We start from the raw sequence: 56,113 nt of genomic DNA, 5'->3' as shown, positions 1-56,113 counted from the left end.
AGCGCCGCGTCGCCTTCCGGCAACAGATGTAGCTCATCAATCGCTGCCAGCGTCGGCAGCAGGGCGCGCTGCTGCAGCGCAGGTTCACGACCACCGCGGATCAGCTGAAAGACCTGAACGATAAACTCAATTTCACGGATCCCGCCGGCGCCGAGCTTGATGTTGTCTTTCAGCCCGCGACGTCGCACCTCACGGGCGATCATGCCTTTCATGTTACGCAGCGACTGGATCACGCTGAAGTCGATATAGCGGCGGAAGACGAAGGGACGGAGCATCGCGCGCAGTTCGCTGGCGTAGGCGCCGTCGTTATCGCCCATGATCCGCGCTTTCACCATCGCGTAGCGTTCCCAGTCCCGGCCCTGCTCCTGGTAATAATCCTCCAGCGCCGCAAAGCTGAGTACCAGCGGTCCACTGTCGCCAAACGGCCGCAGGCGCATATCCACCCGATAAACAAAGCCGTCCTGCGTCGGCTGATCCAGCGCCTTGATCAGCCGCTGCCCCAGGCGGGTAAAGAACTGGGCATTATCCAGCTCGCGACGGCCGCCGCGGGTGGCGCCATGTTCAGGCCAGGCAAAAATCAGATCGATATCGGAAGAGAAGTTCAGTTCGCCGCCGCCCAGCTTTCCCATCCCGAGGATCAGCAGCGGCTGCGGCTGCCCCTCGGCATTGCATGGCGTTCCCCACTCCTTACAGCAGGCGGCGTACAGCCAGTCGCGGGCGGCGACAATCAGGGTCTCCGCCAGCGCGCTCAGCTGCTGCAGCGTCTCTTCTTCGCTCACCAGCGACAGCGCCTGCGCCCAGGCGATGCGGACCATCATCTGGCGGCGAAAGAGACGCAGCTCCCGCATCAACCCCGCTTCGTCAGTGACGGCCTGCAGGCGATCCTGCAGCCACGCCTCATAATGCCGCCACTCCTCTGCTTCTGGTGAAGACTGAGCCAGTTCATTCAGCCAGCCCGGCTGGGCAATCACACTCTGTTCGACAAAATCGCTGAACGCCATCACCGACCTGGCCTGTGGGCTCAGTTCGGCAACGGGAAAATCCGCTGGCAAGCGGTCGGCGACCGTCTGCCAGTGCTGCTGTAACTGCGAAGAAAGCGGCATCATAGGGGCTCCCTGGCCTGTAATTATCGTTTTCCACTATGCAGCCAGAACGGCTCCGCAGCCAGCGCCTGGCGACGGAAATATTCAAAGACGCTGCGGTCGTCATGTTCTATCGCACGCTGAAGCTCCTGCCAGTTCTCCAGCCACGGCGCGACGGCGTCGCCATAGGCGCCCGCCAGCAGCTGGACGCTGTCGATGTCGCGCGCCAGCTTCGGCAACTGGTCGGCGGCATCTTCGACCGCCAGATGCTGCACGGCGCTACGCAACTCGGCCGCCGCCCGGGAGAGGTTTATATCGGCAAACCGTTTGAACGAGCCGGCTATTTTTTTCTCTCCCGCCTCGTTGAGGAACGGACGCCAGCCGCGCTGGACCAGCCATTCGGTCAGGGCCAGTTTGGCGCCGACGACCTCGGTGCGGAATAACGCTTCGTCGGCGGTGTCCGCAGCCAGCAGAACGGCGTCGGCGTCGTTCAGCAACGCGCGGAGGTGGGTGGTCGCCTTACGCGGCACGATGCCGCCGAACAGCACCAGGGCATGGCGCACGCGGGCTATCGCCAGCAGAATTTCCACTTTGGCTTTCGCGTTGCCGCGCAGCCAGATCTCGTCGTGATACAGCCAGTGCGCCAGGGCACTCTCAAGCGCCGCCTCCAGCCCCTGCTCCACGCTGGCCTTTGCCGCCACCGGCAGCACCGCCAGCCGGGTCACCGGACGCTCATCATTGCCTTGCGCCAGATGATACCCGCGCGCGGCTTTGCTCAGGCTACCCTGACGCAGTACGCCGCTCTCCAGCAGACGGTGCGCAAGGCGCAGCAGATCGGCTGTCTCCCCGGCGAACAGCTCCAGCTCCAGCTCGCAGATTGGCTCCTGATGCTCGCCCGCCTTTACTTCGCCGCGATCGAGGGCGATCTCAATCTCACTCTTCCCTTCCTGTATCACCCAACGCTCACGGGCAAAATCGGTACTGAACAGCGGCTGAACATTATCCGCCAGCGCGGCCGGGAGCTCGCCTTGCGGCCAGACCTCCGCCGGCAGGCGCTCAAGCGCCAGCTCCGGTTTATCGAGGGGAATATTGTATTCCGGGCGCTGGTGCAGGCCGCCGACCACCCGGCCGGCGATTTTCAGCGTCATCTCATAACGCCCCTGGTCGCCGCGGATGCGCAGCCCCATGTCATGACGACGTAGCCAGTTATCGGCGGTCTCGTAGTAAATGTTCAGCAACTGGCCCGCGGGCGTATGTTTCGCCTCGAGCGCATTGAGCTGCTCGCGCAACGTCTCTACCCCATCCTGAGCGACGATAAACTTGAGTTCGATTTCTTGAGCCATGACTGAATTCTTCCGCTTCTGTGCTGCGCCGACAAATTGCGGCGAACTTACGACGATATTTTTTGTCAGTAGATAGTATTTTGCGGCGAATCGCCATGCAACGCGCTTTTTGCCGGGCCACCTCCTGGATGATTCCGATTGTGGCGGAAAACTTTGCGTCGCTCTGGCGATGCCTCTACTATCGTTCCACTTTTTATGACCAAACGATGACCTGATGCCAAAATTACGCCTGATTACTTTTACTTTGCTCGCGCTTAGCGCCGCCACGGCGGTTCACGCAGAAGAAAAGCGCTACGTTTCCGATGAGCTGAACACCTGGGTTCGCAGCGGCCCGGGCGATAATTATCGTCTGGTCGGCACCATCAACGCCGGGGAAGAAGTGTCGGTACTGCAAACGAACGACAGCACCAGTTACGCGCAAATTCGCGACAGTAATGGCCGTACCGCCTGGATCCCGCTGAAAGAGCTGAGCAACGAGCCCAGCCTGCGCACCCGTGTCCCGGATCTGGAAAACCAGGTCAAAACGCTGACCGATAAACTGAATAACATCGACGCCACCTGGAACCAGCGCACGGCGGATATGCAGAAGAAAGTCGCCGGCAGCGACAGCGTGATTAACGCGCTGAAGGACGAAAACCAAAAGTTGAAAAACGAGCTGGTTGTCGCGCAGAAGAAGGTGAACGCGGCAAATCTGCAGCTTGATGACAAACAGCGCACCATTATCATGCAGTGGTTTATGTACGGCGGCGGTGTGCTGGGCGTCGGTCTGCTGCTCGGTCTGGTGCTGCCGCATCTGGTGCCAAGCCGCAAACGTAAAGATCGGTGGATGAACTAATTCGTCTTCTCTGCCAGACTTACGTATCATCGTGCGAAAAACAGATACGGGAGAATCAGGCGTGAAGAGTTATCTGGTCGGTGGAGCGGTGCGTGACGCGCTGTTAGGACTGCCGGTCAAAGACCGAGACTGGGTGGTGGTGGGCGCCACCCCGCAACAGATGCTTGACGCGGGCTATCAACAGGTAGGCCGCGACTTTCCCGTGTTCCTCCATCCGCAAAGCCGGGAAGAGTATGCCCTGGCCCGCACCGAGCGCAAATCCGGCGCAGGCTACACCGGTTTTACCTGCTATGCCGCCCCGGACGTTACCCTCGAGGCCGATCTGCTGCGCCGCGACCTGACGGTCAACGCCCTCGCCCAGGATGCCGACGGCGCAATTATCGACCCCTACGGCGGACAGAACGATCTCCGTCAGCGCATGCTGCGCCATGTCTCTCCCGCCTTTAGCGAAGATCCGCTGCGCGTGCTGCGCGTGGCGCGCTTTGCCGCCCGCTACGCCCACCTCGGTTTTCGCATTGCCGAAGAGACCCAGGCCCTGATGCTCGCGATGGTTGAGGCCGGCGAGCTGGCGCATTTAACGCCGGAGCGGGTGTGGAAAGAGACGGAAAACGCATTGACTACTCGCAACCCGCAGGTCTTTTTCCAGACACTGCGCGACTGTCAGGCCCTTAAGGTGCTGTTTCCGGAAATTGACGCGCTGTACGGCGTGCCGGCTCCGGCGAAGTGGCATCCGGAAATCGACACCGGCCTGCACACCCTGATGACCGTCACGATGGCCGCGATGCTGTCGCCGGACGTTGATGTGCGCTTCGCCACCCTGTGCCACGACCTCGGCAAAGGGCTGACGCCGAAAGCGCTCTGGCCGCGTCACCATGGCCATGGCCCGGCGGGAGTTAAGCTGGTGGAGCAACTCTGCGCGCGTCTGCGGGTGCCAAACGATATCCGCGATCTCGCGAAACTGGTGGCGGAGTACCATGACCTAATCCACACCCTGCCGATCCTGCAGCCGAAAACCCTCGTCAAACTCTTTGACAGCATTGACGCGTGGCGCAAACCGCAGCGCGTGCAGCAGATCGCGCTCACCAGCGAAGCCGACGTCCGCGGACGTACCGGTTTTGAGGCCAGCGATTACCCACAAGGGCGGCTGCTGCTGGAGGCCTGGGAAGTGGCGCAGTCGGTCTCCACCAAAGAGGTGGTGGCGGCGGGCTTTAAAGGGGCGGAGATTCGCGAGGAGCTGACGCGGCGGAGAATTGCGGCGGTGGCGCGGTGGAAGGAACAGCGTTGCCCCCAGCCGCAAGGCTGAGGGCGCAGGCCTTAGAAGAAGACCACGTAAACCGCTGCCGCGACGATAAAGCGGTAGATAGCGAACGGAATGAACGAGATCCGTTTGATCAGCTGCAGGAAGGTTTTAATCGCAATCAGCGCCACGATAAACGCCATCACGAAGCCGACGGCAAACATCGGGACATCGCCCATGTTCAGGAAGCCGATGCTCTTGTAGACGTCCAGCACGGTGGCGCCCATCATCATCGGTACCGCCAGCAGGAAAGAGAACTCTGATGCCGCATAGCGGCTGACGCCCATCAGCATGCCGCCGGAGATAGTCGCCCCCGAGCGGGAGAAGCCCGGCCACAGCGCCAGGCACTGAAAGCAGCCGATGACGAACGCCTGACGATAAGTCATATCGTCAATCCCGACCGCGCGCGGCTGTTTCGGCTTCAACACTTCCGCCGCAATCAGCAATACGCCGCCGACAATCAGGGCGTACATCACGTTCACGGGGTTAAACAAGGATTTAATGGTGTCGTGGAAAATCAGCCCCATCACCACCGCAGGGATCATACCGAGGAGAATATGGATAAGCGACAAGCGACCGCTGCCCTGACCTTCATGCGCCGGCGGCTTGCCAAAATGGATGCCGATCAGGCCGAACAGGCGACGCCAGAACATCACCACCACGGCGAGTATCGAACCTAACTGAATCACCACTTCAAAGGTATTTGCCGTATCACCTTCAAACCCCAGCAGGTGACCAACAATAATCATATGACCGGTACTGGAAACAGGTAAAAACTCTGTCAAACCCTCAACCACACCCAATATTGCCGCCACCAGCAGCGAGTGTATATCGCTCATCCAATTAAACCCTTTAAAAAAGTAAAATGAAAAAAACCAGGAACACGGTATCGTTCAACAGGCACAACCCGGCAGCCAGAGCGCGCCAAATCCGCAGCGTACAGGAAGTACACACGAATTTGCCCACCGTTCTGGAAGGACATCGCCAGTAAAATTGCCTGATGACCGGATGCTATGACCGGTATAAACGCAATTTGTTTAACAAGTATGACCTGAAAAGTTTTGTTTCAGATTAAGGCCACGTTCAATAATCACCCCGACGTTTGCCGCGCGAGCCACGGCGCCAGGTTTGCTGACTTTTATGCGCACCCATGGCGACTGGAATGTTTCCAGCAGCAGGTCGGCCACTTCTTCCGCCACCCGCTCCACTAACGCGAATTTTCCCCCCTCCACATGCGCGATCACGCGCTCGCTGATATCAGCATAGCTGAGGCAGTCGCTGACATCATCGCTGCCAGCGGCCTTGCGGTTATCCCATGCAATTTCGATATCGAACACCAGCTTCTGCTCAATGGTTTGTTCCCAGTCATAAACACCAATGGTGGTGATTACCGAAAGTTGCTCTATAAATACAATATCCATCACGCCCTGCCTGCTTTTTAGCTAAACCGGATACCACTTCCGGCGAATTATGCGTATTATCCACAGATGCAGAGAATACAACGACATTTTCAAAACGGAACAGCGTTATGAGTGCAATCGCGCCTGGACTGGTACTCCTCGCCTACCTCTGCGGCTCCATTTCCAGCGCCATTCTGGTATGTCGCCTTGCTGGCCTGCCCGACCCACGTGACAGCGGCTCAGGCAACCCCGGGGCCACTAACGTACTACGAATTGGCGGAAAAGGGGCGGCCGTAGCGGTACTTATTTTTGATGTGCTGAAGGGCATGCTCCCGGTGTGGGGCGCCTGGGCGCTGGGCCTTACGCCGTTCTGGCTGGGTTTAGTGGCGATTGCCGCCTGCGTAGGCCATATCTGGCCCATCTTCTTTCATTTCCGCGGTGGCAAAGGCGTCGCCACGGCCTTCGGCGCTATCGCCCCCATCGGTCTCGATCTGACCGGCGTGATGGCCGGGACCTGGCTGCTGACCATCCTGCTCAGCGGCTACTCTTCCCTGGGCGCTATCGTCAGCGCGCTGATCGCCCCGTTTTACGTCTGGTGGTTCAAACCGCAGTACACCTTTCCGGTGTCGATGCTCTCCTGCCTGATCCTGCTGCGCCATCACGACAACATTCAGCGCCTGTGGCGCCGCCAGGAGAGCAAAATCTGGACCCGAGTGAAGAAGAAAAAAACGCCAGAGCAGAAGTAATCTCCCCTCCCGGCTCCGCCAGCCGGGCGACTCTCCTGCGCGAATCGCACCTTTCACCCGCTCTTTTACGCCTCCTCGCCATCAAAGGCGATCATCGCCACATCCCCCTTTTGTAACAATGCGTTAGCGGTATGGAAAGGCAAAAGTTGCGCTGGCGGCTGGCGGCGCGGCGCAACCCGATCCGCCACCTTTTCCGCCGCGGCCAGGCAGCGGATCAGGATATTGACGACAAAGATAATCCGGGTGAATAATTCGGAGCGGTTATGCCGCTTTCCCCTCGCGCCCGTCACGACGCACCGGGTTACGGATGACATAAGCGTTTCATATGACCGGGATAATCACCCACCGATCAATACTCATTGCTGCTGTTTTATCTTGATTTTGCAGGGGCGCAACATTGCACGGCACCGTGTTACCACCACTCAAAAAAGGCTGGCAGGCCACGCTGGATCTGCGCTTTCAGCAGGCCGGCGGCAAGACCGTTCTCGCCAGCGCCCAACACGTCGGCCCGCTGACCGTCCAGCGCCCGTTTTACCCGGAAGAAGAGACCTGTCACCTCTATCTGCTTCACCCGCCCGGCGGCATCGTCGGCGGTGATGAGCTGACGATTAGCGCCCATCTTGACCCCGGCTGCCATACGCTGATAACCATGCCTGGCGCCAGCAAGTTTTACCGCAGCAGCGGCGCGCAAGCGCTGATGCGCCAGCAGTTGACCATTGCCCCGCAGGCGACCCTGGAGTGGCTCCCGCAGGATGCCATCTTTTTTCCCGGGGCCAATGCCCGGCTGTCCACCACCTTTCATCTGTGCGCCTCCAGCACGCTGCTGGCCTGGGACCTGCTCTGCCTTGGCCGCCCGGTGATTGGCGAAACCTTCAGCCATGGCACCCTCAGCAACCGGCTGGAAGTGTGGGTGGATGAGATACCGCTGCTGGTCGAACGCCTGCACCTGCAGGAGGGAGAGTTGTCCAGCGTTGCCGAACGCCCCTGGGTCGGCACTTTGCTGTGCTATCCGGCTACCGACACCCTGCTCGACGGGGTGCGCGACGCGCTGGCGCCGCTCGGTCTCTACGCCGGCGCCACCCTGACCGACCGCCTGCTGACGGTACGTTTCCTCAGTGACGATAATCTGATTTGCCAGCAGGTGATGCGCGACATCTGGCAGTTTCTGCGCCCTCATCTCACCGGCAAATCCCCCGTCCTTCCCCGAATCTGGCTGACTTAAGAGAACGTTATGGAACTGACCCCCCGAGAAAAAGACAAGCTGTTGTTGTTTACCGCCGCGCTGGTGGCGGAACGCCGCCTGGCTCGCGGCCTGAAGCTCAACTATCCGGAGTCCGTGGCCCTGATCAGCGCCTTTATTATGGAAGGCGCCCGCGACGGCAAAAGCGTAGCCTCACTGATGGAGGAAGGCCGTCACGTCCTGACCCGCGAGCAGGTGATGGAGGGCGTCCCGGAAATGATCCCGGATATCCAGGTCGAAGCCACCTTTCCGGACGGCTCGAAGCTGGTCACCGTTCACAACCCGATTATCTGAGGTAGCGCCATGATCCCCGGTGAATATCACGTTAAGCCCGGTCAGATAGCCCTGAATACCGGCCGGGCGACCTGTCGCGTGGTCGTTGAAAACCACGGCGATCGGCCGATTCAGGTCGGTTCGCACTACCATTTCGCCGAGGTCAACCCGGCGCTGAAGTTCGACCGTCAGCAGGCCACTGGCTATCGCCTGAATATCCCGGCCGGCACGGCGGTACGTTTTGAACCCGGCCAGAAACGCGAGGTCGAGCTGGTGGCCTTCGCCGGTCACCGCGCCGTCTTCGGCTTCCGCGGCGAGGTCATGGGCCCTCTGGAGGCAAACGATGAGTAATATTTCACGCCAGGCCTATGCCGACATGTTCGGCCCCACCGTCGGCGACAAGGTGCGCCTGGCGGATACCGAGCTGTGGATCGAAGTGGAAGATGATTTGACCACCTACGGGGAAGAGGTCAAATTCGGCGGCGGCAAAGTGATCCGCGACGGGATGGGTCAGGGACAGATGCTGGCCGACGACTGTGTCGATCTGGTGCTCACCAACGCGCTGATCGTCGATCACTGGGGGATCGTCAAGGCCGATATCGGCGTGAAGGACGGCCGGATCTTCGCCATCGGCAAAGCCGGCAATCCCGATATCCAGCCCAACGTCACCATCCCCATCGGCGCCGCGACGGAAGTGATTGCCGCCGAAGGCAAGATCGTCACCGCCGGCGGGATCGATACCCATATTCACTGGATCTGTCCGCAGCAGGCGGAAGAGGCGCTGGTCTCCGGCGTGACCACCATGGTCGGCGGCGGCACCGGCCCGGCCGCGGGCACCCACGCCACCACCTGTACCCCGGGCCCGTGGTATATCTCACGCATGCTGCAGGCGGCCGACAGCCTGCCGGTCAATATCGGCCTGCTGGGCAAGGGCAACGTTTCTCAGCCGGATGCCCTGCGCGAGCAGGTAGCGGCGGGCGTCATTGGCCTGAAAATTCATGAGGACTGGGGCGCCACCCCGGCGGCGATCGACTGTGCGTTAACCGTCGCCGATGAAATGGACATTCAGGTCGCCCTGCACAGCGACACCCTCAATGAGTCCGGTTTTGTGGAAGATACCCTCGCCGCCATCGGCGGGCGCACTATTCACACCTTTCATACCGAAGGGGCCGGCGGCGGCCATGCGCCGGACATCATCACCGCCTGCGCCCATCCGAACATTTTGCCGTCGTCCACCAACCCAACGCTGCCCTACACCCTCAACACCATCGATGAACATCTCGATATGCTGATGGTCTGCCACCATCTGGACCCGGACATTGCCGAGGACGTGGCCTTTGCCGAATCGCGTATTCGCCGGGAAACCATCGCCGCGGAAGACGTGCTGCACGACCTCGGCGCTTTCTCGCTCACCTCATCCGATTCGCAGGCCATGGGCCGCGTCGGGGAAGTGATTCTCCGCACCTGGCAGGTGGCGCATCGCATGAAGGTGCAGCGCGGAGCGATGGCGGAGGAGACCGGGGATAACGACAACTTCCGCGTGAAGCGCTACATCGCCAAATACACCATCAACCCGGCGCTGACCCACGGCATCGCACACGAAGTCGGATCCATTGAGGTGGGTAAGCTGGCTGACCTCGTGGTCTGGTCACCAGCCTTCTTCGGCGTGAAACCGGCCACCGTGATCAAAGGCGGCATGATCGCCATCGCGCCGATGGGCGATATCAATGCCTCTATTCCGACCCCGCAGCCGGTGCACTACCGCCCGATGTTTGGCGCGCTGGGCAGCGCCCGCCATCACTGCCGCCTCACCTTCCTGTCGCAGGCGGCGGCAGCCAATGGCGTTGCCGGGCGGCTGAACCTGCGCAGCGCGATCGCCGTGGTGAAAGGCTGCCGTACGGTGCAGAAAGCCGACATGGTGCACAACAGTCTGCAGCCTAACATCACCGTCGACGCCCAGACCTATGAGGTACGGGTGGATGGCGAACTTATCACCAGCGAGCCGGCAGACGTTCTGCCGATGGCGCAACGATATTTTCTGTTTTAAGGAGAGCGGATGCTTTATTTAACTCAACGTCTGGAGATCCCCAGCGCCGCGACCGCCAGCGTTACGCTGCCGATTGATGTTCGCGTCAAAAGCCGGGTTAAGGTCACCCTCAACGATGGCCGGGAAGCCGGCCTGCTGCTGCCCCGCGGCCTGCTGCTGCGCGGCGGCGATGTGCTCAGCAACGAAGAAGGCACCGAGTTTGTGCAGGTGATTGCCGCTGATGAAGGGGTGTCGGTAGTGCGCTGCGACGATCCGTTTATGCTGGCGAAGGCCTGCTACCACCTCGGCAACCGTCACGTGCCGCTGCAGATCATGCCGGGCGAGCTGCGCTACCATCACGATCACGTACTGGACGATATGCTGCGCCAGTTCGGCCTGACGGTGACCTTTGGCCAGCTGCCGTTCGAGCCGGAAGCCGGCGCTTACGCCAGCGAGAGCCACGGTCATCATCATGCTCATCATGACCACCACGCTCACAGCCACTAGCATGTCGACAGCGGAACAACGCCTGCGGCTGATGCAGCTGGCCAGCAGCAACCTGCCGGTAGGGGGTTACAGCTGGTCCCAGGGGCTGGAGTGGGCTGTGGAAGCCGGCTGGGTGCCGGACGTCGCGGCCTTCGAGCGCTGGCAGCGACGCCAGATGACGGAAGGCTTTTTTACCGTTGACCTGCCGCTGTTCGCCCGCCTGTACCGCGCCTGCGAACAAGGCGATATCGCTGCGGCCCAGCGCTGGACCGCCTATCTGCTGGCCTGCCGGGAGACCCGTGAACTGCGGGAGGAGGAGCGCAACCGCGGTGCGGCGTTTGCCCGTCTGCTGAGCGACTGGCAGCCGGACTGCCCGCCGGCGTGGCGCACGCTGTGCCAGCAAAGCCAGCTCGCCGGGATGGCCTGGCTCGGCGTGCGCTGGCGCATCGCGCTGCCCGAGATGGCCCTCAGCCTGGGCTACAGCTGGATTGAGAGCGCCGTAATGGCCGGCGTCAAGCTGGTGCCCTTCGGCCAGCAGGCCGCCCAGCAGCTGATTTTACGTCTTTGTGATCACTACGCGGCCCAGATGCCCCGCGCGCTGGCCGCACCGGACGGCGATATCGGATCGGCCACCCCGCTCGCCGCTATCGCCTCTGCCCGGCATGAAACCCAATACTCCCGATTATTCCGTTCCTAGGAGAAGCCATGAACTCTTATAAACACCCGCTGCGCGTCGGCGTCGGCGGCCCGGTCGGCTCCGGTAAAACCGCTTTGCTGGAAGCGCTGTGCAAAGCGATGCGTGATACCTGGCAGCTGGCGGTGGTCACTAACGACATCTACACCAAAGAAGATCAGCGCATCCTTACCGAAGCGGGCGCGCTGGCGCCTGAACGCATTGTCGGTGTGGAAACCGGCGGCTGCCCGCATACGGCGATCCGCGAAGATGCCTCGATGAACCTCGCCGCCGTAGAAGCGCTGAGTGAAAAATTCGGTAACCTCGACCTTATCTTCGTGGAAAGCGGCGGCGACAACCTGAGCGCCACCTTCAGCCCGGAGCTGGCGGATCTGACCATCTACGTCATTGACGTGGCCGAAGGGGAGAAGATCCCGCGCAAAGGCGGGCCGGGGATCACCAAATCCGATTTTCTGGTGATCAATAAAACCGACCTTGCCCCCTATGTGGGCGCGTCGCTGGAGGTGATGGCGAGCGATACCCAGCGTATGCGCGGCGATCGCCCATGGACCTTCACCAACCTGAAGCAGGGCGACGGCCTGAGCACCATTATCGCCTTCCTCGAAGACAAAGGCATGCTCGGCAAATAGGCCTGTTGCACCAGCCGGGCGCAGGCGCGTCCGGATGGTGCAGCCTCTGCTCTCTCTCTATATCACCCTGCCCCCACCTCCGCGCCACGCCTGCCCTGCAATATGGCATAAGGTTTGCTAATTCAAGTCATGCCTAACCATTAAGGAATGACTATGTCATCACTGGATCTCAACCCTGAATTACCCGCGACGACGCGGACTTCCGGCTCCCGGGAAACCTTAGAAGATTACACCTTACGTTACGCCCCGCTGAGCTTTCGCCGCTGGGGACCGGGCGTCGTCGCGGTCACCGCGCTGGGCGGCATCGCCTATCTGGCCGACTTTTCCATCGGCGCCAGCATCGGTATGGCGTGGGGCACCAGCAACGCCATCTATTCGATCCTGGTGGCGGCGCTGGTGATCTTCCTCACCGGTATTCCGCTGGCGATCACCGCCGCGCGCTACAACATTGACCTTGACCTGATCACCCGCAGCGCCGGCTTCGGCTATTTCGGCTCGGTGATCACCAGCATTATTTTTGCCGGCTTCACCTTTATCTTCTTCGCCCTCGAAGGCTCGATCATGGCCCAGGGGCTGCTGGTGGGCCTCGGGATCCCGCTGTGGATGGGATATCTGATCGCCACCCTGATGGTGCTCCCGCTGGTGGTCTATGGCATGAAAGCCCTGACCCGCCTGCAGGTGTGGACCACGCCACTGTGGCTGGTGCTGATGGTGGTGCCGGTGGCGTGGCTGATTGTCAAAGATCCGCAGCTGGTGGACGGCTTCCTGCATTTCGCCGGTAAAAACAACGCGTCGACGGTGGATATCACCGCCATCATGCTCGGCGCCGGGGTATGCCTGTCGCTGATCATGCAGATTGGCGAGCAAATTGATTACCTGCGCTTTATGCCGCCTAAGACTGCAGAGAACCGTAAAAGCTGGTGGCTGGCGGTCTTTTCCGCCGGCCCGGGCTGGGTGGTGTTAGGCGCGATCAAACAGATCATCGGCGCCTTCCTCGGCTTCTATCTGTTGACCCGTTTCCCGGCGGTGCACAATACCGAACCGGTGCAGCAGTTCGTCAGCGTCTTCGATAACCTGGTGCCCGGCTGGCTGGCTCTGACGCTGGCGGTGGTGCTGGTGGTGATCTCGCAGATCAAAATTAACGTCACCAATGCCTACTCCGGCTCGCTGGCGTGGACCAGCGCCTGGACCCGCACCACCAAACGCTATCCGGGACGGATTATTTTTGTGGTGGTCAACCTGGCGATTGCTCTGGCGCTGATGGAAGGCGATATGTTCAGCGCTCTGTCGTGGATCCTCGGTTTTTACTCCAACTTCGCTATCGCCTGGGTCGTGGTGGTGGCGACCGACATCACCTTTAATAAAGGCCTGCTCAAGCTGGCGCCGGCGCAGCCGGAGTATCGTCGCGGCATGATCTACAACGTTAACCCGGTGGGCGTGGTCTCCTTTGGCCTTGCCGCCGGGCTGTCGATCTGCGCCTTCTTCGGCCTGCTGGGAACGACGCTGGCGCCGTTCTCGCCGCTGATTGCGCTGGTCGTCGCCTTTGTCATGACCCCGCTGATGGGGATCCTCACCCGCGGACGCTACTATATTAAGCAAGTGGATGACGGCATCGCCGAACCGCGCTATGACGCGGCGGGGAACGCCTCTACCACCGTGTATCAATGCGTTAGCTGTGAGGAAGAGTACGAGCGCCCGGATGTGATGCACTCGCACAAGCATCAGGGAGCCATCTGCTCGCTGTGTAAAAGTATGGAGTAGTCAGGAAGGCAGGCCGACGTAGCGTCGGCCTGTTTCAGGACGCGTCAGGCGGCAGGCAGCTCGGCCAGCGGCCAGCGCGGGCGAACCGTCACGCCGAGCTCGGCTTTGGCGCCGGTTTGCAGACGCACCATGCCGGCGTAGGCGATCATCGCGCCGTTGTCAGTACAGAACTCAGGGCGGGCGTAGAACACCTCGCCGCCGCGTTTTTGCATCATCTCCGCCAGCTTCGCCCGCAGGGTACGGTTGGCGCTCACGCCTCCCGCCATCACCAGACGCTTAAAGCCAGTTTGCTCCAGCGCGCGGCGACATTTAATCATCAGCGTATCGACGACCGCATCCTCAAACGCCCGGGCGATGTCGGCGCGGGTTTGCTCATCGTCGCCATTATTACGAATGGTGTTGGCGGCGAAAGTTTTCAGGCCGGAGAAGCTGAAATCGAGCCCCGGCCGGTCGGTCATCGGCCGCGGGAAGACGAAGCGGCCTTCGGTGCCCTGAGCGGCCATTTTCGATAACATCGGCCCGCCGGGATAATCCAGCCCCAGCAGTTTCGCGGTTTTATCAAAGGCTTCGCCCGCCGCATCGTCAATCGACTCGCCCAGCAGTTCATACTGGCCGATGCCGGTGACGCTGATCAGTTGGGTGTGGCCGCCGGAAACCAGCAGCGCGACGAACGGGAACGCCGGCGGGTTATCTTCCAGCATCGGCGCCAGCAGATGCCCTTCCATATGGTGTACCGGGATCGCCGGCACGTTCCAGGCAAACGCCAGCGAGCGGCCAACGGTCGCCCCGACCAGCAGCGCGCCGACCAGGCCAGGACCCGCCGTATAGGCAACGGCGTCGATATCTTTCGCCGTCAGGCCGGCTTCTTTCAGCGCCGCCTGGATCAGCGGCACCGTTTTGCGCACGTGGTCGCGCGATGCCAGCTCCGGCACCACGCCGCCGTAATCCGCATGCAGTTTCACCTGACTATACAGTTGGTTGGCTAACAGACCTTGCTGGTCGTCATAAATCGCGATGCCGGTTTCATCGCAGGATGTTTCAATACCCAGTACACGCATGAGTTGTTTTACCTCGCTTCAATACCGCGCAGTGTAGGTCCAATGACCGGCGATGTAAAACTTTGCTCACCCCTGGTGCTCTCTTCGTGTATACTCCTCACCCTTATAAAAGTCCCTTTCAAAAAAGGCGCCGGTGCTTTACAAAGCAGCAGTAGTTGCAGTAAAATTCCGCACCATTTTGAAATAAGCTGGCATTGCGGCCAGCGGCAAACCGAATTAATCAAAGGTGAGAGGCACATGCCGGTAATTAAAGTACGTGAAAACGAGCCGTTCGACGTAGCTCTGCGTCGCTTCAAGCGTTCCTGCGAAAAAGCAGGTGTTCTGGCGGAAGTTCGTCGTCGTGAGTTCTATGAAAAACCGACTACCGAACGTAAGCGCGCTAAAGCTTCTGCAGTGAAACGTCACGCGAAGAAACTGGCTCGCGAAAACGCACGCCGTACTCGTCTGTACTAATCTGTTGAGAGCGACGCTCTCAATTCAGACCGAGTTGTAGTTGTAAGGCCGTGCTTCCGAAAGGAATGCGCGGCTTATTTTCGTTTATAGTCATCAGAAATAACGGGGCTTATGGCTGGACGAATTCCACGTGTATTTATTAGCGATCTGCTTGCCAGAACCGACATCGTCGATCTGATCGATGCGCGGGTAAAGCTGAAAAAGCAGGGCAAAAATTTTCACGCGTGCTGTCCGTTCCATAACGAAAAAACCCCCTCTTTCACCGTCAACGGTGAAAAACAGTTTTACCACTGCTTCGGCTGCGGGGCGCACGGCAATGCTATCGACTTCCTGATGAACTACGACAAGCTCGAGTTCGTGGAAACGGTCGAAGAGCTGGCCGCCATGCACAACCTCGAAGTGCCTTATGAAGCAGGCAACGGACCCAGCCAGATAGAGCGCCATCAACGGCAGAACCTCTACCAGTTACTGGATGGTCTGAATACGTTTTATCAACAGTCTCTGATGCAACCCGCCGCCGACCCTGCGCGCCAGTACCTGGCAAAACGGGGATTAAGCAGCGAGGTGATTACGCGCTTTGCCATCGGCTATGCTCCCCCGGGTTGGGATAACGTTTTAAAACGTTTTGGCGGCAATCAGGAAAACCGCCAGTCGCTTATTGATGCCGGCATGCTGGTCACCAACGATCAGGGGCGCAGTTACGACCGCTTCCGCGAACGGGTGATGTTTCCCATCCGCGATAAGCGAGGCCGGGTAATTGGGTTTGGCGGACGAGTGCTGGGCGATGCCCTGCCGAAGTATCTGAACTCCCCGGAAACCGACATATTCCATAAAGGCCGCCAGCTGTATGGCCTGTATGAAGCGCAGCAGGACAACCCCGAACCACCGCGTTTACTGGTTGTCGAAGGGTATATGGACGTCGTGGCGCTGGCGCAATACGACATCAACTATGCCGTAGCGTCGTTGGGCACTTCAACCACGGCCGACCATATCCAGCTGCTGTTTCGGGTGACCAATAACGTCATCTGCTGCTACGACGGCGACCGGGCCGGCCGCGATGCTGCCTGGCGCGCGCTGGAGACAGCGCTGCCGTACATGACCGATGGTCGCCAGCTACGCTTTATGTTTCTGCCTGACGGCGAAGACCCGGATACGCTGGTGCGTAAAGAGGGCAAAGCGGCGTTCGAGGCGCGGATGGAGCAGGCTCAGCCGCTCTCCACGTTCTTGTTTAACAGCCTGCTGCCGCAGGTCGATCTGAGTACTCCGGACGGGCGCGCGCAGCTGAGCACGCTGGCGCTGCCGCTGATAACCCAGGTCCCGGGCGAAACCCTGCGCATCTATTTGCGCCAGGAACTGGGCAACAAACTGGGCATTTTAGATGACGCGCAGCTTGAACGTTTAATGCCAAAACAGGCGGAAAATGGCGCGCCGCGTCCCGCACCACAGCTAAAACGCACGACCATGCGTATACTGATAGGACTGCTGGTGCAAAACCCGGATCTGGCGCCGTTAGTCCCGCCGCTGGAGGGACTGGACTCGCGCAAAATGCCGGGGCTTGGCCTGTTCAGCGAACTGGTGAAAAGCTGTCTGGCGCAGCCTGGTCTGACAACCGGGCAACTTTTAGAGCAATATCGCGGCACAAAAGAGGCCGCCACCCTTGAAAAACTGTCGATGTGGGACGATATAGCAGATAAAGATATCGCTGAACAAACCTTCACCGACTCGCTCAACCATATGTTTGATTCACTGCTGGAACTGCGACAGGAAGAGTTGATAGCTCGCGATCGCACACACGGTTTAAGCAGTGAAGAACGCCGGGAACTCTGGACCATCAGCCAGGAGCTGGCGAAGAAATAAATGACAGACTCAGTCATTCACGTTGCATCGATGCAGCACCAGAACGCAGGGTAACGTGAAGGACACCGTATTTAACGGCTTAAGTGCCGAGTATCGATCGGGAAGCCCCCGACAGCCGCACAGAGGCGCAGCGGCAATAATATAAGTACGCCCTCGCTTTAAATGTCGACAGCCCGCCTGCCGACACCAATCAAACGAATTAAGTGTGGATACCGTCTTATGGAGCAAAACCCGCAGTCACAGCTGAAGCTTCTTGTCCAACGTGGTAAGGAGCAAGGCTATCTGACCTATGCCGAGGTCAATGACCATCTGCCGGAAGATATCGTCGATTCCGATCAGATCGAAGACATCATCCAAATGATCAACGACATGGGCATTCAGGTGATGGAAGAAGCACCGGATGCCGATGATCTGATGCTGGCCGAAAACACCGCGGATGAAGATGCTGCCGAAGCCGCCGCGCAGGTGCTCTCCAGCGTGGAATCCGAAATCGGGCGGACAACCGACCCGGTGCGCATGTACATGCGCGAAATGGGTACCGTAGAGCTGCTGACCCGTGAAGGCGAAATCGACATCGCCAAACGTATCGAAGACGGCATCAACCAGGTGCAGTGTTCCGTTGCCGAATATCCGGAAGCGATCACCTACCTGCTTGAGCAGTACGACCGTGTCGAAGCGGAAGAAGCCCGTCTGTCCGATCTGATCACCGGTTTCGTCGATCCGAACGCCGAAGAAGATATGGCGCCGACCGCCACCCACGTTGGCTCCGAACTGTCTCAGGAAGAGATGGATGACGACGAAGACGAAGACGAAGATGAAGACGCCGACGACAACAGCGATGACGACAACAGCATCGATCCTGAGCTGGCCCGTGAGAAGTTCGCCGAGCTGCGTACCCAGTACGAGCTGACGCGTGACACCATCAAAGCCAAAGGTCGTAGCCATGCCGACGCCCAGGAAGAGATCCTGAAGCTGTCTGAAGTCTTCAAGCAGTTCCGCCTGGTGCCGAAGCAGTTCGATTATCTGGTCAACAGCATGCGCAGCATGATGGATCGCGTTCGTACTCAGGAACGTATCATCATGAAGCTGTGCGTTGAGCAGTGCAAAATGCCGAAGAAAAACTTCATCACGCTGTTCACCGGCAATGAAACCAGCGAAACCTGGTTCAACGCCGCGGTGGCAATGAACAAGCCGTGGTCTGAGAAGCTGCTGGAAGTGAAAGAAGACGTGCAGCGCGGTCTGCAGAAGCTGCAGCAGATCGAAGAAGAGACCGGCCTGACCATCGAGCAGGTGAAGGATATCAACCGTCGCATGTCCATCGGTGAAGCGAAAGCCCGCCGTGCGAAAAAAGAGATGGTGGAAGCGAACCTGCGTCTGGTTATCTCGATCGCCAAGAAATACACCAACCGCGGTCTGCAGTTCCTCGACCTGATTCAGGAAGGCAACATCGGTCTGATGAAAGCGGTCGATAAGTTCGAATACCGTCGCGGCTACAAGTTCTCAACCTACGCCACCTGGTGGATCCGTCAGGCCATCACCCGCTCCATCGCGGATCAGGCGCGCACCATCCGTATTCCGGTGCATATGATTGAGACGATTAACAAGCTCAACCGTATCTCCCGTCAGATGCTGCAGGAGATGGGCCGTGAACCGACGCCGGAAGAGCTGGCTGAGCGTATGCTGATGCCGGAAGACAAAATCCGTAAAGTGCTGAAGATCGCCAAAGAGCCTATCTCCATGGAAACGCCGATCGGCGACGATGAAGATTCGCATCTGGGGGATTTCATCGAGGATACCACCCTCGAGCTGCCGCTGGATTCTGCGACCACCGAGAGCCTGCGTGCGGCAACGCACGACGTGCTGGCCGGCCTCACCGCTCGTGAAGCGAAAGTCCTGCGTATGCGTTTCGGTATCGATATGAACACCGACCACACGCTGGAAGAAGTAGGTAAACAGTTCGACGTTACCCGCGAACGTATCCGTCAGATCGAAGCGAAGGCGCTGCGTAAACTGCGTCACCCGAGTCGTTCTGAAGTGCTGCGTAGCTTCCTCGACGATTAATCGTCGCGGGACATCGTCTACAGCCTGTTAAAAAGCTCCCTGCGGGGAGCTTTTTTTATGGCGTTCAGGTGGCCCTCCGGGGAAAGTCGCCTCTCTCCGCTACTGGCCGCGGGTTGCCAGGGCATCGTCCAGTTCACGATAGGCCGCCACCAGCTTATCAAGCGTCGCCCGGTTTAAGCCGCTGGGATTGGGCAGCACCCACACCTGGGTCGTCCCGATGGTCATAGCCTGTTTCCCCCACTTCGCGCCGCGCTGGTTAAAGGCCAGCTCGAAGGCCTGCTTGCCGAGCACCGCCAGCGCCTGCGGCTGATACTCCTCAATCTTCCTCACCAGCTCACGGCCGCCGCTGCGCAGCTCCTGTAGGGCGACCTCGCTGGCCTGCACCGTCGGTCGCTCTACCAGCATGGTGATGCCGCAGCGCGTATCCAGCAGCTGCAGCTCCTCTTCCGGCCTGAGCTGCCGATCGGTGAATCCGGCCTGATGGATGACCTTCCAGAAGCGATTGCCAGGATGGGCAAAATGAAAGCCGGTATGGGCGGAGGACTTCCCCGGGTTGATACCGCAAAAGACAACGCGCAGGCCCGGCGCAAGGATATCGCTAATCATATTTTCTCCGGCTGTATGGCTAAAACATGATTATAAAGGATTGAAAATGCATTGTTTATAAAAACAGCAGCTGCGCGCTTTACGCTGGATTGCAACCGTCAGTTACTTTATAATCCCTCGCCACGGCCCCTTAGCTCAGTGGTTAGAGCAGGCGACTCATAATCGCTTGGTCGTTGGTTCAAACCCAACAGGGGCCACCAAATTTTAGCTTTAAAATCATATAATTAAGCTACTCGAAAGAGTGGCTTTTTTGTTCCCGAATTTTAAAAGGGCACCACAAACCGCTGAGCATTGCGCAGGGCTTAGCGTTTTGTCGCTATCCCATAAAGAGGATAAAAAGTCCGTGATAGCGCAGGGAAAATTTTTGCTTACGCTAAAATAGATAGCATTCTGCCTTGCAAAATATTGCTCAGAGCATCTCGGGCAGTCCATAACCGCCGCACTCCTGTTGACTTCGGTCTTACTACGCAATGTTGTCTTAAAATATCTTTCATTTCTGCAATGCTGGAATTCGTACTACTTACGATAAATGTAACAACTCAGGTCAATTTCCGAAAAATAACCATAGCCTGCGCCAGCTGATCAAAATCAATACTCTCTTCCCGCCGCTCTTATATATAACCCGCTGACTTACAAAAAGGATGAAATGATGAAAATACGGGATATATCAGTCAGTATCTGTCTGGGACTTTTATTAATGGGTTGCGTAGCTAAACCGCCCATGGCGACGGAAAGTGAAATGAAAGAGGCGGCCGCCTTTGCTTTTAATGTCGATGCTTCGCAGGTGACAATTTCCGATGCGAAGCAGCAGGATGTGAAAACCAACTTTGTGGCCACTATCGGCAAAACCAGCCATCGCTGCTATGTGACGAAAGCCGCCGAGCCGAAACTTTACGGGCTGATCCCCCTGGGCGGCGGCAGTACCGTCTCGGATGCCATTTGTGCTGGCAGCAACCCGACATCAGCGAGCAAAACTTGTGACGCCCTGTCAAAACAAGCGGGCCGCTGCTAATTCACCGCGCAGCAGAAGGCCGTTAACTGCACATTTAGTCACTTTCTTTGCTACTTTACCGCGGTCGCTTAGTTCAGCGACCGCACCTGCTGGTAAGAATTGAGCCGTTCACGCAGCGAAGTCAGCCACGCATCCGGCTCCTGGCGGCAGATTTCGGTGAGGATCGGCGTCAGCACCAGCTCGGCTTCATGAAAGTCAGTCCACTCCGGCGGCTCCAGTGAAAAAGGATCGTTCATCAGCCAGATCACCATCGGCGTCCAGGTACGCGGATCCAGCTGCAGATAATCCTGACAGCGCATCATATCGCGGGTCCGCACCTCAGGCGGCGATACGTCTTTTCCCACCGCGGCGCTACTTAATGCCAATACTGTTATTCCTGCCATCAGATGTTTCCAAACCCATTTTCGCCAGAGGGCGGGCTTTGCTTCTTTCATTGTTATTATTTTACCTGCCAGTTGTCGCCAGAGAATATTTCCTGGCAATTGCCTTAAAAAAGCAGATTAATCGTTTGCATTTTTTTTAACAGCAGACAGCGCTGAAGCCAGTGAACGCCTGTTCCTACAGCTGTCAGCCAGATATGCAAATATATTCGCCAGGCTCTACTCCACAATATTTTCCCGACCGAAAACGATTTGTGTTACAATTGCGCCTTATTACGGCACCGATAAAAATAACCCCCGCCGCACCTGCACCAGGCATCGCCCTTCTTTTTTTACCAGGATTTACGCCCCCATGAACGCGATAATCATTGACGATCATCCATTGGCACGTATCGCCATTCGCAATCTTCTCGATACCAACGGCATTACCGTCGCGGCAGAGCTCGACAGCGGCGCCCATGCCGTGCAGACCGCGGAAAGCATGCAGCCTGACCTGCTGATCGTCGACGTCGATATTCCGGAACTCAGCGGTATCGAGGTGCTGGAGCAGCTGCGCAAACGCCGCTACCAGGGAAAAATCATCATCATTTCCGCAAAGAATGAATTGTTCTACGGCAAACGCAGCGCCGACTGCGGAGCAAATGGTTTTGTGAGTAAAAAAGAGGGAATGAATAATATCCTCGCCGCAATCGACGCGGCCAATAATGGCTATAGCTATTTCCCTTTTTCACTGGAGCGCTTCTGCACCCACGGCATCACCGACCAGGATCGGTTGGATACGCTGTCAACACAGGAGATGAAGGTGTTCCGCTATATTCTCAGCGGCGTCGACTACACCACCATCGGCAGCAAAATGAATATCAGCAATAAAACGGTAAGTACCTATAAGGTCCGTCTGATGGATAAATTAGGCTGCGGCTCCCTGCTTGAGCTTTATGACTTTGCGCAGCGCAATAAAATAGGGTGATGCGATGGTTGTTCGTCTTATTTTATCCATGGTTTTTGGGCTGGCGCTAAGCCTCTCTCCCGCCGCGTATGCCATGAAACAGCTGGAGCTAAAGAGCCATGCCCATATCGCCACGATCGACATGCCGCTCAGCGGTAAGGAAAAAGCCTGGCTGGCCGCGCAGCTGACGCTGACCGTCGGCACCTGGCTGCCCGAGATGACCCCTATCGTCTATGACAGCGATGAGGAAAGCTATCAGGGGATTAACGCCGACTATCTGGCACTGATGGCGCACAGCCTCGGGCTAAAGGTGATTATCCGCCAGTATGACACCGAGCAGCAGGCTCTGGCCGCCCTGGCCGACCGCCAGGTGGATACCCTGCTCACGCAGGTGGCGCACCGGGATGCGCTTGCCCCGGGACTGGCGCGAACCGCACCGCTGATCAAAACCTGGCCGACGCTGGTGACCTCGCTGAAATCCCCCCTGCCGCCGCTGACTACTGACCGGCGGGTCACGCTGGCCTGCACCCGCGAATGCGCCTTTTTCGATATCATTCAGCAGGCGTTTCCTAACGCCAAAATCAACCTTTACGATAGTGATTATCAGGCCCTCGCGTCGGTGGTCAGCGGGGAAAATCAGTATTTCATTGGCAACAACATCACCACTGGCCACTGTATCTCGAAATATTTCTCGCAATCGCTGGTCATCGCGCACTATTTTCGTCAGCAGGAACAGCACAACCGCTTCGTCACTCGCGACGATCGGCCCGAACTGCATCAGATCCTCGATCGTTTTATTCGCGCCATCGACAGCGATACCGCCATGCGGATCATGCAAAACTGGCTCAACCGCGGCGATCTGTCGTTTCTTAATAGCCCACTGCCTTTTACCGCCGAGGAGCAGCGCTGGCTGCAAAAGCATCATCGCATCCGCCTGCTGGTGAACCCCTATTTTCCGCCGTTTACCCTGGTGGATAACGAGGATGAACTGCGCGGCATCATGGCCGATATGCTGAATATATTTTCGCTACAGACCGGCCTGCAGATAGACCCCATCCTGGTGCGCAACCGCCACGATCTGGTAAAACGCATGGAGAAAGAGGATTGGGCCATCATGCCCGCCGCCACCCTCACTCCACAATCTCAGGCCTATGTCACTCTCAGCGATCCGCTCATTAACGTGGCCTTTGTGTTGGTCGCCCGCGGCAGTGCGCCCGATCAGCAACTGCTGAGGCGATCGGTGCGGATCGCCCTGCCGGTCGGGCCCATCGCGGCTCACGATCTGAAAGCACGCTATCCGCAGGTTAACTGGGTGGAGACGGATAATGTCGGCATCGCCATGAAGATGGTGGAGGAAGGTGAAGTCGATGCCGCGGTGGCCTCGGAACTCTCCGCCCGCTATATGATTGACCACTACTATCCGCAGGATCTGCACTATACCCGTATCGACGGTCTTCCCCTCGCTGCCATCCGCCTGGCCATCCCACGCGATGAACCGGTGCTGGCCGCCATTCTCAGCAAAGCGCTGCAGGCCATTCCGCCACGGGATATCCTGCAGATGACCGAGAAATGGTCGAAAATCTCCAGCCGGCAAAAAGAGGACTGGAGCCAGTATAGTCGTCAGTTTTATCAGCTTATCGCCTTTGCGCTGGTGCTGATCGCCATCAGTCTCGGCTGGGGGCTATCGCTGTGCCGGGAAGTGCGCAAACGCAAAGACTCTCAGCAGCGGCTGGAGGAGGAGCTGGCGCAGAAGAGAGCGCTCTCCTGCGCGCTGGAGCGCGAGAAAGACAAGGCGATCCAGGCGACAAAAGCGAAGAGTCGTTTTCTGGCCAGCATGAGCCACGAGCTGCGTACCCCGGTAAGCGCCATCGTCGGCTTTCTGGAACTGCTGGCGAAGCCGGAGCTAAACGTCGGCCAGCGTAAAGAGGCAATCGAGCTGGCGGGGTCGACGGCGCAAACTCTGCTGGGGCTTATCGGTAATATTCTTGATATCGACAAGATTGAGTCGGGAAAATACCAGATCACCCCGCAGTGGAGCGATGTCGCACAGTTAGTGTCGCAGCAGTGCCACACCTTCGATGCGCTGGCACAGCAAAAGGGGATCGCCCTGCACTGCCATAGCCCTCTGCGGGAGGGAACCACGCTGTGGCTCGACCCGCAGGCGCTACGGCAAATCCTCAATAATCTCATCGGCAATGCGCTGAAGTTTACCGCCGAGGGCGCGATTCAGGTCAGCTGCCGGCTGGTACAGGCGGACGAGACGCAGGGAGAGCTGACCCTCACCGTCAGCGACAGCGGCTGTGGGATCAGTGAAGAAGAGCAGACCACGCTCTTCCACCGTTATGCCCAGGCGCGTCAGGGACGCCAGCAGACCGGCTCCGGGCTCGGGCTGGTCATTTGCAAAGAGCTGGTGGCGCTGATGCAGGGCCGACTGGAGATGGTCAGCCGCCCGGGTGTGGGGACCACGTTTACCATCATCCTGCCGGTCAAGGTGAGCCGCTGCGCGATTCATACGCCGCAGGCGTTGCCCGTCAGGCCGCTGGCTCTGCCCGGACTGTCGATACTGATAGCGGACGATCATCCCACCAACCGGCTGCTGCTCAAGCGCCAGCTCAGCACCATCGGCTATCGCGTCGATGAAGCCTGCGACGGTGAAGAGGCGGAGAATAAACTCGCCAGCAAACATTACGATCTGCTGATAACGGACCTCAATATGCCGAAAAAAGATGGTCTGGCGCTGGCGGCCTCGTTACGCCGGCGCTACCCGAGCCTGGTGATATGGGGCATGACCGCCAGCGCGCTGCCGCAGTCGCGGGAGGCATGTCTGGCCAGCGGCATGAATATGTGTCTGTTTAAGCCCGTGTCGGTTCAGACACTGAATCACGAACTCAGCCGTTTAGCGGTGGGCCACGCATCGCCTCACGCTACCCGGCACCTGAAGCTCAGCGTCCTGACCGAAAATACCGGGGGAGACCAGGCGCTGATGAATGAGATGCTGGAGACGTTCCGCGATGCGTCGGCCGCGGATTTAAAGGCCGCCGGGCAGGCTATCGCCCGGCATGAACCGCAGGTCTTTCTGCGGGCGCTGCACCGTCTGCACGGTTCTGCGCAAATTCTTGGCATTTCTGCGCTGCAAGCGCTGTGCGCCCCTTTTGAGGCGAAGCGGCCTGACTCGCTATCGCCGGCAAGCTGTCTGGAGGTGGTACAGCACATCACCGGCGTTATGCGCGAGATCGATGGCGAAATCGACGCCCTCACTGGCCGCTAGCCGTTCCGCTCGGGCAGTCCGCCTGCCCGGGCGTTAAGGGGACATCCTTGTCAGTTTCTTCCTCTGCGCTCTCTCAGGGTGAAACGCGGATCAGTTGCCTGCCACCAGCATCTCGCTATCCACCACAATGCCCTCTTCAGCGCCTTTCAGCACCAGATTCGCTTCGTAATACTTCCCGGCTTTCAGCAGTTTTTGCGCCTGCGCCACCGCCTTACGAGTCTGGTTAAGCGGCATCAGATACTGGTTCTCGATCACGCCAATGCCGGCCAGGCGCAGGGTTTCGATAGCCCCTTTCTGATCGCCTTTCGCCAGTTTTTCGTTGGCCGATTTAATGGCGCTCTCTTTTTCCGGTGTCGCCACATAGTCTTCGGACAGGGCAACGGTGGCGTTAATCACCACATAGCGATCGGCGATCATTTTGGCTGTCGCGTCGGTTTTCACAAACTTCGCCCAGCTGGCGTCATCGGCGGCCAGCAGCGCGGCGGCGTCGTCTGTCAGTTTTTTGGCGCTCTCCGGCTGGCCGTGGAACAGCGCCAGACGGGCGAACTGGACATCGCGCATCGCATTGGCGCCCTGCACCGCCACCTGCAGCACATCGGCGGCTTCTTTCTGCACCTGCGCCGTGGCGGCCGCGGTTGGCGCTGCCGTCGCGCTATCTGCCGCCCACACCGGAGAGGTACTCATCATGGTTGCCAGCAGGCTCGCCAGAATGACTTTTTTCATCGTTGACTCCTGATTAAAATAGGTAAGCATTACCAAACGCAGCCAGCTTAAAAAATATCGTGGGCATTGAGAATCAGAGGCCGGAAGCGATATTGCGGGCCTGGTCTGACAGCTGTCAGACCAGGCGTATAGAGTAACCTCAGCGCTCTTATTTACGCCTGCCGATGGCGCGGCCTACTATTTCCCTCAGACCTTTATTTTGGCCAGCAGAATAAGCCATTACGTATTTTATTCGGCGTCAGGCCACCAACCGGGATCTGCGGAGCAATTATGTTTATGTTTAGCCATTACACCTTAAATGCGTTTAGCCCACGCGTCTTTTTACGATATAAACGCCATGCCGGAATGATGGCGGTGCTGCTGTTTATCTGTGGGGCCTGTTGCCTGGCCTGGCCGCTGGTCGCCGGCTGGTATCTCGCTACGGTAACCGGCATGTTGTTGATGATCTGTGGTTTCTATTCGCTGTACAGCTTGATTGTCTTCCGTCAGCAGCACTGGAAATCGCGCCTGGTGGCGCTGATCTTCGCCATTGCCTGGATCGTGCTCGGCCTGAGCTTTGTCGTCAATCCCCTCAATGGCATGAGCAGTCTGGCCTTCTTATTCGGCTTTTTATTTGTTCTCGGCGGTATTTCCCGCATCGTCAGCGGATGTAAAACCCGAAAACAAAGCGGCGCTGGCTGGAATATTTTTATCGGTTTGCTGGATTTAATTATCGCCTGCCTGTGGCTGGCCATGAACCCGCAGCAAAGCTGGTTATTTATCACCGCTTTTATCGGCGTTGAAATGATATTTAGCGCCATCGGCTTTCTGGTCCTGCGCAATAAGATGAAGCATGCTCAGGCTTAAGCCGTATTTTATCACTGGAGAAGAAAATGAATTTACCTAAAGCACTCGTGTTGACCGCGGCGGCCACCACATTCTGTCTGATGACCAGCCCGGCGTTTGCGGTTCAGGAAACCACACCGCAGAATATGACCTGTCAGGAATTTATGGATATGAACCCGAAAAGCATGACCCCCGTGGCCTTCTGGGTCGTGAATCGCAACACCGACTTCAGCGGCGGCGACTATGTTGACTGGCATGAAGTCGAGACCGTTTCGGTACCGAAAATGCTGCAGCAGTGCCACAAGAACCCCACCACCAAACTCGGTGATCTCAGCGCGGTCATCAAAAAATAACCCAGCGCCCCGGCTTCTGGCCGGGGAAGTTAACCTCATGACCCGCCGCGCTGCGGCGGGTCCCACTTTACTCATCAATACCGCATTCGCACGGCAGATGGTGGCCGATAAGCTTGCGGTATAAAAACGCCCCGACAATCGCCCCCACCACCGGCGCCAGCAGCGGCACCAGAAAGTAGGGGATCGCCATCCCACCGGTAAAGGCGATCGAGCCCCACCCGGCCAGACTGGTAAACAGTTTCGGACCGAAGTCACGCGCCGGATTCAACGCAAAGCCGGTTAGCGGCCCCATCGACGCGCCGATCACGGCGATCAGCAGGCCAATCAGCAACGGCGCCAGCGGCCCGCGCGGAATTCCGTTGCCGTCGTCGGTCAGGGCCATGATCATCGCCATCAGGATCGCCGTGATGGTGGTTTCCACAGCAAACGCCTGCATAAAGGTGATATGCGCATGCGGATACGTGGAAAAGACCCCGGCCAGGTTAAGGCTGGCGGCAGTGCCGCGAACGATATGCTGACTCTGTTCAAGATCGAGAAACAGCTGGCGATACAGCCCGTACACCAGCGCGGCGGCGCAGAATGCCCCGGCCATCTGCGCGATAATAAACGGCAGTACCTTGCGGCGTTCAAAACAGGCGAACAGCCACAGAGCAATGGTCACCGCCGGATTAAGGTGCGCGCCAGAGACACCGGCCGTCAGGTAGATGGCCATGGCGACGCCCAGGCCCCAGATAATACTGATTTCCCACTGGCCAAAGCTGGCCCCGGCGACCCGCAGCGCAGCGACACAGCCCGCCCCGAAGAAGATGAGCAGTCCGGTGCCAAGAAACTCGGCCACGCACTGCCCGGTTAAGGTAGAAGTCTGGTTCATTATCGGCATCCTGAAATAACACGTTTAGAGAGAGGCTGGCGCAAGCGCCCGCTTAATCGGCATGACCGGCCAGTACCAGCCCGGTGGCGACCGCATTGCGCGGCCCTTCTGTTCCCCGAATATTGCCCTGCCCGGCGACCACGCCATAGTGCGACAGGGCGTCCGTAATCAGCTGCGGGATCTCAAAGTCCAGCGATGAGCCGCCCACCAGCACCACGAAGGCGATATCGCGAATGGAACCGCCGGGAGAGACCTGGCGCAGCGCGCGCAGGCAGTTGGTGACAAACACTTTCTCTTTCGCCTGGCGACGCACGAGACGAATTTTTTCCAGCGGGCTGGCATTATCGATTGGCACCAGTTCGCCCTCCTTGATGTACACCACTTTGGCAAACACCGCCGGGCTAAGGGCTTCCTGGAAGAACTCCACCGCGCCATTCTCGTGGCGAATACTGAACAGGCTTTCCACTTTGGCCAGCGGATATTTTTTTATCGCTTCCGCCTGCGAAAGATCGTCGAGACCCAGCTCGGTTTTGATCAACAGGCTGACCATATTCCCCGCCCCGGCGAGATGGACCGCCGTGATCTGGCCTTCCGCATTGACGATCGCCGCATCCGTCGAACCGGCGCCGAGGTCGAGGATCGCCAGCGGCGCCGCACAGCCGGGAGTGGTTAACGCCCCGGCGATGGCCATGTTGGCCTCCACGCCGCCCACCACCACCTCAGTCTGCAGCCGGGCGCTCAGTTCGCGGGCGATAACCTGCATTTGCAGACGATCCGATTTCACCATCGCCGCCATCCCGACGGCATTCTCCATGGCGAACTCGCCGGCCATCCCGCCCTGCACCTTGCGCGGTATAAACGTATCCACCGCCAGCAGATCCTGGATGTATATCGTGCTCATCTCATGGCCGGTGAGCGACGCCATCACGCTGCGCACCCGCTCGAGCATGCCGCCGGCGTGGGTGCCCGGTTCGCCGCGGATATCGCGTACCGGGGCGCAGGCGCTCATCGCCTGCATGATCGCTTCCGCGCCCTCGGCAACATCGGCCTCTCCGCGGCGCTTTTCGCCGCTAATGTAGAGGTTGCCCGCCGGGATGACCCGCGACTGCACGTCCCCCTGCGGGGTCTTGAGCACCACCGCGGAACGGTTGCCAATCAGGGCGCGGGCGATGGGGACGATGGCCTGGGTCTCTTCCGGGCTCAGGCCAAAGAAGGTGGCGATACCGTAGGGATTCGACAGGATCCGTACCACCTGGCCCGGCGCGGCCACTTCCACCGCCGCCATCACCCCCTCGGGGACCTGCTCCAGTAACGTCACTTCATCCACCACCGGCAGGGTTTTACGCAGGCGGTTATTCACCAGCACACCGTCGTCTTTTTTGAGGATCGCCGCCACCACGTTGATCCCCCGGTCGAGCGCCTCATTGAGACACCACACGGCGTCAAGGAAATCGACGGCATCGTCAACCAGCGCAATCCACCCCTCGGCATACTGCGCCGCCGGCAGCGTCGCCAGCCGCCCGAGGGCGATAGTCGTCCCTACGCCAACCCCCACCCCGCCCGGCGTCTGCGGGTTATGACCGATCATGGTGGATTCGGTGATAATGGTCTCGGTGATGGTCTCCATCGCCACATCGCCAATCACCGGCGCGGCTTCGTTAAGATAAATGCGAGAGACATCGCTCATCGACCACGGTGTTTTCGCCAGAGCCTGCTCCAGCGCGGCGAGGGTCCCGGCGATATTGTCCCGCGTCCCTTTCATGCCCGTCGTCGCGACGATGCCGCTGGCAACAAACGTCCTCGCCTGCGGGTCGTCGGACGCCAGCGCCACCTCGGTGGTGGCGTTGCCGATATCAATCCCGGCTATTAACGGCATGCTGACCTCCGCTTAGCTTCCTTTACGCAGCTTATGCCGCTGCTGATACACTTCCGCCGACTCCCGGACAAAGGCGGCATTCACCATCGCGTGCCAGGTGTGCTCCAGCTCGTCGGCAATCGCCAGCAGCTCCGCCCGTGAGGAGCGGAACGGGCGCAGCGCGTTATAGATAGCCAGAATGCGCTCGTCAGGAATGGCGATAAGCTCCGCCGCGCGGCGGAAATTACGCGCCACCGCATGGCGCTGCATCTGCTCGGCAATCTGCGCCTGGTACTCAAGAGTTTGTCGGGAGATCCTCACATCCTGCGGGCCCACCTCGCCGGCAAGTACTTTCTCAAGGGTGATATCGGTCAACGGTTTGCCGGTGGGCGTCAGGATATGCTCCGGGCAGCGGGTGGCTAACGGATAATCCTGCACGGTCATGGTTTTCTCGTTCATGGTCACTCCCTTACTAATTCGACGTGCAGAGTGACGGGCTCGGCGTCCTGCACCACATGTTTGGTCTCTTTGATATGAAACAGGGCGGCTTTGGCCATAAATTTCGGCCGCACCATCTGGTCGTTCACCACCGGCACTGGCGAAGGTGACTCTTTGCGCGCATAGCGTGCGGCGTTTTTGCCAATCTGCCGGTAGGTCTCCAGCGTCAGCAGCGGCGCCTGGGAGAACAGCTCCAGGTTGCTGAGCGGCAGCAGATCGCGCTGATGGATGACCGTGGTGCCCTTCGACTGGATACCGATGCCAATCCCCGAACCGCTCAGGTTCGCCGCATCCCAGGCCATAAAGGAGACGTCGGAGGTGCGCAAAATGCGCACCACCCGGGCGTGAAGCCCCTCTTCTTCCACCCCGGCAATCAGCTCTTTGAGGATCGCGCCATGGGGCATATCAATCAGCGTGTGATGCTGGTGTTTATCGAAGGCAGGGCCGACGCCAATCACCACTTCATCGGCGCGCTCATCGGCTGAAGCCACCTCGCCCTCGTGAGTTTTCAGGGTAAAAGAGGGCTGAATTTGGGTTGTCTGTTGCACAGGAATACCGCCTTATTCAATGGTGTCGGGCTGAACCACGCCCGGAATATTTTTGATCTCTGCCCAGCGTTCGGCGGAGATGCGATAGCCGGTGCCCGGCCCCTGATAGTCATTGATGTCGTTCACTGCGCTCACCACGTCGAACTGCCGATCGAGAATGGCCGAGGTCTGCAGGTAATCGCCGGTGACCCGCTGGCGCAGCATATTGAGAATATTGCTGGCGATATCCTCAAAGCCGCTGCGGCTCAACGCGCCGACAATATCGAGGCCGGTGATGTTGCGCTTCATCATCTCTTCCACCGCGCTCAGATCCTCCACCACATTACGCGGCGGCATTTCGTTGCTGCCGTGCGCGTAGGTGGCGGCCTCCACCTCCTCGTCGGTGATTGGCGGCAGCCCCAGCTCACGGAAAACGGCCTGGATCGCCCGCGCTGCTTTCTGGCGAATGGCGATGGTTTCCGCCTCGGTCACCGGACGCAGACCGCCGTCGACCATCAGGTCACGCTGCAGAATGTTGTAATCATCAAAATCTTCCGCATCGAAGTTCGAGCCGGCGAACATGTTGTCGTAGTTCGGCACCGCACTGTAGCCGGAGAAAATAAAGTCGGTGCCCGGCAGCATCTGCATCAGGGTGCGCGCGGTGCGACGAATATCCGAGTGGGAGAAAGTCTGGTCGTTGGCCGACGCCACTTCGAGGTCGAGCATAGAGGCGATCAGGTTTTCCGCCAGCACCGCCCGAATGCCCGACGGCACAGCACCGGTCATGCCGATACAGCTCACCGCGCCGTTTTGCAGTCCCTGAACTCCGGCGCCTTTGGTAATGAAGATGCAGCGCGATTCGAGGTAAAGCATCGACTTGCTTTCCGAATAGCCCATCAGCGCTTCGGAACCGGTGCCGGAGGTGTAGCGCATTTTCAACCCACGGGAGGCGTAGGCCGAGGCGAGGAACGCCTTTGACCACGGCGTATCATCGCCGTCGGTAAACACCGCTTCGGTGCCGTAGACCGACACCGTCTCGGCGTAGCTGGTTAAACCACGCATGCCCAGCTCCAGCTCGGTGGCCTCTTCCACCGAGCATTGTGTCAACACGCCGGGGCGGCCGCACTGCGAACCGACCAACAGCGCCAGGGCGTTAAACGGCGCATAGCGCGCGATACCGACCGTGGTCTCCTGCTCGGAGAAGCCGCGGATCCCGGCCTCAGCGGCGTCGGCGGCAATCTGCACCGGATTATCTTTGAGGTTGGTGACGTGGCACTGGTTGGAGGGGGTCCGGCGGGCACGCATCTTCTGTAGCGCCATCATCATCTCCACCACGTTCATCTGCGCCATCACCTCGACCGCTTTGGCCGGCGTGATGGCGGTGGTGATGGCGATGATCTCCTCGCGGCTGACGTGGATATCCACCAGCATGCGGGCTATCTCCAGCGCCTCCAGGCGCATCGCCTGCTCTGTACGCTCAACGTTGATCGCGTAATCGGCGATAAACCGGTCAATCATGTCAAACTGGTCCCGGGTCTTGCCGTCCAGCTCGACGATCAGACCGTTTTCCACTTTTACGGAAGAGACCGGGTCAAAGGGGCTGTCCATGGCGATCAGCCCCTCTTCAGGCCACTCGCCAATCAGCCCATCCTGATTGACGGGGCGCTGGGCCAGTACTGCAAATCGTTTTGATCTTTTCATTGTTCATCGGCTCAAAAGGTGAAATCCGCAGACGGTAGCGAATACGCCGGGCCAGCGTCGTTGCCGCCCGGCCATTACCGGCAATAGCGGAACTTTAAATGAGCCAGTGGTGAAAAAAATAAATTTAATTTCGTTTCAATTTGGCACGCGAAATCTGCCAAAAGTTTCACTATGAAACTTTACCCCGGCGACAAAAATAAAAAATGTGATCGCCCGCAATGATATAAATCAATTAATAAAAAAGGCCCTTAATTACGTTTTACCGAAGCTATTTTAAACCTATTGACTAAATCATGGCGGGCGACAAAATAACGCTGACAAAAATAAAGCAAGCCAACCGTCTGGCGATCGTTTTTGACTATCGCCCCCTACTGACTATTCGCGCCAGCATTATCCTGGCGTGGGAGAGCATGATGAACAAGAGCCAGCAAGTTCAGACAATCACCCTGGCCGCCGCTCAGAAAATGGCGGCAGCGGTGCAACAAAAAGCTAATGAGATCAACGTTCCTGTGGTATTTTCCGTGGTCGACCGCGGGGGCAATACGCTGCTTATCCAGCGGATGGACGAGGCCTTCGTCTCCAGCTGCGATATTTCTCTGAATAAAGCCTGGAGTGCCTGTAGTCTAAAACAAGGTACCCATGAAATTACATCAGCGGTCCAGCCAGGACAATCTCTGTATGGTCTTCAGCTGACCAATCAACAGCGAATTATTATTTTTGGCGGCGGCCTGCCCGTTATTTTTAATGAGCAAGTCATTGGCGCCGTCGGCGTTAGCGGCGGTACGGTCGAGCAGGACCAATTATTAGCCCAGTGCGCCCTGGATTGTTTTTCCGCATTATAACCTGAAGCGAGAAGGTATATTATGAGCTATCGTATGTTTGATTATCTGGTGCCAAACGTTAACTTTTTTGGCCCCAACGCCATTTCCGTAGTCGGCGAACGCTGCCAGCTGCTGGGAGGGAAAAAAGCCCTGCTGGTCACCGACAAAGGCCTGCGGGCAATTAAAGATGGCGCGGTGGATAAAACCCTGCATTATCTGCAGGAGGCCGGGATCGAGGTGGCGATTTTTGACGGCGTCGAGCCGAACCCAAAAGACACCAACGTGCGTGACGGCCTTGCGGTGTTTCGCCGCGAACAGTGCGACATCATCGTCACCGTGGGCGGCGGCAGCCCGCACGACTGCGGCAAAGGCATCGGCATCGCCGCCACCCATGAGGGCGATCTGTACCAGTATGCCGGAATCGAGACCCTGACCAACCCGCTGCCGCCCATCATCGCCGTCAACACCACCGCCGGCACCGCCAGCGAGGTCACCCGCCACTGCGTCCTGACCAACACCCAAACCAAAGTGAAGTTTGTGATCGTCAGCTGGCGCAACCTGCCATCGGTCTCCATCAACGATCCGCTGCTGATGATCGGTAAACCGGCCGCCCTGACCGCGGCGACCGGGATGGATGCCCTGACCCACGCCGTAGAGGCCTATATCTCCAAAGACGCTAACCCGGTGACGGACGCCGCCGCCATGCAGGCGATCCGCCTCATCGCGCGCAACCTGCGCCAGGCCGTGGCCCTCGGCAGCAATCTGCAGGCGCGGGAAAACATGGCCTACGCCTCTCTGCTGGCCGGGATGGCTTTCAATAACGCCAACCTCGGCTACGTGCACGCCATGGCGCACCAGCTGGGCGGCCTGTACGACATGCCGCACGGCGTGGCCAACGCTGTCCTGCTGCCGCATGTGGCCCGCTACAATCTGATCGCCAACCCGGAGAAATTCGCCGATATCGCTGAACTGATGGGCGAAAATATCACCGGACTGTCCACCCTCGACGCGGCGGAAAAAGCCATCGCCGCGATCACGCGTCTGTCGATGGATATCGGTATTCCGCAGCATCTGCGCGATCTGGGGGTAAAAGAGGCCGACTTCCCGTACATGGCGGAGATGGCTCTGAAAGACGGCAATGCGTTCTCGAACCCGCGTAAAGGCAACGAGCAGGAGATTGCCGCGATTTTCCGCCAGGCATTCTGAGTGTTAACGAGGGGGCCGTCATGTCGCTTTCACCGCCAGGCGTACGCCTGTTTTACGATCCGCGCGGGCATCATGCCGGCGCCATCAATGAGCTGTGCTGGGGGCTGGAGGAGCAGGGGGTCCCCTGCCAGACCATAACCTATGACGGAGGCGGTGACGCCGCTGCGCTGGGCGCCCTGGCGGCCAGAAGCTCGCCCCTGCGGGTGGGTATCGGGCTCAGCGCAGCCGGCGAGATAGCCCTCACTCATGCCCAGCTGCCGGCGGACGCGCCGCTGGCTACCGGACACGTCACCGATAGCGACGATCATCTGCGTACGCTCGGCGCCAACGCCGGGCAGCTGGTTAAAGTCCTGCCGTTAAGTGAGAGAAACTGAATGTACCGTATCTACACTCGCACCGGAGATAAAGGCACCACCGCCCTGTACGGCGGCAGCCGCATCGAGAAAGACCATATTCGCGTCGAGGCCTACGGCACCGTCGATGAACTGATATCCCAGCTGGGCGTCTGCTACGCCACCACCCGCGACGCAGGGCTGCGGGAAAGCCTGCACCAGATTCAGCAAACGCTGTTCGTGTTGGGGGCTGAACTGGCCAGCGATGCGCGGGGCCTGACCCGCCTGAGCCAGACGATCGGCGAAGAGGAGATCACCGCCCTGGAGCGGCTTATCGACCGCAATATGGCCGAGAGCGGCCCGTTAAAACAGTTCGTGATCCCGGGGAAGAATCTCGCCTCTGCCCAGCTGCACGTGGCGCGCACCCAGGCCCGTCGGCTCGAACGCCTGCTGACGGCCATGGACCGCGCGCATCCGCTGCGCGACGCGCTCAAACGCTACAGCAATCGCCTGTCGGATGCCCTGTTCTCCATGGCGCGAATCGAAGAGACTAGGCCTGATGCTTGCGCTTGAACTGGCTGGCGTCAATATCGTACTGCTTCATTTTGCGCCACAGGGTGGTGCGGCCGATATTGAGCAGCTGCGACATCTCCTGCACCCGCCCGCTGGTCACCCGGGCGGCGTGAATGATGGCTTCCTTTTCGATGGCGCTAAAGGTCAGGCTGGCCGGCAGCAGCGATGACGCGCTATCCCCGCCCGGCCGCTCGGAAAAGAGATATTCCGGCAGATTACTCAGGCGAATATGGCCGTTGTCGCTGCTGATGGCAATATTCTCAATGACGCTGTTGAGCTCAAAATCATTCCCCGGCCACGAGTAGGCCACCAGCTGCGCCAGCGCGTCATCGTCCACTTTCAGCCGCGAAGAGAAACGCTTCTCCAGGCTCTTCAGCCGGTTATGCACCAGCGACGGAATACTGTTGCGTCGGGCGCGCAGCGGCGGGATGACGATTTCAAAGGAGTGCAGCGCATAGTACAGCTGGCGGCTAAAGCGGTTCTGTTCCACCAGATTGGCCAGATCGACGGTGGTGGTGGCAATCACCTTCACATCCACCGGGATCAGGCGCCGGGCGTCGAGGCGGGTGAGCACGCCCTGCTTAATCACCTGCAGCAGGGCCGACTGCAGCTCCGGCGCCAGATACTCAATCTTTTCCAGAAACAGGGTGCCGCCGTTGGCCAGCTCAAGGCGGCTCAGGCGGCCATTTTCATCATCGGTGGGCGCGCTGCCCATAAAGTCCTGGCCCAGCACGCTGTCGGCATACAGCTGGCAGTTGACGGCGATATAGGGGCCGCCCGCCCGTTCGCTTTCATTGTGAATAGCCTGGCTCAGCAGCTCTTTCCCGACCCCCTCTTCGCCGCACAGCAGCACCGGGAAGCCGCCGCGCGCCGCCTGGCGGCCAAAGTGGATCAGGCGCCGGGTTTCCGGGTCGTCGGCAGACATCTGCTCAAAGGTGTGGCTGACTTTACCCAGCTGGCTGGTCATCAGCTGCCGCATCTGCTCCACCGGGTGCAGCAGCAGAATAAAACTGTTGCCTTGCGCCTCGACAATCGGTTTTAAGGTGATCACCGCGTCGACAAACTGATGCTGACTTTCAAAGGTGACTTCGACGTGATTCAGGCCGCGGGCGTGTTTGATGGCGCGGCGCAGCAGCGCCGGGAGGGTCACCAGATCGGCGATATTTTTCCCCTGGCTGGCCTGAGCATCAAGATGCAGCAGTCTCGCCGCCTGAACATTGAGAAACTGCAGCACGCCCTGCTCGTTCCACGCCATCACCCCATCGTCCATGCTCTCCAGCAGGCCGTACATCTGATTGAGGTGGCGGTTGGACTCCGCCAGCAGGCTGTCGGTGAGCAGGGAGTTGCCTACCTCGCGGGCGATGGCCAGCGTCAGAGAGAGGTCGGCGCTGGACTGCTGCTCCACCAGACAGCAAAGCGAGATAGAGCCGAACAGCCGCCCATGGTTATCAAACACCGGCGTCGAGCAAAAACTCCACGGCTGTAGCGCTTGCTTAAAATGCCGATCGCCGGCGGTGTTGATCGGCTGGCCCTGCATCGCGGCCAGCGACAGCGCGCAGGTGCCGATAATGCTCTCCGCACAGTAGCTGCCGTCGCGAAACCCCAGGTCAGCCAGCTGGGCCAGGGTGTGCGGCTCGCCGCAGCGGCTCAGGATGCAGGCAGACTCATCAAGAATAAACAGCGCGCAGGGGCGGCCGTCCATAAACTCCCAGGCATCCTCCAGCGCCGCCTGGCCGATGGTCAGCAGCGCGGTTTTACGCCGACAGATCGAGTCGAAGGTCAGGCCCTGGGCCTGGTGCGGCGTTTGCCAGGTTTCGCGCTGCATAAACTTGCTGCAACGATGCCATGACTGGGCGATGACGGAAGAGACCGCCTTCCCGGTATCCTGAGTCTGAACAGTCATATCCTTTTCCGCGTTGTACCATAGAGAACCCCTCCGGCAGCAACTGCCAGAGGGGAGAAAGAAAAACCGCTGACCTGCGCCAGCGGTTTAGTCACCGCGAATTAACGCGCCAGCCACTGCTGGCCTAACAAATCGGCGGTGAGAATAGCGGCATGGACGCTCTCCGGGGTCACCGCAAACGGCATATTGTGGATGGTTTCCCCTTCCGCGCAGGTGGCTTTCGCCACCGCGGCGATTTTCGCGTCGATCCCCTCTTTCACGCCCATCTGCGCGAGCGTCACCGGCAGGCCGACGCGCTGGCAGAAGCCCAGCACCGTTTCAATCTCATCCATCGGGCTGTTCTGCAGCACCAGCTGCGCCAGCGTACCGAAGGCCACTTTCTCGCCGTGATACAGGTGGTGGCACTCTTCAAGGATAGTGAAGCCGTTGTGGATCGCGTGGGCGGCGGCCAGGCCGCTGCTTTCAAAGCCGATGCCGCTGAGGTAGGTATTCGCCTCGATGATGCGCTCCAGCGCTTCGGTCACCACCCCGGCCTGCGCCGCCAGACGGGCCTTTTCGCCCTCCGCCAGCAGCGTATCATAGCACAGGCGAGCGAGGCTCAGCGCCGCCTCGGTGGACTGTCCCCCGGCCATGCTGGTGGCGCGCGCATCGTAGCAGGCTTTGGCCTCGAACCAGGTGGAGAGCGCATCGCCCATGCCGGAGACCAGCAGGCGTACCGGCGCTTTGGCGATAATCGCTGTGTCCATCACCACCATATCCGGGTTTTTCGGATAGATCAGATACTCTTCAAACTCGCCCGCTTCGGTGTAGATCACCGACAGCGCGCTGGTCGGCGCATCGGTTGAGGCGATGGTCGGGATCACCACCACCGGCAGTTTCTGGTAGTAACCGATCGCCTTCGCGGTATCGAGAGTTTTACCACCGCCGATCCCGACCACGCCGCGGCAGCCCTGCTTTTGCAAAATCGCCATCAGACGGTTAATTTCCGCATGGCTGCATTCGCCGTTAAACCGTTCCGCATGGCAGCGAATATCGTGGCTCTGCAGGCCATTCACCACTTTCTCTCCCGCCAGCTTCATTACGAAGTCGTCGGCGATGACGAAGAAGCTCTCCGCCAGGTTTTTGGCATATTGACCGAACAGAACAGCAGCATCAGGACCCTGAAGATATTTGGCTGGAGATTGAATAACTTTTAGCATTCCTTTCACCCTCAAATAAGTGCGCATGTAGACATGATGAGCCCTGGCGTTATCCGCGCCGGCCAGTGAAGCGCGGCCTGAACGGAACGTACCGGAGCAGTGCGATCACTGTAGGGCCGGCAGGGAACAAAAAAATCTTTCGCCTTTTTGTTCTGATATGAAACACAGGTTAATTTTTTACGTTCCATATTGGAACAGAAAACCCTACTCTCGGTCAGGATTGCGATCCCGATCCGCTCCTTTGCCGCATAATGCCCTTGCGATCCTCCTTTTTCGACCACCTTTTCTCCCGCAGTCGGCAGAAAATCAGCAAAAATTTTTTTCTCACCCGCTTCGCCAGCTATCCTGACCGCCGCTTATGGCAGAAGAAAAAAAGCGCGCCAGCTCGCATTTTCACCGTTTCCTCAGCAAAAACGTTCCATAAAGAAACAAAACAAGGAGGCAATGTTTCGTAATGAAACCCGATCGTCGGGGCATTCTTTTTTTCGTCCGCTCAGCCAGAATCATCCTATCGCCAGGCACGTTGCACCGTCAGACGATACCCCTACGCGATGACCGCCTCCGCCAGCAGAGAGGCCGCATCGAACCTTCTCCAACGGAGCACTGAATAATGAAAAAGCTGATTAACCGTGTTGAAGATGTACTGAATGAACAATTACAGGGGCTGGCTAAAGCCCATCCGCAGCTGACCCTGCATCAGGACCCGCTGTATGTGACCCGCACCGACGCGTCGGTGGCTGGCAAAGTGGCCCTGCTCTCCGGCGGCGGCAGCGGACATGAACCGATGCACTGCGGCTATATCGGCCAGGGCATGCTCTCTGGCGCCTGCCCGGGGGAAATCTTCACCTCGCCGACGCCGGACAAAATGTTCGAATGTGCGATGCAGATCGACGGCGGGGAAGGCGTCCTGCTGATTATCAAAAACTACACCGGCGACATCCTGAACTTCGAAACCGCCACCGAGCTGCTGCATGAGAGCGGCATTAAAGTCACCACCGTGGTGGTCGACGACGACGTGGCGGTGAAAGACAGCCTCTATACCGCCGGTCGTCGCGGCGTCGCCAACACCGTACTGATTGAAAAACTGGTCGGCGCCGCCGCCGAACGCGGCGACTCGCTGGAAGCCTGCGCCGAACTGGGCCGCCGCCTGAATAATCTCGGCCACTCGATTGGTATCGCCCTCGGCGCCTGCACCGTACCGGCCGCCGGGCAGCCCTCCTTTACCCTGCAGGACGACGAAATGGAGTTCGGCGTCGGCATTCACGGCGAGCCGGGCATTGACCGCCGCCGCTTCAGCTCGCTGGACCAAACCGTCGATGAGATGTTCGATACCCTGCTGGAAAACGGCGCCTACAGCCGCACGCTGCGCCAGTGGGATACCGTCAAGGGCGCGTGGCAGGAAGTGCAGCAGAGCAAAACCGCGCTGCAAAACGGCGACCGGGTTATCGCGCTGGTCAACAACCTCGGCGCCACCCCGCTTTCCGAACTGTACGGCGTGTATAACCGCCTGGCCCAGCGCTGCGAAGCGTCCGGCATCATCATCGAACGTAACCTCATCGGCAGCTACTGTACTTCGCTGGATATGGCGGGCTTCTCGATCACCCTGCTGAAAGTGGATGACGAGACGCTGACGCTATGGGACGCCCCGGTTCATACCCCGGCGCTGAACTGGGGAAACTAAGGAGCACGACATGTCACTGAACAGAACGCAAATCGTCGACTGGCTGTACCGCTGCGGCGATATTTTCACCAAAGAGAGCGATTTTCTCACCGGTCTTGATAAAGAGATCGGCGATGCCGATCACGGCCTCAATATGCACCGCGGCTTCAGCAAGGTAGTCGAAAAGCTGCCGTCGATTGCCGATAAAGATATTGGCTTTATCCTCAAAAACACCGGTATGACGCTGCTCTCCAACGTCGGCGGCGCCAGCGGCCCGCTGTTCGGCACCTTCTTTATTCGCGCCGCGCAGGTGACCCAGGCCCACCAGAGCCTGACGCTCGACGAGCTGTACCTGATGATCCGCGAAGGCGCAGACGGCGTCGTCAACCGCGGCAAAGCGGAGCCAGGGGATAAAACCATGTGCGACGTCTGGCTGCCGGTGGTGGACTCCCTGCGCCAGTCCAGCGAGCAGCACCTGTCGATCGCTGCCGCGCTGGATGCCGCCTGCGAAGTGGCCGAGCGTGCGGCCCACGCCACCATCACTATGCAGGCGCGTAAAGGCCGCGCCAGCTATCTCGGCGAGCGCAGCATCGGACATCAGGATCCCGGCGCGACCTCGGTGCTGTTTATGGTTCAGATGCTGGCCGCCGCCGCCAAAGAGTAAGGAAATCGCGATGGTAAACCTGGTTATTGTTTCTCATAGCGCCCGGCTGGGCGAAGGTGTCGGAGAACTGGCCCGGCAGATGTTAATCAACGATGGCTGCAAGCTGGCGATCGCCGCCGGGATCGACGATCCCGACAGCCCGATCGGCACCGATCCGCTTAAAGTCATGGAGGCGATCGAATCCGTGGCCGATACCGATCACGTGCTGGTGATGATGGATATCGGCAGCGCGTTGCTCAGCGCCGAAACCGCCCTCGATCTGCTCGATCCGGCGATTGCCACGAAGGTGCGGCTATGCGCCGCGCCGCTGGTGGAAGGGACGCTGGCGGCCACCGTCAGCGCCGCCTCCGGCGCCGGGATTGACAAAGTGATCGCCGATGCCATGAACGCCCTGGAGGCCAAGCGGGTTCAGCTGGGTTTACCTTCGCATACGCCTGACGCCATCACTGCCCCAACGCTTGCTGACGACGGCGACACAAAATCGGTTTCAGTCATTATTAACAATCACAACGGCCTGCACGTGCGTCCGGCGTCAAAGCTGGTCGCCGCGCTGGCGGGCTTTAACGCCGAACTGCTGCTGGAGAAAAACGGGAAGTGCGTCAAACCGGACAGCCTCAACCAAATCGCGCTATTGCAGGTACGCCGCAACGATAAGCTGCGCCTGCTGGCCCGCGGTCCGGATGCCGACGCGGCGCTGGCGGCGTTTCAGGCGCTGGCCGCCGATAACTTCGGTGAATCACCTGCAGCGCAACCAGCTGAGGATCCGGCCACGCCCGAGCGCGTCGAAGGCGCTGCCCTGCGCTACCCGCTGGCCCTGATCCAGCCGGTTCACCCGGCTGCCGCTGATGCCGCCCGCGAGCAGCAGCGCCTGCGCCAGGCCATTGACCAGACGCTGGCGGATCTTATCGCCCTGACCGAGCTGGCGGAAAACAAATTTAACGCCGATATCGCGGCGATCTTCGCCGGGCACCATACCCTGCTCGACGATGACGATCTGTTTGATGCCGCCAACGATCGTCTGCTCACCGAACAATGCTCGGCGGAATGGGCATGGCATCAGGTGTTGATGGAGCTCAGCCAGCAGTATCGCCAGCTGGATGACCCCTACCTGCAGGCGCGTTACATCGATATCGAAGATATTCTGCAGCGTACCCTGCGCCATCTGCAGGGCGTTCAGGAGAGAGTGCCGGCGCCCGGCGAGCCAACGATTATTATCGCCGACAACATTTATCCCTCAACCGTCTTACAGCTGGATGCCAGCTTCGTTAAAGGCCTGTGCCTGCGCGATGGCAGCGAACAGGCTCACGGCGCGATTATCGCCCGCGCCGCAGGAATTGCCTGGCTGTACCAGCAGGGCGAGGCGCTGAACAACGTACAGCCCGGCGAGACTATCGCGCTCGATATGCGCCACCAGCGCCTTATCCGTGACTAAAATTCACGTTGACCGTTACCGCTCCGGAGGCCTGCCTCCGGAGGGTGAGTTTTCGCTTACTCTTCAGGAACCACTATGTCTCAATTCTTTTTTAACCAGCGCGCCAGCCTCGTCAACGATGTGATTGAGGGTACCATTATCGCCAGCCCGTGGAATAACCTCGCCCGGCTGGAGAGCGACCCGGCGATCCGGGTGGTGGTCCGTCGCGATCTGAATAAAAACAACGTGGCGGTGATCTCCGGCGGCGGCGCCGGCCATGAACCGGCGCACGTCGGCTTTATTGGTAAAGGCATGCTGACCGCCGCAGTCTGCGGCGATCTGTTCGCCTCGCCGAGCGTCGACGCGGTGCTTACCGCCATTCAGGCGGTGACCGGCGAGGCAGGCTGCCTGCTGATCGTCAAAAACTACACCGGCGACCGGCTTAACTTCGGCCTGGCGGCGGAGAAAGCGCGCCGTCTCGGCTACAACGTTGAAATGCTGATCGTCGGCGACGACATTTCGCTGCCGGATAACAAACAGCCGCGCGGCATCGCCGGTACGTTGTTCGTCCATAAGGTGGCGGGCTATTTTGCCGAGCGCGGCTATAACCTCGCCACCGTCCTGCGCGAAGCGCAGTACGCCGCCAGCCACACCGCCAGCATCGGGGTGGCGCTGGCCAGCTGCCACCTGCCGCAGGAAGCGGAAAGCGCCCCGCGCCATCAGGCCGGCCACGCCGAGCTGGGAATGGGTATCCACGGTGAGCCGGGCGCCTCGACGATCGCCACGCAAAACAGTGCGGAAGTCGTCAACCTGATGGTGGAAAAACTGACCGCCGCCCTGCCGGAAACCGGCCGCCTGGCGGTGATGCTCAATAACCTCGGCGGCGTGTCGGTGGCCGAGATGGCGATCCTGACCCGCGAGCTGGCCAACACCCCGCTGCAGGCGCGCATTGACTGGCTGATAGGCCCGGCCTCGCTGGTGACAGCCCTCGATATGAAAGGCTTCTCGCTGAGCGCCATCGTGCTGGAGGAGAGTATTGAGAAAGCGCTGCTGGCGGATGTGGAAACCGCCGGCTGGCCGCAGCCGGTGCAACCGCGGATTATCAACGTCGTGCCGTCCACCCTCGACAGCGCTCGGGTGGATTTTACGCCCTCGGCCAACCCACAGGTGGGCGATTACGTGGCGCAGGTGACCGGCGCCCTCATCGATCTTGAAGAACATCTCAACGCGCTGGATGCCAAAGTAGGCGACGGCGATACCGGCTCCACCTTCGCCGCCGGGGCGCGTGAGATTGCCGAGCGGCTCGAGCGTCAGCAGCTGCCGCTGAACGATCTGCCAACGCTGTTCGCGCTGATCGGCGAACGCCTGACGGTGGTGATGGGCGGCTCCAGCGGGGTATTGATGTCGATCTTCTTCACCGCTGCCGGGCAGAAGCTGGAGCAAGGCGCCAGCGTGGCCGAGGCGCTGAACGCCGGTCTGGAGCAGATGAAATTTTACGGCGGCGCCGAGGAAGGTGACCGGACGATGATCGACGCTCTGCAGCCGGCGCTGGCGGCGCTGCTGGCCGAACCGGAGAACCTGCAGACCGCTTTTGCTGCGGCGCAGGCCGGGGCGGATCGCACCTGCCAGTCGAGCAAAGCCGGCGCCGGACGAGCGTCCTATCTCAACAGCGACAGCCTGCTCGGCAACATGGACCCCGGCGCCCACGCGGTGGCGATGGTGTTTAAAGCGCTGGCGGAACGCTAAGCCTCCCCCGGTGGCGCTGTGCTTACCGGGGCTACAAATCGGCGCCAACCGTAGCCCGGATAAGGCGCAAGCCGCTATCCGGGTTTTACCACGATGGCTTTTTACTTGCTGTGCCAGTATGCCTGGGAACGCACCAGCTGCTGATCGATACTCTCGTCTTCAAAGCGTTCCAGTAGCGATTTCACCACCGCGCCTTCGCCGGTCAGCCAGATGAAATAATCCTCCGCCGGCACCTTCACCTGCGCCAGACGCTCGGCGACGAACGCCGGGTTGTGGCCTACCACCCACTCGATGTTAAAGCCGTCGAGATCCGCCAGATAATCTTTATACGACGCATCGGCGATAGTAACGATGGCCGTCACTTGCGGCCTCGCCGGCAGCTGGCGTAATCCCAGCAGACGACGGCGCAGCGCCGGCATGCCGGACTCATCGCAAACATACAGCTGCCAGGCATAATCTTCCGGCACCACCAGCGAGCCGCGCGGGCCGCCGATAACCAGCTTATCGCCCACTTTTGCTTCCAGCGCCCAACGGCTGGCGATACCGCCATCGTGGATATAGAAATCGTAAGCCAGCTCGTGTCGTTCGGCATCGTACAGCGGCGTATAGTCGCGGGTGGCAGGCCGCACACCTTCCCCCCAGTCAATCCCCTCCTCGGTTACCTGCGGCGGAGTAAATGCCGCACCCGGCTCGGGGAAAAAAAGCTTGGTATGGTCGTCAAAGCCGTGAGAAGCGAAGCCTTCCAGCGCCTCGCCTCCCAGCACGATACGCTGGAACGCCGCGCCTGCGCGCTCCACGCGCAGCACCGTCAGCTCACGGAAACGCAGCTCATTGCGGACACGCTGCGGGTACTTGCCTGCTTTGGTTTTTGTCATCATCGATTGCCTTCGTGAACGGTAAATAGATATATCTAAACTTGATGCAAATGATAATGATTGCCAACTAAAAAGAATGCAAGTCTTTTTTTGATATAGTAAAAGTAAATCGCACTAAAATTCCAGATACTTAAATAATTACTTATAAATCAACATAATAAAAAATAAATACCCCATACCATTGCTAAGATTAAAATTTTAGATATAAATTAGATATATCAAAAAAAACACAGGAGTTAGCGATGCGACATCATCATGAAGACGGGCGTGGGCCACGGGGGCGCCACGGTGATCCCAGCGAACACGGCGACCATGGCCGCCGCGGCGGCGGACGTCGCCAGCGTTTCTTTGGCCATGGCGAACTGCGGCTGATCATTCTGGATATCCTCAGCCGCAACGCCAGCCATGGCTATGAGCTGATCAAAGAGATCGAAACCCTCACCCAGGGGAACTACAGCCCCAGCCCGGGGGTGATCTACCCGACGCTGGATCTGCTCCAGGACCAGGGCCTTATCAGCGTGGAAGACGACAACGGACGCAAAAAAATCGTTATCAGCGAGGAAGGAAAACAGCTGCACGCCGAGAACCAGGAGCACCTGGCCCATATCCAGGAGCGTCTGCAGGCGCGGATGGTCGGCTGCGAGCTGCGCCGGGATCCGCAGATGAAGCGCGCGCTGGAAAACTTCAAAGCGGTCCTCGACCTGAAAGTGAACCAGCAGGCCAGCAGTGCCGCCCAGCTCAAGCAGATCATCGGCATTATCGACCGGGCGGCGATGGAGATCTCTCAGCTCGACTAAGCCTCTTTTTTCACCACCGGCTGCCCCGTGCCAGGGCAGCCCGCACCACGGCGGATCGCCCCGCTCACCGCAGCAAGGCAGAAAATCTCGTCGGCTCAGGAATAAAACGTGCCAATAGTGGCGCAATGAGATTAAATTTTACACATTTCGTCTTTTACCTTGCATTTATCCCGATTTTCACCGCTTCTGCCGAACTGGCGTAATCCCTGCAATACTTAATCCAGTATCGTGTGATACGTCCGCCCCAGGAGCACATTTTGAACAGGTTACCTTCCAGCGCATCGGCTCTGGCCTGCAGCGCACACGCACTGAATCTCATTGAAAAGCGCACGCTTGATCATGAGGAAATGAAAGCACTTAACCAGGAGGTCAGGGAATACTTTAAAGAGCATGTGAATCCGGGGTTTTTAGAGTATCGAAAATCGGTTACAGCCGGCGGGGATTACGGAGCCGTAGAGTGGCAAGCGGGAGGGTTAAATACGCTTGTCGACACCCAGGGACAGGAATTTATCGACTGCCTTGGTGGGTTTGGCATCTTCAATGTAGGGCACCGTAATCCAGTTGTGGTATCCGCCGTCGAGAATCAACTCGCGAAACAACCGCTTCACAGTCAGGAACTGCTGGATCCGCTACGCGCGATGCTGGCGAAAACCCTGGCAGCCTTAACGCCCGGCAAACTAAAGTACAGTTTCTTTTGCAATAGCGGTACCGAATCGGTAGAGGCGGCCATCAAGCTGGCGAAAGCCTATCAGTCGCCGCGCGGTAAATTTACCTTCATTGCCACCAGCGGCGCCTTCCACGGTAAATCGCTGGGCGCGCTGTCGGCCACCGCCAAGTCGACCTTCCGCAAACCCTTTATGCCGCTGCTGCCGGGCTTCCGCCACGTGCCGTTCGGCGATATCAACGCCATGCGCACCATGCTGAGCGAGTGCAAGAAAACCGGCGACGACGTCGCGGCGGTGATCCTCGAGCCGATTCAGGGTGAAGGGGGCGTGATCCTCCCGCCAACGGGGTATTTGCCGGCGGTGCGTAAGCTGTGCGACGAGTTTGGCGCATTGCTGATCCTCGACGAAGTGCAGACCGGCATGGGCCGCACCGGCAAGATGTTCGCCTGCGAGCATGAGAACGTTCAGCCCGATATTCTGTGTCTGGCGAAAGCGCTCGGCGGCGGTGTGATGCCGATCGGCGCGACGGTGGCGACAGAAGAGGTCTTCTCGGTGCTGTTCGATAACCCGTTCCTGCACACCACCACCTTCGGCGGCAACCCGTTGGCCTGTGCGGCGGCGCTGGCGACGATCAACGTGCTGTTGACGCAAAACCTGCCGGCGCAGGCGGCGCAGAAAGGCGATATGCTGCTGGACGGGTTCCGCCTGCTGGCGCAGGAGTATCCTGACCTGGTGAATGAAGTGCGCGGGAAAGGCATGCTGATGGCCATTGAGTTTGTCGATAACGAGATTGGCTACGACTTTGCCAGCGAGATGTTCAGACAGCGGGTGCTGGTCGCCGGGACGTTAAACAACGCCAAGACGATCCGCATTGAACCGCCGCTGACGCTCACCCTTGAGCAGTGCGAACAGGTACTGAAGGCGGCGCGCAAGGCGCTGGCGGCCCTGCGCGTTTCGGTTGAAGAGACATAATAAAGTGCTCTTCACCCTCTCCCTCAGAGAGGGAGAGGGTGAAGGAAAACCCTCACACCTGCGGTAACAGGCCGATAAAGCTGCGTTTCTGCCGCGGCTGCGACATCATCTCCTCCAGCTTTTCGACGCAGGCTAAATAGTGCGGCGTCTTCTTATGCGCCTGCACCGCCTCATCGTCTTTATAGGCTTCGTAGATAAAAAAGCGGGTTTTCACTTCTGGATCCTGCAGGACATCGAAGCGCAGGTTGCCCGGTTCCCGCAGCGCGCCTTCGTGGTTGGCGCGAAACACCTCGAGAAACTCATCCACCCGCTCGGGTTTAATATTGATCTCCACCAGCGTTACGTTCATTTCAGCTCTCCCTGTTTTTCTTCCTGCCAGAACTGATACGCTTCGCGCGCGTTCAGATTCTCATGCACCACCTTTTTCACCGCCTTCAGCATCGCGCGCGGGGCGCTGGACTGGAAGATATTGCGCCCCATATCCACCCCGGACGCCCCCTGGTCGATCGCCCGCCAGCACATCTCCAGCGCCTCATGCTCCGGCAGTTTTTTACCGCCGGCGATGACGATCGGCACCGGACAGCTGGCGGTCACTTTTTCAAAGCCTTCCTCAACGAAATAGGTCTTCACAAACTGCGCCCCCATTTCGGCGGCAATCCGGCTGGCCAGCGAGAAGTAGCGCGCATCGCGGGCCATCTCTTTGCCGACGCCGGTAACCGCCAGGACCGGCATACCGTAGCGATTGCCGGCATCCACCAGTTTGATGATGTTATTGATCGACTGATGTTCGTATTCGCTGCCGATATAGACCTGCGCCGCCACCGCGCAAACGTTGAGACGCAGCGCGTCTTCCATCGCTACCGCCACGCATTCGTTGGAGAGTTCGCTCAAAATCGAATTACCGCCGGAGGCGCGCAGCACTACCGGCTTATTGGTGGCCGCCGGTACCTGGCTGCGCAGTACGCCGCGGGTGCACATCAGCACATCGGTGTCGGCAAACAGTGGCGCAATCGACAGGTCGATACGCTCAAGCCCGGTCGTTGGCCCCTGGAAGTAACCATGATCGAAGGCCAGCATCACCGTGCGGTTGCTGTGCGGATTAAAGATGCGCGCCAGCCGCGACTGCATGCCCCAGTCCAGCGAGCCGCAGCCTTTCAGGGTATACAGCGTGTTCTGCTGCGGGCGGTCGATACCGAAGTCCTTACCCTCTTTGATGTCGTCTAAATCAGCCATCTCATCCTCCGTCAGAAGTCGTAGTTGTTGATATTCTCTTTGCTGAACACCACGCGCTCCGGCAGCAGCACGATACCGTTACCCTTCGCTTCATACTGGTAGCCCTGCACGCTATTCGGTTCGACCTTCAGCGAGCCGATATCTTTCACCTCAACGCTATCACCTACGTTAAGATCGCCCTTTTTCAGCAATCTATCGGCGACGTTAACCGCAATTTTGCCCTGCTGAACCACATCCCACAGGCCGAACGCTTTCACCGTGCCGCGCTCAACGTACGGGCGCATCACGTTCGGCGTACTAAAGCCGACGATCGCCACGCCCTGACGCTTGAGGTTCTCCGCCGCCTGCGCCGCCGCCGGCAGCGCATTGGCATCCGGCGCGATAATGGCGTCGAGATCCGGATACGCTTTTAAGATCCCCTCGGCGGTTTGCAGCGATTTGGTGGCATCGTTATAGCCAAACTGGGTGGTGACGATTTGCCACTGCGGATGCTCTTTTTCGATTTTGGCTTTGGCTTCCTTCACCCACTGGTTCTGGTCGGTCACCGTCGGGCTGGAGTAAAAAAACGCCACTTTGGCGGCAGGTTTGCTGACCTGCTTTTCCGCCATCTCCACCAGCAGGCCGCCGAGCTGCTGCGGCGTGCCCTGGTTGATATAGATGCTGCGGCACTCCGGTTTGGTATCGGAATCCCAGGTCAGGACTTTCACCCCGCGCTGCATCGCCCGCTTCAGCGCCGGGCACAGGCCGTCCGGCGAGACGGCGGAGACGATAATCGCGTTGTAGCCCTGGTTGACGAAGTTGTTGATAAGCTGCACCTGGCCGGAGACGCTGGGCTCGGTGGGGCCGTCATAGGTGACATCCACGCCCAGCGCTTTCCCCGCCTCTTTCGCGCCGTTGCCGCCGCTGGTAAAGAAGCCGACGCCAACCAGCTTAGGAATAAAGGCGATGCGGTCCGCCGCCTGCGCGGTAACCACGCTCATCGTCAGCGCCAGCACGATCAGTTTTAATTTCATTTTATGCTCCGATTGTTTTATGCGAGAAAAGACGCCGCCAGGTTGCGCGCACCCATTCACGGTGCAGGCTCAGCGAACGCCCCATCACCACCACAACCAACAGCGCCCCTGACAGCGCGCTCGACACCTGGTTGGGGATGCCGACCATCTGTAAACCCTGTTGCAGATACCCCACCAGCAACGCCGCCAGCGCGGTACCCAGTATCGATCCCGAGCCGCCGTAAATATTGGCCCCGCCGAGCACCGCCGCGGTCAGCGCCGGCATCAGAAGGTCGCGGCCTAAATCCGAACGCGCCGAGCCGAAATAGGAGACCATCACCAGCGCCGCGACCGCCGAGGCGACGCCAACCAGGCCATACAGCACGTACGGGATGCCGTTCACCGACAGCGCGGCATAGCGCGCGGCGCGCGGGTTTTGCCCGAGTAAAAAGAGGTGGCGGCCAAAGCGCCCGCGATGGGTCAGCAGCCAGAAGAAAAAGTTGATAATCGCGAACAGCACCAGCGGCAGCGGCAGTCCGGCGAGGGTTAAATTGGCGAAGGCGGTGAAGCTATCGGGAAAACCGCCAATCCCCTCGTAACCGGTCGCGCCGGCCATCCCGGAAAGCAGCAGCGCGCCGCCGCCGTACAGATACAGCGTACCAAGCGTGATCACCAGCGGGCTGATGCCGGTGTAGTGGATCAGCGCGGCGTTGAATAACCCGCACAGCAGTCCCAAGAGCAACGTCAGCGATACCGCGAGCCACAGCGGCCAGCCCGCCTGGGTCATCACCCCGAGGGCGATGGCGCACAGGCCGATGGTCGAGCCCAGCGAAATATCGATACCGCCGCTGATGATCACCAGCGTCAGCGGCAGCGCGACGATGCCGATGCAGATAAAGTCGCTGGTGCTAAAGAGCAGCATATTGAGATCCAGCATGCGCGGATTCAGCGTGCCGAACAGCAGGATCTCCACGATCAGCAACGCCAGCAGCGCACTTTCCCAGTTAAGCTTCAGCTTCATTTAAGCCACCTCTTTGCTTTTGCGTTCGGGAAAGCGGGCAACCTGTTTCCCCCCTTTGTTACCGGGCTGGAAACGGCTGTACTTTAGCGCCCGCTGATGGCGGGCCAGCGCCTGGCGCAGGCGGCCATCGAGCACCAGCACACCGAGCAGCACCAGACCGGCGATAAAGTCATTCCACCAGGCGGGAAGGCGGAACAGCACCAGTACGGTGTCAATTTGGGTGAGGAAAAAGGCGCCGAGAAACGCGCCAAGCAGCGTGCCGGTACCGCCAAGCAGCGAGATCCCGCCCAGTACGCAGGCGGCGATGGCTTTCATCTCCAGGCCGCTGCCGGTCTGATTAGGCACAAAACCAATCTGCGCGGCGAAGACGATCCCGGCGCAGGCCGCCAGCATACCGTTGAGGGTAAAGGCCAGCATCCGCGTGCGGTTGACCGCCACGCCCAGCTGGCGCGCGGCGGCGAGGTTATCGCCAACGGCGTAAAAATCACGACCAAAGGCGGTGCGCGACAGCAGCCAGCCGCCCGCCAGCAGCAGCGCCAGCACCAGCCAGCCCAGCGGCGACACGCCGAGAAACGCAGGCTCCGAGAGCGATTTCAGGCTGTCGGGCAAGCCCTCGATCCATTTCCCGCCGGTCCACAGCAGCATCACCCCGCGATACAACCCCAGCGTACCGAGCGTCGCGACAATCGCCGGAATGCGCAGTCCCACGACCAGCAGGCCGTTAAAAGCTCCGGCCAGCGCGCCAATCGCCAGCGCGAAGGCGATAGCCGTCGCCAGCCCGTAACCGTTGTTCAGCGCCACGCCGACGGCGATGGCGCACAGCCCAACGGTCGAGCCTACCGACACATCAATATTGCGGGTCAGCATCACCAGCGTCGCGCCCAATGCCAGCAGGCAGAGGATCTGCGAGCTGGCGAAAATCATCGCCAGGGTCTGCAGGCTGAAATAGGCTGGATTGAGCGCCACCAGCACGACAAATAGCGCCACGATGGCAAAGAAGGCGCTCAGTTCGCGATTCTTCAGTAACGTTTTCATGCCTGCCCTCCGAAGGCCAGGGTCATCATGCGATCGACGGTCACCGCCTGCCGCTCCAGTTCGCCGCTGTAGCGGCCCTGATGCATCACCAGCACCCGGTCGGCAAGGCCGACGAACTCATCCAGATCGCTGGAGATCATCAGCACCGCCACGTTTTGCGCGGCAACGCTTTTTAGCAATTGATAGATATCGGCGCGGGCGGAGACATCCACGCCGCGCGTCGGCTCATCGACAATCAGCAGCAACGGATTGGCTTCCAGACAGCGCGCCAGCAGTACCTTCTGCTGGTTACCGCCAGAGAGAGTCCGCACCGGCTGATCGCCATCGGCCAGCTTGATCCCCAGCGCACGGTGATAGCGCTCAACCACCGCCGCCTCCCGTTTCCCCTGCTGCCACCACGACGGCTGATTGAACATCACCGTGTTCCAGCGCACCGGCGCATCGAGAAACAGCCCCGAGACCTGACGATCTTCCGGGAGATAGACCAACCCGCTGGCCAGCCTGGCGCGGGTGCTGTCGCGGCTGATCTCGCGATTCTCCAGCCAGATCCGCCCGGCGCGCGGCGGACGCAGGCCGTATAAGGTTTCGGCAAATTCGGTGCGCCCGGATCCCACCAGCCCGGCCAGACCGACGATCTCACCGGCGCGGATCTCCAGATTGAGATCGATAAAGCCTTCGCCGGTGAGATCTTCCACCCGCAGCACGGGAAAATCCTGTGGTTGCGTACGGCGGTTGCCCGGCAGCGACAGCCACAGCTTTTGCGTGTCGCTCAGCGTATGGTCGCGGCTGGCCGGCGTCATAGCGCTAATCAGTTGCTCATCGCGGTAAGTTGCGGTCTCGCCGCTCAGCACTACCGCCCCGTCGCGCATCACCGACACATGGCTGGCAAGCTGGCGGATTTCGGGCAATTTATGTGAGATAAAGACGATCCCAACGTCCAGCGCCTGTAACGCGCGGATCTGGCTAAACAGTCTCTCGGTTTCACCCGGCGTTAAAGAGGCGGTGGGTTCATCCAGGATCAGGATCCTGGCCTCGCGCATCAGCCCGCGCAGGATCTCGACCATCTGTTGATCGGCTACCTCGAGCGTGCTGGCGCTGGCGTCGAGGTTGATCTGGCAGTTCAGCTGCTGCAGTTTGTCCTGCAACCGCGCGACGGTATCCGCCCGCTTCGGCAGGCGGAAGAGAATGTTCTCGCGCACGCTGAGGTTGGGAAACAGCATCGGCTCCTGCGGCACCAGATAGATGCCTAACTGATGCGCTAGCGCCGGATTGAGACGCGCAAACGCGCGGTCGCCGAGCGTCAGTTCACCGCTGTCCGGCGTTTCAACGCCAGCGATGATCTTCATCAGCGTTGATTTACCCGCGCCGTTGCCGCCCATCAGCGCATGCACCTGGCCCGCGCCTAGCGTGAAATCGATGCCCTTCAGCACCGCAACGCCGGAGAACTGTTTGCAAATCTGACGAGCTTCAAACAGTGGCTTCATCATCACGCCTCAATTGAACAAATGATTTTTAAATTTAATAATGTTCAAAAGCGTAGACGGTGAACTATATTTACAACCGTGCGAAGATCACACTTTGGTGCTTTAGATAGTCAGGAATAAATGCGCCAGCGATGAAAGATCCGTTTTGCCAGTCGGCTCACACTTTCCGACCGCGCAATAGCGAACATATGATCTAAATTTTTATAAGAGTTCAATTTATGAGCGAAAAACGCATTACGGAAGAGAACCGCTACGCCGGGCTGGCGTTAGCCGAGGAAGAGCTGGTGGCGCGGGTGGCGTGGTGTTACTACCACGACGGCCTGACGCAAAATGACATCGGCGAGCGTTTGGGGCTGCCACGGCTGAAGATTTCCCGCCTGCTGGAGAAAGGCCGCCAGTCCGGAGTGATCCGCGTGCAGATCAACTCGCGCTATGAGGGCTGTCTGGCGCTGGAAAGCGAACTCCAGCAGCGTTTTGGCCTCAAGCTTGCCCGCGTGCTGCCGGCGCTCAATACCCCGCCGATGAATACCCGGCTGGGGATCGGCGCGGCGCAGTCGCTGATGGGCATTCTGCAACCGGGTCAACTACTGGCGGTCGGGTTCGGCGAAGCCACCATGAGCTGCCTGCAGCATCTCAGCGGATTTATTGGCTCGCAGCAGGTGCGGCTGGTGACCCTCTCCGGCGGCGTCGGCCCTTATATGACCGGCATCGGCCAGCTTGATGCCGCCTGCAACGTCAGCATTATTCCGGCGCCGCTGCGGGTCTCTTCGGCGGAGGTCGCCGAGATCCTGCGCCGCGAGTCGAGCGTGCGCGACGTGATGCTGGCGGCGATGGCGGCGGACGCGGCGGTGGTTGGCATTGGCGCCATCGATCAGCGGCGCGACGCCACCATTTTACGCTCCGGCTATATCAGCGAGGGCGAACAGCTGATGTACGGGCGCAAAGGCGCGGTCGGCGACATTTTAGGTTATTTCCTGCAGGCCGACGGCCGGCCGGTAGAAGGGCTGGAGATCCATCGGGAACTGCTCGGCGTAACCCTGGATGAGCTGGCGCAGCTGCCAACCATCGTCGGCGTCGCCGGGGGAGAAGAAAAAGCGCAGGCGATTTATGCCGCTCTGACTGGCAAGCGCATTAATGGCCTGGTAACGGAAGAGACAACAGCACGCGCGGTACTCGCGCTGGCCTCCTGACGGCCAGGCGCCGCGCGACAACAGCGAGGCGCATGTCATGAGTTACCTGTTAGCGTTAGATGCCGGGACCGGCAGCATTCGGGCGGTCATTTTCGATCTTAATGGCCGCCAGCTGGCGGTAGGCCAGGCCGAATGGAAACACCTGAGCGTTGATAACGTCCCCGGCTCGATGGAGTTCGACCTTACTACCAACTGGCAGCTGGCCTGCCAGTGCATTCGCCAGGCGCTCGACGCCGCCCGACTCTCTGCCGCCGATATTCAGTCCGTCGCCTGCTGTTCGATGCGCGAAGGGATCGTCCTCTATGACCGCGACGGCGAGGCCATCTGGGCCTGCGCCAACGTCGATGCCCGCGCCAGCCGCGAAGTGGCGGAGCTTAAGGAGATCCACGACTATCGGTTTGAATCCGAGGTGTACGAGGTCTCGGGACAAACCCTGGCGCTAAGCGCCATGCCGCGCCTGCTGTGGCTGGCGCACCACCGCCCCGATATCTACCGCAAAGCGGCAACCATCACCATGATCAGCGACTGGCTGGCGGCGAAGCTTTCCGGCGAGCTGGCGGTCGACCCGTCAAACGCCGGCACCACCGGCATGCTCGATCTGTTCAGCCGCGACTGGCGTCCGGCGCTGCTGGATATGGCCGGACTGCGCGCCGATATGCTGTCGCCGGTCAAAGAGACCGGTACCCTGCTGGGCGCCGTCACCGAAGCGGCGGCGCAGCAGAGCGGCCTGCGCGCCGGGACACCGGTGGTGATGGGCGGCGGCGACGTCCAGCTCGGCTGCCTGGGCCTTGGGGTGGTGCGTGCCGGGCAAACCGCAGTACTCGGCGGCACCTTCTGGCAGCAGGTGGTCAACCTGCCGCAGGTGCGTACCGATCCGCAGATGAATATTCGCGTTAATCCTCATGTCATTCCCGGCATGGTGCAGGCGGAATCGATCAGCTTCTTTACCGGCCTGACCATGCGCTGGTTTCGCGACGCCTTCTGCGCTGAAGAAAAACTGATTGCCGAGCGGCTCGGCGTTGATGCCTATTCACTACTGGAAGAGATGGCCAGCCGCGTGCCAGCCGGTTCCCACGGCGTGATGCCTATTTTTTCCGACGCTATGCACTTTAAGCAGTGGTACCACGCCGCGCCGTCGTTTATTAACCTCTCCATCGATCCGGAGAAGTGCAACAAAGCGACCCTGTTCCGCGCGCTGGAGGAGAACGCGGCGATTGTCTCCGCCTGCAACCTGGCGCAGATTTCGCAGTTCTCCGGCGTGACATTCGAGAGCCTGGTGTTTGCCGGCGGCGGCTCTAAAGGCGCGCTGTGGAGCCAAATCCTCAGCGACGTCACCGGCCTGCCGGTGCGGGTGCCGGTGGTCCGCGAAGCCACCGCTCTGGGCTGCGCCATCGCCGCCGGAACCGGCGCCGGACTGTATGGCGATATGGCCAGTACAGGAGAACGGTTAGTGAGCTGGCATCGCGAGTTCACTCCTAATCCACAGCATCGCGAGCTGTATCAGGAGATGATGAGCAAGTGGCAGACG

The 56,113-nt window shown here is 59.5% G+C and carries 55 protein-coding genes, 1 tRNA gene and 1 pseudogene (2 of these 57 cut by a window edge); 34 read left to right on the top strand and 23 right to left on the bottom strand.

All coding sequences use genetic code 11. The annotated features are described in order from the left end of the window. Positions 1–1,106, bottom strand: the start of a protein-coding gene (glnE, locus tag ACKLKD_RS09000; RefSeq protein ID WP_080897351.1) for a bifunctional [glutamate--ammonia ligase]-adenylyl-L-tyrosine phosphorylase/[glutamate--ammonia-ligase] adenylyltransferase. Its footprint begins 1,732 nt before the window's first position; only the first 1,106 of its 2,838 coding nucleotides appear in the window; its start codon is at positions 1,104–1,106; the stop codon falls past the left edge of the window. Between the two features lie 20 nt (positions 1,107–1,126). Continuing rightward, a complete protein-coding gene (locus ACKLKD_RS08995) occupies positions 1,127–2,425 on the bottom strand; it encodes an inorganic triphosphatase (RefSeq protein WP_025710512.1) in 1,299 nt (432 codons plus the stop codon). A 214-nt stretch (positions 2,426–2,639) separates the two neighbouring features. Here ACKLKD_RS08995 and ACKLKD_RS08990 point away from each other — a divergent pair, with 214 nt between their 5' ends. Together ACKLKD_RS08990 and ACKLKD_RS08985 are read left to right on the top strand one after the other, a co-directional pair. After that, entirely contained in the window at positions 2,640–3,260 is a 621-nt protein-coding gene (locus ACKLKD_RS08990; protein ID WP_002916862.1) for a TIGR04211 family SH3 domain-containing protein, read from the top strand. A 61-nt stretch (positions 3,261–3,321) separates the two neighbouring features. Further along, positions 3,322–4,563: a multifunctional CCA addition/repair protein gene (locus ACKLKD_RS08985; protein WP_087805859.1), complete on the top strand. Its 1,242-nt coding sequence runs from the start codon at positions 3,322–3,324 to the stop codon at positions 4,561–4,563. Positions 4,564–4,574: 11 nt separating this feature from the next. Here the strand turns inward: ACKLKD_RS08985 and bacA are convergent, their stop codons facing one another. Next, positions 4,575–5,396, bottom strand: a complete 822-nt coding sequence (gene bacA, locus ACKLKD_RS08980) for an undecaprenyl-diphosphate phosphatase (protein WP_004144532.1) — start codon at positions 5,394–5,396, stop codon at positions 4,575–4,577. A gap of 198 nt (positions 5,397–5,594) precedes the next feature. Beyond that, a complete protein-coding gene (gene folB, locus ACKLKD_RS08975; protein WP_025710514.1) occupies positions 5,595–5,978 on the bottom strand; it encodes a bifunctional dihydroneopterin aldolase/7,8-dihydroneopterin epimerase in 384 nt (127 codons plus the stop codon). Positions 5,979–6,085: 107 nt separating this feature from the next. Here folB and plsY point away from each other — a divergent pair, with 107 nt between their 5' ends. Next, a complete protein-coding gene (gene plsY / locus ACKLKD_RS08970; protein WP_025710515.1) occupies positions 6,086–6,703 on the top strand; it encodes a glycerol-3-phosphate 1-O-acyltransferase PlsY in 618 nt (205 codons plus the stop codon). Positions 6,704–6,834: 131 nt separating this feature from the next. Beyond that, positions 6,835–6,954 carry a hypothetical protein gene (locus ACKLKD_RS08965; RefSeq protein ID WP_165931763.1) on the top strand — a complete coding sequence of 40 codons (120 nt, stop codon included), beginning with the start codon at positions 6,835–6,837 and terminating at the stop codon, positions 6,952–6,954. A gap of 73 nt (positions 6,955–7,027) precedes the next feature. Here the strand turns inward: ACKLKD_RS08965 and ACKLKD_RS08960 are convergent. Further along, a pseudogene (locus ACKLKD_RS08960) lies at positions 7,028–7,111 on the bottom strand (short-chain dehydrogenase); the annotation flags it as partial. On the opposite strand from ACKLKD_RS08960, the gene ACKLKD_RS08955 reads away from it, so the two are divergent. From ACKLKD_RS08955 to ACKLKD_RS08920, 8 genes are all read left to right on the top strand, one after another. After that, positions 7,101–7,925: an urease accessory protein UreD gene (locus ACKLKD_RS08955; RefSeq protein ID WP_025710517.1), complete on the top strand. Its 825-nt coding sequence runs from the start codon at positions 7,101–7,103 to the stop codon at positions 7,923–7,925. The pseudogene ACKLKD_RS08960 and the gene ACKLKD_RS08955 overlap by 11 nt on opposite strands. A gap of 9 nt (positions 7,926–7,934) precedes the next feature. Further along, entirely contained in the window at positions 7,935–8,237 is a 303-nt protein-coding gene (locus ACKLKD_RS08950; protein WP_002916871.1) for an urease subunit gamma, read from the top strand. Positions 8,238–8,246: 9 nt separating this feature from the next. Next, complete coding sequence (locus tag ACKLKD_RS08945) at positions 8,247–8,567, top strand: urease subunit beta (protein WP_022064951.1); 321 nt, start codon at positions 8,247–8,249, stop codon at positions 8,565–8,567. Further along, a complete protein-coding gene (ureC, locus tag ACKLKD_RS08940) occupies positions 8,560–10,263 on the top strand; it encodes an urease subunit alpha (protein ID WP_080897349.1) in 1,704 nt (567 codons plus the stop codon). The genes ACKLKD_RS08945 and ureC overlap by 8 nt, the downstream gene beginning before the upstream one ends. 9 nt (positions 10,264–10,272) lie before the next feature. Next, complete coding sequence (gene ureE, locus ACKLKD_RS08935; RefSeq protein ID WP_004215466.1) at positions 10,273–10,749, top strand: urease accessory protein UreE; 477 nt, start codon at positions 10,273–10,275, stop codon at positions 10,747–10,749. A gap of 1 nt (position 10,750) precedes the next feature. Further along, positions 10,751–11,425 (top strand): urease accessory protein UreF, encoded by a 675-nt coding sequence (locus ACKLKD_RS08930; RefSeq protein ID WP_025710519.1) that lies wholly within the window; start codon positions 10,751–10,753, stop codon positions 11,423–11,425. Positions 11,426–11,433: 8 nt separating this feature from the next. Next, positions 11,434–12,051: an urease accessory protein UreG gene (gene ureG / locus ACKLKD_RS08925; protein ID WP_002916877.1), complete on the top strand. Its 618-nt coding sequence runs from the start codon at positions 11,434–11,436 to the stop codon at positions 12,049–12,051. A 153-nt stretch (positions 12,052–12,204) separates the two neighbouring features. Beyond that, the gene (locus tag ACKLKD_RS08920) at positions 12,205–13,812 is read left to right on the top strand and encodes a purine-cytosine permease family protein (protein ID WP_025710520.1); all 1,608 of its coding nucleotides are present in this window, start codon (positions 12,205–12,207) and stop codon (positions 13,810–13,812) included. Positions 13,813–13,856: 44 nt separating this feature from the next. On the opposite strand, the gene tsaD is transcribed toward ACKLKD_RS08920, so the two are convergent. Continuing rightward, entirely contained in the window at positions 13,857–14,870 is a 1,014-nt protein-coding gene (tsaD, locus tag ACKLKD_RS08915; RefSeq protein WP_008806537.1) for a tRNA (adenosine(37)-N6)-threonylcarbamoyltransferase complex transferase subunit TsaD, read from the bottom strand. Positions 14,871–15,107: 237 nt separating this feature from the next. Between tsaD and rpsU the strand changes: the two genes are divergently transcribed. The 3 genes from rpsU to rpoD all read left to right on the top strand — a co-directional run bounded on the left by rpsU (position 15,108) and on the right by rpoD (position 19,241). Continuing rightward, positions 15,108–15,323 carry a 30S ribosomal protein S21 gene (gene rpsU, locus ACKLKD_RS08910; RefSeq protein WP_001144069.1) on the top strand — a complete coding sequence of 72 codons (216 nt, stop codon included), beginning with the start codon at positions 15,108–15,110 and terminating at the stop codon, positions 15,321–15,323. Between the two features lie 111 nt (positions 15,324–15,434). Continuing rightward, on the top strand, positions 15,435–17,180 hold the full coding sequence (dnaG, locus tag ACKLKD_RS08905; protein ID WP_025710521.1) for a DNA primase: 1,746 nt from the start codon (positions 15,435–15,437) through the stop codon (positions 17,178–17,180). A 219-nt stretch (positions 17,181–17,399) separates the two neighbouring features. Next, the gene (gene rpoD / locus ACKLKD_RS08900; RefSeq protein WP_025710522.1) at positions 17,400–19,241 is read left to right on the top strand and encodes an RNA polymerase sigma factor RpoD; all 1,842 of its coding nucleotides are present in this window, start codon (positions 17,400–17,402) and stop codon (positions 19,239–19,241) included. A gap of 99 nt (positions 19,242–19,340) precedes the next feature. Here the strand turns inward: rpoD and mug are convergent, their stop codons facing one another. Beyond that, a complete protein-coding gene (mug, locus tag ACKLKD_RS08895) occupies positions 19,341–19,847 on the bottom strand; it encodes a G/U mismatch-specific DNA glycosylase (RefSeq protein WP_002917636.1) in 507 nt (168 codons plus the stop codon). A 124-nt stretch (positions 19,848–19,971) separates the two neighbouring features. On the opposite strand from mug, the gene ACKLKD_RS08890 reads away from it, so the two are divergent. Then, positions 19,972–20,047 (top strand) — tRNA-Ile (locus tag ACKLKD_RS08890). A gap of 539 nt (positions 20,048–20,586) precedes the next feature. After that, a complete protein-coding gene (locus ACKLKD_RS08885) occupies positions 20,587–20,859 on the top strand; it encodes a hypothetical protein (protein ID WP_025710554.1) in 273 nt (90 codons plus the stop codon). A gap of 68 nt (positions 20,860–20,927) precedes the next feature. Here ACKLKD_RS08885 and ACKLKD_RS08880 read toward each other — a convergent pair whose 3' ends face one another. Continuing rightward, positions 20,928–21,293, bottom strand: a complete 366-nt coding sequence (locus ACKLKD_RS08880; protein ID WP_025710555.1) for an HdeA/HdeB family chaperone — start codon at positions 21,291–21,293, stop codon at positions 20,928–20,930. Positions 21,294–21,591: 298 nt separating this feature from the next. On the opposite strand from ACKLKD_RS08880, the gene evgA reads away from it, so the two are divergent. Continuing rightward, positions 21,592–22,206: an acid-sensing system DNA-binding response regulator EvgA gene (evgA, locus tag ACKLKD_RS08875; protein WP_025710556.1), complete on the top strand. Its 615-nt coding sequence runs from the start codon at positions 21,592–21,594 to the stop codon at positions 22,204–22,206. 4 nt (positions 22,207–22,210) lie between these two features. Further along, on the top strand, positions 22,211–25,453 hold the full coding sequence (locus ACKLKD_RS08870) for an ATP-binding protein (protein WP_025710557.1): 3,243 nt from the start codon (positions 22,211–22,213) through the stop codon (positions 25,451–25,453). A gap of 90 nt (positions 25,454–25,543) precedes the next feature. On the opposite strand, the gene ACKLKD_RS08865 is transcribed toward ACKLKD_RS08870, so the two are convergent. After that, a complete protein-coding gene (locus tag ACKLKD_RS08865) occupies positions 25,544–26,206 on the bottom strand; it encodes a YfdX family protein (protein WP_165931762.1) in 663 nt (220 codons plus the stop codon). A gap of 240 nt (positions 26,207–26,446) precedes the next feature. Here ACKLKD_RS08865 and ACKLKD_RS08860 point away from each other — a divergent pair, with 240 nt between their 5' ends. Continuing rightward, complete coding sequence (locus ACKLKD_RS08860; protein ID WP_025710559.1) at positions 26,447–27,022, top strand: HdeD family acid-resistance protein; 576 nt, start codon at positions 26,447–26,449, stop codon at positions 27,020–27,022. 26 nt (positions 27,023–27,048) lie between these two features. Further along, positions 27,049–27,354, top strand: a complete 306-nt coding sequence (gene hdeB / locus ACKLKD_RS08855; RefSeq protein WP_080897348.1) for an acid-activated periplasmic chaperone HdeB — start codon at positions 27,049–27,051, stop codon at positions 27,352–27,354. 67 nt (positions 27,355–27,421) lie between these two features. Here hdeB and ACKLKD_RS08850 read toward each other — a convergent pair whose 3' ends face one another. The 5 genes from ACKLKD_RS08850 to ACKLKD_RS08830 are packed head-to-tail and all read right to left on the bottom strand — an operon-like array spanning position 27,422 to position 32,806. After that, a complete protein-coding gene (locus ACKLKD_RS08850; protein WP_080897347.1) occupies positions 27,422–28,225 on the bottom strand; it encodes an MIP/aquaporin family protein in 804 nt (267 codons plus the stop codon). 52 nt (positions 28,226–28,277) lie between these two features. Then, positions 28,278–30,101, bottom strand: a complete 1,824-nt coding sequence (locus ACKLKD_RS08845) for a diol dehydratase reactivase subunit alpha (RefSeq protein ID WP_025710561.1) — start codon at positions 30,099–30,101, stop codon at positions 28,278–28,280. Positions 30,102–30,113: 12 nt separating this feature from the next. Then, the gene (locus tag ACKLKD_RS08840) at positions 30,114–30,539 is read right to left on the bottom strand and encodes a glycerol dehydratase small subunit DhaB3 (protein ID WP_025710562.1); all 426 of its coding nucleotides are present in this window, start codon (positions 30,537–30,539) and stop codon (positions 30,114–30,116) included. 2 nt (positions 30,540–30,541) lie between these two features. Beyond that, positions 30,542–31,126, bottom strand: coding sequence for a propanediol/glycerol family dehydratase medium subunit (locus tag ACKLKD_RS08835; protein WP_025710563.1), 585 nt, complete (start codon positions 31,124–31,126; stop codon positions 30,542–30,544). 12 nt (positions 31,127–31,138) lie between these two features. After that, the gene (locus ACKLKD_RS08830) at positions 31,139–32,806 is read right to left on the bottom strand and encodes a propanediol/glycerol family dehydratase large subunit (protein WP_025710564.1); all 1,668 of its coding nucleotides are present in this window, start codon (positions 32,804–32,806) and stop codon (positions 31,139–31,141) included. Between the two features lie 413 nt (positions 32,807–33,219). Between ACKLKD_RS08830 and ACKLKD_RS08825 the strand changes: the two genes are divergently transcribed. From ACKLKD_RS08825 to ACKLKD_RS08810, 4 genes are read left to right on the top strand one after another with little or no spacing between them, the layout of a single operon-like run. Beyond that, positions 33,220–33,648 carry a GlcG/HbpS family heme-binding protein gene (locus ACKLKD_RS08825; protein ID WP_025710565.1) on the top strand — a complete coding sequence of 143 codons (429 nt, stop codon included), beginning with the start codon at positions 33,220–33,222 and terminating at the stop codon, positions 33,646–33,648. A 21-nt stretch (positions 33,649–33,669) separates the two neighbouring features. Next, the gene (dhaT, locus tag ACKLKD_RS08820; protein WP_025710566.1) at positions 33,670–34,833 is read left to right on the top strand and encodes a 1,3-propanediol dehydrogenase; all 1,164 of its coding nucleotides are present in this window, start codon (positions 33,670–33,672) and stop codon (positions 34,831–34,833) included. A 20-nt stretch (positions 34,834–34,853) separates the two neighbouring features. Further along, positions 34,854–35,207 (top strand): glycerol dehydratase reactivase beta/small subunit family protein, encoded by a 354-nt coding sequence (locus ACKLKD_RS08815; RefSeq protein ID WP_025710567.1) that lies wholly within the window; start codon positions 34,854–34,856, stop codon positions 35,205–35,207. Continuing rightward, positions 35,208–35,738, top strand: a complete 531-nt coding sequence (locus tag ACKLKD_RS08810; protein WP_025710568.1) for a cob(I)yrinic acid a,c-diamide adenosyltransferase — start codon at positions 35,208–35,210, stop codon at positions 35,736–35,738. Here ACKLKD_RS08810 and dhaR read toward each other — a convergent pair. Next, positions 35,716–37,641, bottom strand: coding sequence for a dihydroxyacetone kinase operon transcriptional regulator DhaR (gene dhaR, locus ACKLKD_RS08805; protein ID WP_025710569.1), 1,926 nt, complete (start codon positions 37,639–37,641; stop codon positions 35,716–35,718). The genes ACKLKD_RS08810 and dhaR overlap by 23 nt on opposite strands. Before the next feature lie 101 nt (positions 37,642–37,742). Then, a complete protein-coding gene (locus ACKLKD_RS08800) occupies positions 37,743–38,840 on the bottom strand; it encodes a glycerol dehydrogenase (RefSeq protein WP_008806556.1) in 1,098 nt (365 codons plus the stop codon). Between the two features lie 251 nt (positions 38,841–39,091). On the opposite strand from ACKLKD_RS08800, the gene ACKLKD_RS08795 reads away from it, so the two are divergent. The 5 genes from ACKLKD_RS08795 to ACKLKD_RS08775 all read left to right on the top strand — a co-directional run bounded on the left by ACKLKD_RS08795 (position 39,092) and on the right by ACKLKD_RS08775 (position 44,321). After that, on the top strand, positions 39,092–39,295 hold the full coding sequence (locus ACKLKD_RS08795; protein WP_025710570.1) for a hypothetical protein: 204 nt from the start codon (positions 39,092–39,094) through the stop codon (positions 39,293–39,295). Positions 39,296–39,450: 155 nt separating this feature from the next. Next, positions 39,451–40,521, top strand: a complete 1,071-nt coding sequence (gene dhaK, locus ACKLKD_RS08790; protein WP_025710571.1) for a dihydroxyacetone kinase subunit DhaK — start codon at positions 39,451–39,453, stop codon at positions 40,519–40,521. Positions 40,522–40,531: 10 nt separating this feature from the next. Continuing rightward, positions 40,532–41,164, top strand: a complete 633-nt coding sequence (gene dhaL / locus ACKLKD_RS08785) for a dihydroxyacetone kinase subunit DhaL (RefSeq protein ID WP_004181378.1) — start codon at positions 40,532–40,534, stop codon at positions 41,162–41,164. A 10-nt stretch (positions 41,165–41,174) separates the two neighbouring features. After that, positions 41,175–42,596 carry a dihydroxyacetone kinase phosphoryl donor subunit DhaM gene (dhaM, locus tag ACKLKD_RS08780; RefSeq protein WP_080897346.1) on the top strand — a complete coding sequence of 474 codons (1,422 nt, stop codon included), beginning with the start codon at positions 41,175–41,177 and terminating at the stop codon, positions 42,594–42,596. 75 nt (positions 42,597–42,671) lie between these two features. Continuing rightward, entirely contained in the window at positions 42,672–44,321 is a 1,650-nt protein-coding gene (locus tag ACKLKD_RS08775; protein WP_025710573.1) for a glycerone kinase, read from the top strand. Positions 44,322–44,422: 101 nt separating this feature from the next. Here the strand turns inward: ACKLKD_RS08775 and ACKLKD_RS08770 are convergent, their stop codons facing one another. Further along, positions 44,423–45,199 (bottom strand): siderophore-interacting protein, encoded by a 777-nt coding sequence (locus ACKLKD_RS08770; protein WP_025710574.1) that lies wholly within the window; start codon positions 45,197–45,199, stop codon positions 44,423–44,425. 239 nt (positions 45,200–45,438) lie between these two features. Between ACKLKD_RS08770 and ACKLKD_RS08765 the strand changes: the two genes are divergently transcribed. Next, positions 45,439–45,993 (top strand): PadR family transcriptional regulator, encoded by a 555-nt coding sequence (locus ACKLKD_RS08765; protein ID WP_023298241.1) that lies wholly within the window; start codon positions 45,439–45,441, stop codon positions 45,991–45,993. A 257-nt stretch (positions 45,994–46,250) separates the two neighbouring features. Beyond that, positions 46,251–47,630, top strand: coding sequence for a putrescine aminotransferase (ygjG, locus tag ACKLKD_RS08760; protein WP_025710575.1), 1,380 nt, complete (start codon positions 46,251–46,253; stop codon positions 47,628–47,630). A 52-nt stretch (positions 47,631–47,682) separates the two neighbouring features. On the opposite strand, the gene lsrG is transcribed toward ygjG, so the two are convergent. Genes lsrG through lsrA form a run of 6 tightly spaced genes read right to left on the bottom strand, consistent with a single transcriptional unit; the run spans position 47,683 to position 53,395 of the window. Continuing rightward, entirely contained in the window at positions 47,683–47,979 is a 297-nt protein-coding gene (lsrG, locus tag ACKLKD_RS08755) for a (4S)-4-hydroxy-5-phosphonooxypentane-2,3-dione isomerase (RefSeq protein ID WP_025710576.1), read from the bottom strand. Further along, entirely contained in the window at positions 47,976–48,863 is an 888-nt protein-coding gene (gene lsrF / locus ACKLKD_RS08750; protein ID WP_032733837.1) for a 3-hydroxy-5-phosphonooxypentane-2,4-dione thiolase, read from the bottom strand. The genes lsrG and lsrF overlap by 4 nt, the downstream gene beginning before the upstream one ends. Positions 48,864–48,874: 11 nt before the next feature. Beyond that, positions 48,875–49,876: an autoinducer 2 ABC transporter substrate-binding protein LsrB gene (lsrB, locus tag ACKLKD_RS08745; RefSeq protein ID WP_025710578.1), complete on the bottom strand. Its 1,002-nt coding sequence runs from the start codon at positions 49,874–49,876 to the stop codon at positions 48,875–48,877. A 1-nt stretch (position 49,877) separates the two neighbouring features. Beyond that, the gene (gene lsrD / locus ACKLKD_RS08740) at positions 49,878–50,876 is read right to left on the bottom strand and encodes an autoinducer 2 ABC transporter permease LsrD (protein WP_080897345.1); all 999 of its coding nucleotides are present in this window, start codon (positions 50,874–50,876) and stop codon (positions 49,878–49,880) included. Continuing rightward, complete coding sequence (lsrC, locus tag ACKLKD_RS08735) at positions 50,877–51,911, bottom strand: autoinducer 2 ABC transporter permease LsrC (RefSeq protein WP_004185768.1); 1,035 nt, start codon at positions 51,909–51,911, stop codon at positions 50,877–50,879. Next, positions 51,908–53,395, bottom strand: coding sequence for an autoinducer 2 ABC transporter ATP-binding protein LsrA (gene lsrA / locus ACKLKD_RS08730; RefSeq protein ID WP_087805867.1), 1,488 nt, complete (start codon positions 53,393–53,395; stop codon positions 51,908–51,910). Before lsrA ends, lsrC begins: the two co-directional genes overlap by 4 nt. Before the next feature lie 218 nt (positions 53,396–53,613). Between lsrA and lsrR the strand changes: the two genes are divergently transcribed. Both lsrR and lsrK read left to right on the top strand, forming a co-directional pair. Next, positions 53,614–54,585, top strand: coding sequence for a transcriptional regulator LsrR (lsrR, locus tag ACKLKD_RS08725; RefSeq protein ID WP_087805857.1), 972 nt, complete (start codon positions 53,614–53,616; stop codon positions 54,583–54,585). 37 nt (positions 54,586–54,622) lie between these two features. Next, positions 54,623–56,113: the 5' portion of an autoinducer-2 kinase gene (gene lsrK, locus ACKLKD_RS08720; RefSeq protein WP_087805855.1), read on the top strand. It continues 108 nt past the right edge of the window; 1,491 of the gene's 1,599 nt are visible here — the first part of the coding sequence; the start codon lies at positions 54,623–54,625; the stop codon falls past the right edge of the window.

Source organism: Klebsiella sp. 10982 (assembly GCF_048589245.1).
Classification (GTDB): Bacteria; Pseudomonadota; Gammaproteobacteria; order Enterobacterales; family Enterobacteriaceae; genus Klebsiella; species Klebsiella quasivariicola.
Note: the sequence above shows the minus strand (reverse complement) of the source record. Positions and strands in the feature narration are given on the sequence as shown.

What these genes read in the sequence shown, in the direction of transcription:
- ACKLKD_RS08995 (WP_025710512.1), bottom strand. Translation starts at nt 2,425, where the DNA reads ATGGCTCAAGAAATCGAACTCAAGTTTATCGTCGCTCAGGATGGGGTA.
- ACKLKD_RS08990 (WP_002916862.1), top strand. Translation starts at nt 2,640, where the DNA reads ATGCCAAAATTACGCCTGATTACTTTTACTTTGCTCGCGCTTAGCGCC.
- bacA (WP_004144532.1), bottom strand. Translation starts at nt 5,396, where the DNA reads ATGAGCGATATACACTCGCTGCTGGTGGCGGCAATATTGGGTGTGGTT.
- folB (WP_025710514.1), bottom strand. Translation starts at nt 5,978, where the DNA reads ATGGATATTGTATTTATAGAGCAACTTTCGGTAATCACCACCATTGGT.
- plsY (WP_025710515.1), top strand. Translation starts at nt 6,086, where the DNA reads ATGAGTGCAATCGCGCCTGGACTGGTACTCCTCGCCTACCTCTGCGGC.
- ACKLKD_RS08965 (WP_165931763.1), top strand. Translation starts at nt 6,835, where the DNA reads ATGGAAAGGCAAAAGTTGCGCTGGCGGCTGGCGGCGCGGCGCAACCCG.
- ACKLKD_RS08950 (WP_002916871.1), top strand. Translation starts at nt 7,935, where the DNA reads ATGGAACTGACCCCCCGAGAAAAAGACAAGCTGTTGTTGTTTACCGCC.
- ACKLKD_RS08945 (WP_022064951.1), top strand. Translation starts at nt 8,247, where the DNA reads ATGATCCCCGGTGAATATCACGTTAAGCCCGGTCAGATAGCCCTGAAT.
- ureC (WP_080897349.1), top strand. Translation starts at nt 8,560, where the DNA reads ATGAGTAATATTTCACGCCAGGCCTATGCCGACATGTTCGGCCCCACC.
- ureE (WP_004215466.1), top strand. Translation starts at nt 10,273, where the DNA reads ATGCTTTATTTAACTCAACGTCTGGAGATCCCCAGCGCCGCGACCGCC.
- ACKLKD_RS08930 (WP_025710519.1), top strand. Translation starts at nt 10,751, where the DNA reads ATGTCGACAGCGGAACAACGCCTGCGGCTGATGCAGCTGGCCAGCAGC.
- ureG (WP_002916877.1), top strand. Translation starts at nt 11,434, where the DNA reads ATGAACTCTTATAAACACCCGCTGCGCGTCGGCGTCGGCGGCCCGGTC.
- ACKLKD_RS08920 (WP_025710520.1), top strand. Translation starts at nt 12,205, where the DNA reads ATGTCATCACTGGATCTCAACCCTGAATTACCCGCGACGACGCGGACT.
- tsaD (WP_008806537.1), bottom strand. Translation starts at nt 14,870, where the DNA reads ATGCGTGTACTGGGTATTGAAACATCCTGCGATGAAACCGGCATCGCG.
- rpsU (WP_001144069.1), top strand. Translation starts at nt 15,108, where the DNA reads ATGCCGGTAATTAAAGTACGTGAAAACGAGCCGTTCGACGTAGCTCTG.
- dnaG (WP_025710521.1), top strand. Translation starts at nt 15,435, where the DNA reads ATGGCTGGACGAATTCCACGTGTATTTATTAGCGATCTGCTTGCCAGA.
- rpoD (WP_025710522.1), top strand. Translation starts at nt 17,400, where the DNA reads ATGGAGCAAAACCCGCAGTCACAGCTGAAGCTTCTTGTCCAACGTGGT.
- mug (WP_002917636.1), bottom strand. Translation starts at nt 19,847, where the DNA reads ATGATTAGCGATATCCTTGCGCCGGGCCTGCGCGTTGTCTTTTGCGGT.
- ACKLKD_RS08885 (WP_025710554.1), top strand. Translation starts at nt 20,587, where the DNA reads ATGAAAGAGGCGGCCGCCTTTGCTTTTAATGTCGATGCTTCGCAGGTG.
- ACKLKD_RS08880 (WP_025710555.1), bottom strand. Translation starts at nt 21,293, where the DNA reads ATGAAAGAAGCAAAGCCCGCCCTCTGGCGAAAATGGGTTTGGAAACAT.
- evgA (WP_025710556.1), top strand. Translation starts at nt 21,592, where the DNA reads ATGAACGCGATAATCATTGACGATCATCCATTGGCACGTATCGCCATT.
- ACKLKD_RS08870 (WP_025710557.1), top strand. Translation starts at nt 22,211, where the DNA reads ATGGTTGTTCGTCTTATTTTATCCATGGTTTTTGGGCTGGCGCTAAGC.
- ACKLKD_RS08865 (WP_165931762.1), bottom strand. Translation starts at nt 26,206, where the DNA reads ATGCTTACCTATTTTAATCAGGAGTCAACGATGAAAAAAGTCATTCTG.
- ACKLKD_RS08860 (WP_025710559.1), top strand. Translation starts at nt 26,447, where the DNA reads ATGTTTATGTTTAGCCATTACACCTTAAATGCGTTTAGCCCACGCGTC.
- hdeB (WP_080897348.1), top strand. Translation starts at nt 27,049, where the DNA reads ATGAATTTACCTAAAGCACTCGTGTTGACCGCGGCGGCCACCACATTC.
- ACKLKD_RS08850 (WP_080897347.1), bottom strand. Translation starts at nt 28,225, where the DNA reads ATGAACCAGACTTCTACCTTAACCGGGCAGTGCGTGGCCGAGTTTCTT.
- ACKLKD_RS08845 (WP_025710561.1), bottom strand. Translation starts at nt 30,101, where the DNA reads ATGCCGTTAATAGCCGGGATTGATATCGGCAACGCCACCACCGAGGTG.
- ACKLKD_RS08840 (WP_025710562.1), bottom strand. Translation starts at nt 30,539, where the DNA reads ATGAACGAGAAAACCATGACCGTGCAGGATTATCCGTTAGCCACCCGC.
- ACKLKD_RS08830 (WP_025710564.1), bottom strand. Translation starts at nt 32,806, where the DNA reads ATGAAAAGATCAAAACGATTTGCAGTACTGGCCCAGCGCCCCGTCAAT.
- ACKLKD_RS08825 (WP_025710565.1), top strand. Translation starts at nt 33,220, where the DNA reads ATGAACAAGAGCCAGCAAGTTCAGACAATCACCCTGGCCGCCGCTCAG.
- dhaT (WP_025710566.1), top strand. Translation starts at nt 33,670, where the DNA reads ATGAGCTATCGTATGTTTGATTATCTGGTGCCAAACGTTAACTTTTTT.
- ACKLKD_RS08815 (WP_025710567.1), top strand. Translation starts at nt 34,854, where the DNA reads ATGTCGCTTTCACCGCCAGGCGTACGCCTGTTTTACGATCCGCGCGGG.
- ACKLKD_RS08810 (WP_025710568.1), top strand. Translation starts at nt 35,208, where the DNA reads ATGTACCGTATCTACACTCGCACCGGAGATAAAGGCACCACCGCCCTG.
- dhaR (WP_025710569.1), bottom strand. Translation starts at nt 37,641, where the DNA reads ATGACTGTTCAGACTCAGGATACCGGGAAGGCGGTCTCTTCCGTCATC.
- ACKLKD_RS08800 (WP_008806556.1), bottom strand. Translation starts at nt 38,840, where the DNA reads ATGCTAAAAGTTATTCAATCTCCAGCCAAATATCTTCAGGGTCCTGAT.
- ACKLKD_RS08795 (WP_025710570.1), top strand. Translation starts at nt 39,092, where the DNA reads ATGCCCTTGCGATCCTCCTTTTTCGACCACCTTTTCTCCCGCAGTCGG.
- dhaK (WP_025710571.1), top strand. Translation starts at nt 39,451, where the DNA reads ATGAAAAAGCTGATTAACCGTGTTGAAGATGTACTGAATGAACAATTA.
- dhaL (WP_004181378.1), top strand. Translation starts at nt 40,532, where the DNA reads ATGTCACTGAACAGAACGCAAATCGTCGACTGGCTGTACCGCTGCGGC.
- dhaM (WP_080897346.1), top strand. Translation starts at nt 41,175, where the DNA reads ATGGTAAACCTGGTTATTGTTTCTCATAGCGCCCGGCTGGGCGAAGGT.
- ACKLKD_RS08775 (WP_025710573.1), top strand. Translation starts at nt 42,672, where the DNA reads ATGTCTCAATTCTTTTTTAACCAGCGCGCCAGCCTCGTCAACGATGTG.
- ACKLKD_RS08770 (WP_025710574.1), bottom strand. Translation starts at nt 45,199, where the DNA reads ATGATGACAAAAACCAAAGCAGGCAAGTACCCGCAGCGTGTCCGCAAT.
- ACKLKD_RS08765 (WP_023298241.1), top strand. Translation starts at nt 45,439, where the DNA reads ATGCGACATCATCATGAAGACGGGCGTGGGCCACGGGGGCGCCACGGT.
- lsrG (WP_025710576.1), bottom strand. Translation starts at nt 47,979, where the DNA reads ATGAACGTAACGCTGGTGGAGATCAATATTAAACCCGAGCGGGTGGAT.
- lsrF (WP_032733837.1), bottom strand. Translation starts at nt 48,863, where the DNA reads ATGGCTGATTTAGACGACATCAAAGAGGGTAAGGACTTCGGTATCGAC.
- lsrB (WP_025710578.1), bottom strand. Translation starts at nt 49,876, where the DNA reads ATGAAATTAAAACTGATCGTGCTGGCGCTGACGATGAGCGTGGTTACC.
- lsrD (WP_080897345.1), bottom strand. Translation starts at nt 50,876, where the DNA reads ATGAAGCTGAAGCTTAACTGGGAAAGTGCGCTGCTGGCGTTGCTGATC.
- lsrC (WP_004185768.1), bottom strand. Translation starts at nt 51,911, where the DNA reads ATGAAAACGTTACTGAAGAATCGCGAACTGAGCGCCTTCTTTGCCATC.
- lsrA (WP_087805867.1), bottom strand. Translation starts at nt 53,395, where the DNA reads ATGAAGCCACTGTTTGAAGCTCGTCAGATTTGCAAACAGTTCTCCGGC.
- lsrR (WP_087805857.1), top strand. Translation starts at nt 53,614, where the DNA reads ATGAGCGAAAAACGCATTACGGAAGAGAACCGCTACGCCGGGCTGGCG.